Genomic DNA, 57,671 nt, shown 5'->3' with positions numbered 1-57,671 from the left:
GATGGCCGGTCCACGATCTCTTGGTCAGCACATCGTGCCCACGCTCACCCGCGCGGCGCGGACCGCCGGCCGCGATGATCCCCGCGTGGTCGCCGGCGCGTTGGTCTGCGTCACCGACGACCGCGACAGCGCCCGCGGCCGGATCGCGGCCCGCTACGCCCTGGCCGGACAGGTCCGCGAGTACCGGGCCGTCCTCGACCGTGAGGGCGTCGGTGGCGCGCAGGACGTCGCGGTGATCGGCGACGAGGACAGCGTCGCGCGACACCTGCGCGGGTTCGCCGACGCGGGTGTCACCGAACTCGCCGCCGCGCCGTTCGGCACCGCGCAGGAGAAGGCCCGCACGACCGCCGTGCTCGCCGGGCTCGCACCGTCCGGCGCCCGGCGCTCCAGGCCGCTGACGACCAGCGACCGCGTGGCGATCCACGAGCTCATCGCGCTGCACGGACACCTGGCGGACGACCGCCGGTCCGAGGACCTCGCACTTCTGTTCACTCCGGACGCGGTCTACGACGTGACCGCTTACGGCCTGGGCGCCGTCGACGGACTGCCAGCCATCGCGCGTCTCCACCACGAGCGTCCCGGCGCCCAACCCGCCGGCCACCACGTCAGCAACATCATCATTGATGATCGCCCCGACGGCACTGCCACCGTCCGATCCAAGGGGCTGGCAGTCATGGCGGACGGCCGAACCGGCACCTGCCTCTACGACGACACCGTCACCCACACCGACGCCGGCTGGCGCATCTCCCACCGTCGCGTTCGGAGCCCACGGACCGACTGACGCCAGGCCTGAACCAAACCAGCCACCGGTGATCCACGAACCCGCGGGTGACGACATCGGGTGGGTGGAACGCGTCGAGGCGGACCGGAAGGCCGGTCCGCCTCGGGTGCGGTGCTGTGGTCCCAACCGCCGCTGCCGCGGGCGGGACCGTGCCAGCAGGACTGGCTGATCTTTTCAGGCGAGGAGGGTGAGGGCCTCGTTGAAGCTGACCGAGGGGCGCATGACGGCGGTGGCCTTCACCGGGTCTGGCTGGTAGTAGCCGCCGAGGTCGACGGGCGCGCCCTGGACGGCGAGGAGCTCGTCGGCGATCGTCTTCTCCTGGTCGGTGAGGGTCTTGGCCAGGGGGGCGAAGGTCGCGGCGAGCGTCGGGTCGTCGGTCTGGGAGGCGAGCTCCTGGGCCCAGTACAGCGACAGGTAGAAGTGGCTGCCGCGGTTGTCGATGCCGCCGACGCGCCGCGCCGGCGACCTGTCCTCGTTGAGGAACGTCGCGGTGGCCCGATCGAGGGTGTCGCCGAGGACCTTGGCCCGCGTGTTGCCGGTGGTCGTCGCGAACTGCTCGAAGCTGACCGCGAGCGCCAGGAACTCGCCGAGGCTGTCCCAGCGCAGGTAGTTCTCCTTGACCAGCTGCTGGACGTGCTTGGGCGCGGAGCCGCCGGCGCCGGTCTCGAACAGGCCGCCGCCGTTCATCAGCGGGACGACGGAGAGCATCTTGGCGCTCGTGCCGAGCTCCAGGATGGGGAACAGGTCCGTCAGGTAGTCGCGCAGCACGTTGCCGGTGACGGAGATGGTGTTCTCGCCGCGGCGGAGGCGCTCGAGGGAGAAGCGGATCGCCTCGACGGGGGCCTTGATCTCCAGGACGAGGCCGGTGGTGTCGTGCTCGGGCAGGTAGGCGCGGATCTTCTCGATGAGGCGGGCGTCGTGCGCGCGGGTCTCGTCGAGCCAGAACACGGCCGGGTCGCCGGTGGCGCGGGCGCGGGTGACGGCGAGCTTCACCCAGTCGCGGATCGGGGCGTCCTTCGTCTGGCAGGCGCGGAAGATGTCGCCGGCGGCGACGGCCTGCTCGAGCACGGCCTCGCCGGCGGCGTTGACGAGCCGGACGGTGCCGGTGGTCGCGATCTCGAAGGTCTTGTCGTGGCTGCCGTACTCCTCGGCCTTCTGCGCCATCAGGCCGACGTTGGACACCGAGCCCATCGTCGCCGGGTTGTAGGCGCCGTGGGCGCGGCAGTCGTCGAGCACGACCTGGTAGATGCCCGAGTAGCTGGAGTCGGGCAGCACCGCGAGGGTGTCGGCCTCCTGGCCGTCCGGGCCCCACATGTGGCCGGAGGTGCGGATCATCGCCGGCATGGAGGCGTCGACGATGACGTCGCTCGGGACGTGCAGGTTGGTGATGCCGCGGTCGGAGTCGACCATGGCGAGGGCGGGGCCCTCGGCGAGCTCGGCGTCGAAGGAGGCGCGGATGGCGTCCCCGTCGGGCAGCGCGGCGAGACCCTTGAAGATGCCGCCGAGGCCGTCGTTGGGCGACAGGCCCGCGGCGGCGAGCACGGCGCCGTGGGCGGCGAACGTCTTCGGGAAGAACGCGCGGACCACGTGGCCGAAGATGATCGGGTCGGAGACCTTCATCATCGTGGCCTTGAGGTGGATCGAGAACAGCACGCCCTCGGCCTTGGCCCGGGCCACCTGCGCGGTGAGGAACTCCCGCAGGGCGGCGACGCGCAGCACGGCGGCGTCGACGACCTCGCCGGCGAGCACCGGCAGGGACGGCAGCAGCACCGTGGTGGTGCCGTCGTCGCCGACCAGCTCGATGCGCAGCGTGTCGTCCGCGGGGAGGACGACGGACTTCTCGGTGGTACGGAAGTCGTCGGCGTCCATGGTCGCCACGTTCGTCCGCGACGACGCGTCCCACGCCCCCATCCGGTGGGGGTGCGCCCGGGCGTAGGCCTTCACCGAGGCGGGGGCGCGCCGGTCGGAGTTGCCCTCGCGCAGCACCGGGTTCACCGCGGAGCCCTTGATCCGGTCGTAGGCCGCCCGGATCTCCCGCTCGGCGTCGGTCTTCGGCTCGTCCGGGTACTCGGGCAGGGCATAGCCCTTCGCCTGCAGCTCGGCGATCGCCGCCTTGAGCTGCGGGATCGACGCCGAGACGTTCGGCAGCTTGATGATGTTCGCCCCGGGGGTCCTCGCCAGCTCTCCGAGCTCGGCGAGCGCGTCGTCGACGCGCTGCGCGGGTTCGAGATGCTCGGGGAAGGTGGCGATGATGCGCCCCGCCAGCGAGATGTCGCGGCTTTCCACGGGTACTCCCGCCGCGGCGGCGTATGCCTGCACAACCGGCAGGAACGAGTACGTCGCCAAGGCCGGGGCCTCATCCGTGTGGGTATAGATGATCGTCGAGTCAGTCACCGACACTCCGCTTCACGTCTACTCCGTCTGGCTATCACGATATGCCGCGCATAGGCCGCCACCTCGGACGCGCACTCGGGTGTGGGCGCTCGCTCGTCGACCAACGAGCGCCATACGATCACCCTTCGTGACGGTCCCGGGCGACCGCAGACGGGGCGCGCCGGAATGCGCGCCTCACGCGGCGACCGGTTCGGAAAGCGGGGTCGACACCGGGGTCGGAGGTCCGCCGCCGGGATCGTACGGCATCGGCCCGCCCGCTGGTGTCTGCCCGGATCGTCCGGGTTACGGAGACACGGATGATCGTGACGTCGCACGGCGGCACCGACCGTCGAGCTTCCGGCCGGCGCCGGCCAGCTCGACCGGACTTCCGGCCCGCTTCCCGCCACCGGCGGGCCTACATAGCCAGACCATGCGACCGCGCTGCCCGGACGGACCGAGGTGCATCCGGGCGGCGCGGGGAGCGGTGACTCCCGGGCCGGTCAGTAGGCGAGGAAGAGGATCTGCTCGCGGGTGTAGTCGTGGCCGGGGTGCTTCTCCGACAGATGCGCCTGGGTCTTCTCCACCAGGTCGTCCTCGTCCTCACCCTCGATGTACTCGCCGCAGGGGCAGTTCAGGCGCTTCGCCACCGGCTTCTCCCGTCCTTTGCCGTGTGTTCGCCCGTACCGGACGCGCCCCGCCCGGCGGACACGTGGTCCCGGGTGTGGCGCGCCGCACGGCTTGCCACCATGATGCCAGCGGTGAACGACAGCCGCGTGGTGTGAGCGTGAAACCGCGACGACACGTCGACGTCGCCCACGGGACATCCGGGCCTCGTCCCGACCACCATCGGCTCACGGACCAGGGCGGAAGCTCCCCACGATCGTGCGCAGCTGCGCCTGGGTCGCCGGCCAGCCGTCCTCGGGGGCTCGCCAGCGCAGGGCGTAGCCATGGCCGTTACGGATCATCCCGAGGTCGAGGACGTGGATCGTGCGCCCGCCGGCGGTGAAGGTGAACTCCCAGACCGCGGCGGTTGTGCCGTCCCCGCCGTCGGCCGCGCGGATGGACAGCAGACGGTAGCCACTGGTGCTGGAGCGGACGGTGGGTTCCAGATCCCGCCAGGCGCCGATCGCCGACGCCCCGGCCTTCAGCTGCACCTCGACCAGCAGGTCGGGATAGCCTCCCGGCGCGGTGGAGACGGCGCGCCCGTCGCCGCGGACGTCCGTCCGCCAGTCTGTGGGCACCGCGACCGACCAGCCGGAGGCGTCCCGATGGCTGGCGTAGCCCCGGGGTGCGGCGGCGGGCTGCGTCGAGCTGGGGACGAGCGTCCCGAGATCGCCGGACCTCGCCGGCGATCCCGCCGAGCCCGGCGCCACCGCGGCCATTCCACCCGTCGCGGTCGCGGGGGCCTGTGCTCCCCCCGGGGCGGCGGAGGTCCCGGGAGCGCCGGACGTGCCTGGTCTGACGGACGTCCCCGGTGCCGGCGACGTTCCCGGGGCGGTGGAGGTCCCGGGCTCGGAGACGCGCGAGCCGGTCGGCGACGGGCTCGCGTGCGGCGGGCGCGACGCGGGCAGCTGTCCCGACGGGGTGAGCGTGCCGGCGATCGACGTCGGGTGCGCCGCCGGCGTCGACGGCCCGCCGCCAGCCAGCGTCAACCCGAGCACCACGGCCGCCGCCGCGAGCACGGCCGCCGCCACGGCGACCGCCACGAGCACCCCGAGCCGCCCACGCCGGCCCGACTCGGCTTCTGTCCCGGACGCCGCTCCCGTCCCCGCGCCGACCCGGCCCGAACCCGCTGCGACCCCACCAGCACCAGTAGCGGCACCGGCACCGGCAGCAGCGGCAGCGGCGCCGGCCGGGGCGCCAGCCATGCCCGCCGGACGGGTCGCGTGATCACGCCCGCCCTCGGCCTGCACGGTGCCAGCGGCTGGCGCACCGCCCTCGGCGGGGTCCGCCGCGCCCGCGGCCACCCCGGCACCCTCGCCGTCACCGCCCGCCACGGCTGACGTCGCCGAGTCCGCCGGCGCAGACGTGGCGACACGCTCGTCGTCGGCGCGCCCGTCCGCGGGCCGATCATCCTCAGCCGGTGTGGCCTCGGGGGACCTGGCCTCGATGGGCACGGCAGCCTCGCCGGCCACCACCGCCTCGCCGGCCACCACCGTCTCACCGGCCACCGAGGCCTCACTGGCCGCCGCTGTCCTTCCGGCCACCGCCGCGTCACCGATGTCCGGCGCCTCGTCAGCGACGTCCTTGCCCACCGCCGACCTCGACGCGGCCGCGGTCCCCTCCGCCGAGGCAGCCGGTCCGTCCGCGGCCACCTCATCCAGCGCCGGCCCGGCCACCTCGGTCGATCCGGCCGTCTCCGTCCGCGTCGACTCGTCGACGTCGGAGTCGGACCGCGGGAGTTCGACGAGGGTCGCCTCGACGCCGATGGCCTGCTCCTCCAGGCCATCGGCGATGTCGCGCAGCCAGCCCCGGGCCTCGGCGAGGGACGGCCGCCGCGCGGGATCCGGCTCGAGCAGCGTGCCGAGCACCCCGCGCAACGGACCGCTGTGCCAGAACGGCCGGCGCCGATCCTCGACGACGGCGGCGAGGATGGCCAGCGGCCCCTCACCCTCGAACGGCGGCACACCCTCGACGGCGGAGAACAGGGTCGCGCCGAGTCCCCAGACGTCACCGGCAGTGCCGACCCGGGCTCCGCGGGCGCGCTCGGGGGCGATGTAGGCGGGCGAGCCGACGAGCGTGCCGGCCTCGGTCAGCGTCGTGTCCCCCTCGGTGACGGCGATACCGAAGTCGGTGAGCCTCGCCTGGCCGTCGGTGGTGACGAGCACGTTGCCCGGCTTGACGTCGCGGTGCACGACACCGGAACGGTGCGCCGCCTCCAGCGCGTAGGCGAGGCTGACGCCGATCCGGGCGGTCCGCAGCGGGCTGAGGCGGCCCTGGTCGCGGATGAGGTCGGACAGCGACGTCCCGTCGACGTACTCCATGACGATCCAGGTGTGGTCGTCGGCCTCGAGGACGTCGTAGACGGTGACCAGGCCGGGATGACGCAGCCGGGCGGCGGCGCGCGCCTCGCGCAGCACCCGCTCGGCGAACACCGCGTGCTCCTGCTCGGAGGCCGCGGCCGGGGTGCGCAGCTCCTTGATCGCCACCCGGCGGCGCAGCAGCAGATCCTCACCCTCGCGGACGATGCCGCTGCCGCCACGGCCCAGCATCCGCCCGAGTCGGTAGCGGCCGGCGAGCCGCCGTTCCTGGCCCGGGTTCGTCGGCATGGCCTGGTCTGCCCCCTTGTTCACGAGGATGTCACTCTATGACCCCATCCTCTGACGTCCATCCACCCTTGCGACGTGAATTACCGGCCCGCGTCGTCAGATCGCCGTGCTGGACCGGCGCGGCGGGCGTTGGCCGCGGGATGCGTGGTGTGAAGGCTGGGGGGCATGCCGAAGGACATGCCGAGCCGACCTGACCGGGCCCCCGCGACGGCGCCGCTCGCGGCCGACGGACTGCGCACGGCGTTCCGCCGACACGCGGCGGGCGTGACGGTGGTGACGTTCCCCGGGGTCGGCGGCCCCGCGGGCTTCACCGCGACGTCGGTGACCTCGTTATCGGAGCGACCGCCGCTGGTGTCGCTGGCGCTGTCGGGCCAGTCGTCGCTGATCCCGGCGTTGCGGACGGCACGCTCCCTCGTCGTCCACCTGCTCGCCCACGACCAGCGGGAGCTGGCGGCCCGGTTCGCGGCGACCGGCGTCGACCGCTTCGCCGCGCCCACCCGCTGGCGGCCGCTGCGCACCGGCGAGCCGCTGCTGCTCGACGCACCGGTCTGGCTGCGCTGCCGGATCCGCGAGCGTCTGACCACCGGTGACCACATGCTGGTCGTCGCCGAGGTCCTCGACAGCCGCGCCGAGCGCGCCGCCGCGCCGCTCGTCTATCACGACGGCGGCTACGGCACGTTCCTCGGCGCCGCCCGCTCCCCCGCTCCGACCACGCCCGCCCCTCCCGGGCCGGCAGCGCGACCGACGCCCGGGCCGGCATCGCGGCCCACGCCCGGCGGCGACTTCACGGTGGATGGCGACCTCGGTATCCGGGCGACGCCGTCCCGGCCGGCAGGACGGGGCGGCTCCCCGCACGCGCGCGGCCGGCAGGGCCGGCGTGGTCGCTGTAGTCGCGGGACTCGGCGGCTCCCCGCACGCGCGCGGCTGACAGCCGGCCGCCGTCGGCGCCGCGTCTCCCCGCCTCGCCCGCGGCGGCGGCGCCGGTGCCGCCGGCGCGCGGCCGTCGGGTCGAGCCGTGGAGTGGGGCACGAGGTCGCCGCGACCCCCGCTCGCGGGACCCCCGCCTGCGGACGCCCATGTCCGTCCCGGCGGACCGCCGGCGCCGCGGCCGGCGTACCCCCGTCGATCCCCGCGCGACGCCGGGCGGCTACCCACGCAAAGGGGCTACGTCTTTCCCGCGGGCCTGTTCCGGCGCACCTGACCCGGGATTTCTGTCCACGCTCCCGACATCGCGGCAATCAGACGAGGCAACGAGTCGAAGTGACGTCGGTTTCCTGATTTCCGACCGCTACGAGACCACCCTTTCCGGCCGGATCCGGACCGGCCACGCGGGCCCGCCCAGCGCATCGCCACCCACCAGAGGTGTACCCGTCGAACGATGACTCGAGGGCGGGGTGAGACATCGCCGTATCGCACTCCGCAGGGTTCCCAGACCCGGTTCCATACCCGACTACTTCCCGTCTGAGCTGGCACTTCAGACGGACCGTATGCCGGCCACTCGACTGGCCGAACCAACGCGACGCATTCCGGTCGGAGCCATGTGCTCTCGTGTGAACAATCGCGGGAACCGGTCGTCCCACCGCTATCTTCGAGACGCCCCGCCAGCGGTATGGTGCGAACGACCAGCTATCTGGATAACATGCCGGGAGCTCTACTAGAATGCAACGGACCACGCGCTCCCTGCCGAGAGCGGGAGCTCGAACGATCGGCGCCGTCACGGCCACGGTCGCCCTGTCGCTGGGATTCCCGGGCGTGGCGTGGGCAGCCACGCCGTCGGGTCAGGATGCCGAACCCGTGACCTTGTTTCAAGGCCCACCGGGTGTGAGCACCGACGCCACCGGCGCCCTGCAGGAGAAGATCCGGAGTCTGATGGGCCAGGGAGCGGCCGATCCGACGAGCCCTGAGATCGTCCGGTTCTTTCCCCCTCCGGTCCCCGTCGCGCTGCCCTGCAAGGACGGCCTGCCCGGCGAGGACCGCGCACCCTGCCCCGTCGGCGTCCCAGGGCCGATCATCCCGCCGGTGACGGTCATCGTCGGACCGATCTTTCCGCCCGGCCCCGTACCGATCCCCTGCAAGGACGGCCTGCCCGGTAAGGACGGTGAGCCCTGCCCCGTCGGCGTCCCCGGCCCGGTCTCCCCGCCCGGCCCCGTTCCCTGCAAGGACGGCGTTCCCGACAAGGACAAGCAGACCTGTGCCGGTGTCCCCGGCGGCGGCGTACCAGGCGGCGGCGTACCCGGGGGCGGCGTACCCGGCGGCGGCGTCCCCGGCGGCGGCGTCCCCGGCGGCGGCGTACCCGGCGGCGGCGTACCCGGCGGCGGCGTCCCCGGCGGCGGCGTCCCCGGCGGCGGCGTACCAGGTGGAGGAATGCCGGGTAGCGGCGTGCCCGGTGGTGGCACGTCCGGGGGCGGCGGCGGGCAGCCGGTCTCGGTCTCGCACCCGTCGGGGCCGTCGGCCGGAGCGCCCGGGGTGGGGACGTCCACTCCCTCCGCCGTCAACGCCGGCAACAGCGGCCTGGCCGCGGCGGACGACGAGCCGTCGGCGCTGACCGTCGGGGCCCTCGGCCTCGCGTTCGGGTCGGCCGGCGTGCTTGTCGGCTGGCAGCGCCGGCGGTCACGCCCGGCTCGCCGCCAGGGATGACCAACGCGGCGGATCGGCCACGCGGCGCGCTGCCGGTCCGGGCACGTCGGCGACGACTGGCCAGGCGGCGACTCCTGGCCAGTCGTCTCCTGATCGTCACCGCCGTGCTGTCCGGCGCGGTCGGTGTCACCGGGATCGTCGAGTGGGCGACGTCACGGGCACCCGGCGATGTCGGGTCGCTCGCGTCGGGTTCGGCTTCGGCGGCGATGCCGGGGGCGGCGACGCTCCCGGCCGCCGCCGGGCCGGACACGGGCACAGTCCTCGCCGCGTCCCCACTGCCGGCCGACCCTGCCGACTCGCGGGACGCCGCACGGCGGCGACCGGCGCGCGTCTCCGTGCCGGCGTCCGGCGTCGACGCTCCGGTCGTCCCCGAGCTCGCCGACCGTGCCACCAACACCCTCGATCTGCCCCGCGATCCGGCGACGGTGGGCTGGTGGGCGGCAGGCGCGGCGCCTGGTGCCCCGTCGGGGACCGTGGTGATCGCGGGGCACGTCGACTATGACGGCCAGCCCGGCGCGCTGCTCCCCCTCGCCCGCGTGGCGACAGGATCCCCGGTGATCGTCACCAGCGCCGACGGTCGTACGCACGACTATCGGGTCGTCGCCCGCGTGCACGTCGCGAAGTCGGCTCTCGCGGACACGGGGGTGTTCCGCGGTGACGGGCCGCCGAGACTGGCGTTGATCACCTGCGGCGGCCCGTTCGACCGCGCGCGGCACAGCTACCGCGACAACCTCGTCGTCCTCGCCCTGCCGGTGTGACCCCGCGGCGCCATCCACGGCGTCGCACGGGCCCCGCTCCCCACCGCCACGCGACGACGCCATCGTCTGCGCGACGGGCGCTGGCCGCGCGGTCGTCATCAGGATCCGACGGTCGCCGCCCGCCCACCGCGCGATGTGGGTGGCCTCGGGTGGGGCCTTCGCCCGGCGCTAGCCGACGGCGGTCACGTCCACACTCACCGCACCGGTCACGGCGGCGGCCGCGCCCGCCTCGGCGGAGCCCGGCTGCGGCTGGAAGGCGGTGAGCAGGGCGGCGCCGATGAGCGCGTTGCCGGCGGCCGCGGCGTGCAGGCCGTCGGCGGCGAACAGGGTCGGGTCGGCGGCGAAGGCGCGCGACACCTCGGTGCGCAGCCGGACCGGGGTGCCCCCGGCGGCCAGGACGGCGGGAGTCTGCGCCCGTTCGAGGCGGCGCCCGAGCAACCAGAGGATCTCCCGCAACGGCGGGCGCACCGCGGCGATGATGCTCAGGTCCGGTGTCGTGCCGACGATCACCTGGGCGCCGCCGCGGCGAAGGTCGGTGACGGCCGCGGCGAGGTGGCGCGCGGCTCGCGCCGGCGGGGTGCGATGGCGGATGTCGTTCACGCCGATGGAGATGACCACGAGGTCGGGACAGGCTGGGGCAATGCGGGCGACCTGACCCGCGAGGTCGGCGGCGCGGGCGCCGTCCCGGGCGGCGCTGACCACCCGCACGTGCCGGCCGCCGTCGGCGAGATGACGCGCGAGCCAGCCACCGAGGGTGTCGTCGTAGTCGTGCACGCCGGTGCCCTGCGCGCTGGAGTCCCCAAGCATCGCCAGGGTGAGCGGGGGGCGGGTCGGATTGCCGTAGAACTCACGCACCGGCGGCGCAGGGGTGGTCAGCGGGCGCACCTTGCGGTCGGCCACACTGCCCTGGAACAGGACGAGCCGCCACAGACCCACACCCGCGCCAACGACGGCACCGCCGCCCGCCGCGCCCGCTCCCATCAGGACCCGACCTCGCCCGATCATCCCGCCCTCCGCCCTGGCCCGCGCCCGTGACGGCGACGGACGGCCGGCCAGGCGGGCACGCCCGCATCGTAACCGGGCGGGCCCCGCCGGGCGCCCGCTTGACCTGAAGTCGACTTCACCCCGCAGCATCGGGTTCGCGCCCGGCCCGACGGTCGGGCGTCCGTACCCAGCACGCGGGAGGCACCGTCTTGACATCCGCCACGACCACCACGCCCGACGCGGCCACGCCCCACGCGGCCGCACATCTCGGGGATCCCCGGCCCGGCGGCGTCGGCGAGGCGCCGCGGCCGCTCACGCTCGCCGTGCTCCTCGGCAGCGTCCGCGCCGGCCGGCTCGGCCCGACGGTGGCCGCCTGGTTCGCCACGCTTGCCCAGCGACGCGACGATGTGCGCCTCGACCTTGTCGATCCGGCCGCGCTGCCGCACATCGCGTCGCCAGCCGCCGGCAGCGTGAGCCCCGGCGATCCGGGCACGAACGACGCGGGCACGAATGACGCGGGCACGAACGACGCGGGCACGAATGACGTGGGCACGCCGGCCACGCGGGAGACGGTCGGGCGCCGGCTCGCGGCGGCCGACGGTTTCGTGGTCGTCACGCCGGAGTACAACCACAGCTATCCGGCGGCGCTGAAGCACCTCATCGACGACTACCGGCAGGAGTGGTACGCCAAACCGGTCGGATTCGTCTCCTATGGCGGTGTCAGCGGTGGCCTGCGGGCCGTGGAACACCTGCGGGCGGTCTTCGCCGAGCAGCATGCCGTCACTGTCCGCGACAGCGTCAGCCTGCACGGGGTGAGCGCGGCGGACTTCGCCGACGGTGGCCGGGTGGCGGCCGACGGGGGCACGGCGGCCGCCGTCGACCTGTTGCTCGACCGGATGTCCTGGTGGGGACGGGCCCTGCGGGTCGCGCGGGACAGCGAGCCCTACGCGTAGGCCGCGCGTTCCACGTCTGGTCGGACCCGCTTTCCCTGCCACCTGGCCCGCATCTGCCTCGCCGACCTGCCGGCCTGAGCCGGGGGCGGGTCAGCGGACATCGCGGGGACGGAACTGGACGCTGATCCGGGGGCCGACGGGGCGTGCCGTCTTCGGCACGGCGTGATCCCAGGTGCGCTGGCAACTGCCGCCCATGACGAGCAGATCGCCGTGGCCGAGGTCGAGGCGGCGCACCGGGCCGCCGCCGCGCGGGCGCAGCAGCAGCGGCCGCGGATTGCCGAGCACGATGATCGCGACCATCGTGTCGACCCGGGCGCCGCGGCCGATCCGGTCACCGTGCCAGGCGACGCTGTCGCGCCCGTCGCGATACAGGCACAGCCCGGCGGTGGCGAACGGCTCCCCCAGCTCGTCGCCGTAGTGTGCCTCGAGCACGCGGTGGGCGGCGTCGAGCGCCGGGTCGGGCAGCGCGGCACCCTCGCCGTACCAGGACAGCAATCGGGGTATGTCGACGACCCGGTCGTACATCGGCCGCCGCTCGGCCCGCCAGGGCACCGCCGCGCGCAGCCGCTCGAACAGCGCGTCGGCCCCCTCGATCCACCGGCGCCGCTCGTCCACCCAGGCCCCCGGCGCGAGCAGGTGCCGCCGCACGGACGGCCCAAGCGGGCCGACCTCGACGGCGGGTGCGGCGTCGAGCAGCGACGCCTGGAACGGCGCGATCCCCACGGCCATCACGATATCAAACACACGTTCGATCTCCCACCGTTCCGACGGGCGGCGACGATGGGATCTCGAACGGTCCGCCGGGTCCCGGCCGGGTGCCGTGGCGGTCGTCCGGGGGGCACGGTGGGCACGGCGGTCACGGCCGGCTCCTGATGAGGTCGCCGGATGCAGCCCCCATAGCTGCCGACCCGGCTGGACACATAAGGGACGGACCTACACTGAAGTGCGCACAGGGAGCAGGCATGGCGTAACCACCACGTCCATCACGACATCATCCGGCGGGAGTCGACCGTGCGGTACGGCCTCGGAGTCGATCTCGGCACGAGTTTCACCGCGGTCGCCACCGGCCTGCCGCCGGGAGACGGCGGGCACGTCGGGATGGTCAGTCTCGGCAGCCACGGCGTGCTCACCCCCACCGTGGCCGTCGCCGATGCCGACGGCCGGTTGCTGACCGGTGAGGCCGCGGCGCGCCGCGCCGTGCGGGTGCCGGACCGCGCGGCCGCTGGCTTCAAGCGCCGCCTCGGCGATCCCACCCCCCTGGTGCTCGGCGGCGCTCCCTACTCCCCGACGGCGCTGCTCGCCGCCACCCTGGCTGATGCCATCGGCGCCGCGGTGGCCGCCCGAGGCGCGCCGCCCGCGGCGGTCGTGCTCACCCGCCCGGCCGTGTGGGGCCCGTACCGGATGGAGCAGTTCGACGAGGTGCCGCGCCTGGCCGGGCTCGGTTCGGTCACCATCGTCACCGAGCCGGTGGCCGCCGCCACCCACTTCGCGGCCACCCGGATGTTCACCGACGGTGACCTCGTCGCCGTCTACGACCTGGGCGGCGGGACGTTCGACACCGCGGTGCTGCGTTTCGAGACCGGGCAACCGCGCCCGCTCGGCCTGCCCGAGGGAGTGGAGTGGCTCGGCGGTGTCGACTTCGACGAGGCGGTGCTCCGCCACGTCGACACCGAGCTCGGTGGTGCGGTCGACGCGCTCGACCCGCACAGCCGCGACGACATGGTGGGCCTGGCCCGGCTTCGCCGGGAGTGCGTCCTGGCGAAGGAGGCGCTGTCGTTCGACGAGGAGACGGAGATCCCGGTGTCCCTGCCGGCGGTCCGCGCCGAGGTCCGCCTGACGCGCGCGACGTTCGAGCAGATGATCAGCCCGGCGCTCGCCAGCACGGTGGAGGCGGTGCACCGGGCGCTACGCTCGGCCGAGGTCGCCCCGCAGGATCTCACCGCCGTCCTGCTGTCCGGCGGCTCGGCCCGCGTCCCGCTGGTGGCGCGGATGATCGAGGCGGCGCTGGGCCGTCCGGCCCTGGTGGATGCCCATCCCAAGCACGCGGTCGCGCTGGGCGCGGCCCGCATCGCCGCCGCGCGGCTCGCCCCGGCACCCGTCGCGCCCACGGCCGCCGGTGCCAGCGCACCGGCCCGCTCGGAGCCGGGCCCAGCGACAACCGCGGGCCTGGAGACTGCGGCAGGCCAGGGGACGACCGCGGATTCCGACACGACGACGGGCCCAAGGACAATCGCGGCTCCCGACACGACGGCGGGCCCAGAGGTAACTTCGGGCCCCGAGACGACGGCCCGCCCAGAGGCGACGGCCGGCCCAGAGGCGACGGCCGGCCCAGAGGCGACGGCCGGCCAGAAGTCCATCGCCGGCACAGTGGCCATGACGGGTACGGAGGCGAGGGCGGGCGCGCACACGGTCCTGGACTGGGCGGCGGTGCCGGTGCAACGGGCGCAGGACGGCACGCGGCCTCGGCTGTGGGCGGACGCCGGGGCGCCGGTGGTGATGTCGCCGCGACGCCTGCTGGTGGTGACCGCGCTCGCCGTGCTGGTGCTGCTGCTCGCGGCGGTCGCCGGCGGCCTGTACGGCTACGCGCACCGCACCCGCGGCTCCGCGGCGCCGCCGCTGCTCCCACGCCCGGCCGGGGCCTCGATGGTCCTCGCCTGATCACCGCATCCCCCGGACGGGGTACGGGGGGTGGGGACAACCCCCCGCGAATCGAGGGCGGTCCCCCATGGGAGGAGGGGACGCCTCGTAGCGATGGCCACCCCGCAGGGGCGACGGTCAGGTCATGGCAGACACCCGCGCGGAGACGACACCGGACGCCGACGACCACGCGGGTCCGGCCACCCGGACACGGTTCACCGACCTCGTCCTCGGGCACCGCGCCGCCCTGCTGGCCTACACCACCGGGCTGACCGGCGGCGACCGCGGCCGGGCGGAGGACGTCGTCCAGGAGACGTTCCTGCGCGCGTGGCACCACCTGGACCGGCTGACGCCCGAACGCGGGTCGGTCCACGGCTGGCTGCGCCGGGTGGCCCACAACCTCGTCGTCGACGGCTTCCGCGGTCGGGCGGCCCGCCCGACCGAGTTCGAGTTCACCGCGGACCACGTCGATCTCGCCGCCGCGCCCGACCATGCCGACTCGGTCGCGCTGTCCGCCGCCGTCGAGGTGGTCCTCGCCCGGATCTGGCCCGAGCACCGCGCCGCCGTCACCGAGGTCTACCTGCGCGACCGCACCTGCGCCCAGGCCGCCGCCGTGCTCGGCGTGCCGGAGGGCACGGTGAAGAGCCGCGTCCACTACGCTCTGCGCTCCCTGCGCCGCGAGGTCGACCGCACCGGCCTGCGCACCCGCTGAGCGGCCAGCCACGCGGGCACGCTCCTCCATCGCGTCCGAAACTCGACATGTGACCCAGTTCACCCATCGACCGACTAGGGTGCGGTTCCGACCCCTACGCCGGCCGCCGCGCCGGTCACTGTCAGCCAGCGCTGTCGAATCCGGGCAGGTGCCAACGCTCATGCCACGGTCTCGCCCGTTCGCCGCGCGCCGCGTCGCCGGCCGGGCGGCGCGCGCGCCGCGTCGGCGCCGGTCGATGCCCCGACTCGGCTGGAGCGTGGGCGGGGCGCTGTTCGGCGTGGTCTGGATGGGGTTCGCGCTGCTGTTCCTCGCGTTGGCGATCTGGAACACGGTGGACATCGGGCAGCTGCGCGCGAGCGGCGTGCGCACGACCGGGACCGCGCTGCGCACCTGGACCGAGACGTCCACCTCGACCAGCACGGACGCGAACGGCTTCACCACGACGACCACGACGACGAGCCACTACACGCAGGTGCGCTACATCGACCGGGACGGCGTCACGCATGTCGAGACCGTCTCGGGCTCCCACCGGCCCCCGTCCGCGGTGGCCGTGGTCTACCACGCGGATGATCCCGGCTCGGTCCGGGCGGCCGGCGAGGTGAGCGGGTTCAGCTTCGGCCTGGCCATCTTCCTGGTGCTGTTCTCGGCGGGGTTCGTCCTGTTCGGCCTCACGTTCTTCCTCCGCTGGTGACGGGCGGGCGCTGTCCGCCCGCCCGCGCCTACCGGGGGGTGAGGGCGGCGGCGACGTCGGCGGCGAGCAGGTTCTGGAGGTCGGCGGTGGTGGGAGCGGGCAGGGCACGCAGGCGGCCGGCCTGGCGCACGATCACCCGGTCGAGCGTCTGGCGGGCGTAGCGGCCGTTGCCGAAGGTGTCGCCGCGCTGGACGGCGCCGAAGTGACGGCGCAACAGCTCCAGCGCGTCGCCCTGCGGCTCGTAGCCGGACGACCGGGCCATCCGCTCGAAGATCGCGACCAGCTCGTCGGCGGCGTAGGAGGCGAAGGTGATCTGGTGGCTGAACCGGGAGGCGAGCCCGGCGTTGCTGGCCAGGAAGCGGGCCATGTCCCCGGTGTAACCGGCGGCGATGACGACGATGTCGTCGCGGTGGTCCTCCATGAGCTTGACCAGCGTGTCGATGGCCTCCCGGCCGAAGTCGTGGCCCTCGCCGTGCGCGCTCAGCGTGTACGCCTCGTCGATGAACAGCACGCCGCCGCGGGCCTTCTGGAACACCTCGGTCGTCTTGACCGCCGTGTGCCCGACGTACTGGCCGACGAGGTCGGCGCGGGCCACCTCGACCAGCTGCCCGGTGCGCAGCACCCCGAGGGCGCCGAGCAGCTGCCCGTACAGGCGGGCGACCGACGTCTTGCCGGTGCCCGGCGGACCGGCGAAGACGAGGTGGCGCGACAGCGACGGCGCCGGCAGTCCCGCCTCGCGGCGCGCCTTCGCCGAGGCGATGAGGTCGACGAGGTCGGCGACGTCCCGCTTCACCTCGGCGAGGCCGATCATCGCGTCGAGGCGGCGCAGCAGACCGTCGACGGCGCGGCGCTGCTCGCCGGACTCGGCGTCGCTCACCTCCTCCCGCTCGCCGAGATCCTCGGGCAGCAGCCGGGCGAGTTCGAGCTCGGGCACGTCGGGGGTGGCCGCGAGCCGGTACGCCTGGCGGCCGAGCATCTCCTCGAACACCTGGCGGGCGACGCGGGCGTTGCCGAACGTCTCCGAGCGGGCGAGACCCGCGAAGTGGCGCAGCAGCGCCTGCTGCGTCTCGTACTCCAACGCGTAGTGGTGGCTGCGGCACAGCCGTTCGACGATCGTGACCAGCTCGTCGTTCGAATAGCTGTCGAACTCGATGGTCCTGGAGAAGCGCGACTGCAGGCCCGGGTTGGCGGCGAGGAAGGACCGCATCTGCGGGGAGTAGCCGGCGACGACGACCACGATGTCGTCGCGGTGATCCTCCATGAGTTTGACCAGCGTGTCGATGGCCTCCCGGCCGAAGTCGTGCCCCCCGTCGGGGGTCAGCGTGTACGCCTCGTCGATGAACAGCACGCCGCCGAGGGCCTCCTCCACCTTCGCGGTCGTCTTCACCGCGGTGCCACCGACGTGCTCGGCGACGAGGTCGGCGCGCGCCACCTCGACGATCTTTCCGCTCGACAGGACGCCGAGGGCGGCGAGGATGCGGCCGAACAGCCGGGCGACCGTCGTCTTGCCGGTGCCGGGCGGCCCGGCGAAGACCAGATGGCGCGACATCGGCGGGACGCTGAGCCGGGCCTCGCGCCGCCGCTTGGCCACCTGGTGCAGCCCGACGAGCGTCGCCACCTCCCGTTTGACGCCCTCCAGGCCGACGAGCGCGTCGAGCTCGGCGAGCAGCGCCGCCACGGCGTCCGACGGCGCCCCCGGCCCCGCGCCGCCGCCCGGCGACGCACCGCCCGGCGACGCACCGCCCGGCGACGGCTGCGGTGAGGAGGGTCCCGCGGTCGAGTCGGCCGGCCACGCACCGCCGGCCGCCAGCGCGCCCGGCGCCGATGGACCACCAGCGTCCCCACCCGCCGGCGTCGGCTGCCCCGGCAGCGACCTGCCTGGCACCTGCCCGCCCGGAGGCTGGTGATCAGGCCTCTGGTGATCAGGTACGGGGACGCTCGCCGCAGGGTCACCGGGCATGGGGCCGGTGGGCGACGGCGCGTCGCCCAGCCGTGCGGTGCCCCAGGCCGACGGCGCACCACCCGCCCGGGGCGTCTCGTTCGGCGGTCGCACGCTGCTGGGCGGCGGCATGCCGTCGGGCGTGAGCACGCCCGACGCCGCCGGTCCGGCCGTCGGCCACGCGGCACCGTACCCGCCCGATGCCGCCCCGCCGGCGAGATCGACGGGGACGTTGTTGTGGCCGGTGTCGACGTCGGTCAGCCGCACCTGGTGGGTGGGGGTCACCACCTCGACGGCGGCGCCGCCGTTGCCCCGCACGACACCGCCGGTGACCGTCACCGGCAACGTCGTCTCCACCAGGATCCCGGGGCCGCTGTTGCCGACCAGTTCGACGTCCGCGATCCGCGCCTGGCTGCCCGGCCCCAGGACGAGCCCCGGACCGGTGGTGCCGTGCGCCCGGACGCCGGTCAACGTCGGATGGGCATGATCGCGCACCACGATGGCGGCGTCGCAGGCCCCGTCGACCTCGATGGCGCGCAGGTCGGGCGCGGACCGTTCGACGATCTCGATCCCGACGCGGCCGCCCGTGGTCCAGACGTTGTGCAACGCCATGCGCGCCTCGCCGGCCAGCCGGACCCCCCCGCGGCGCGCCGCGCGCACCCCGCTGTCGGCGACCCGGCCGGCGCCGCCACTGGCGTGCAGGCCGTAGGTGACGTCCTCCACGGACAGACCGGTGATGTCCGGCTCCGCGTCGCCCTCCACCGCGACGCCGATCGGGCTGCCCTCGACCCGCACGCCCTCCAGCCGCGCGCCGGACCGTCCGATCAGCAGCACGCCGACGTCCGCGCAGCCGGTGAGCGTCCCGCCGCGCAGCACCGGGCGGGCGGTGTCGTCGACGACCACCCCGGCGGCGCCGCTGCCCCGCACCTCGCAGCCTTCCAGCGTCGGGGTTGAACGCCCCGCCGCGTGCAGGCCGTGGCCGGCGGGATCCGCGACGACGCACCCGACGAGCCGCGGCGCCGCCCGGTCGCGGGTGACCACCCCGTGCCCCGAGGCGTCGCGCAGCAGGCAGCGGTCGAGGACGGCGACGGCGGTGTCGGCGGCCACCAGCCCGGCCCGCCCGCCGGCCACCTCGCTGCCCACCAGCCGCAGCCTGCTCTCCTGCTGGACCAGGACGCCGAAGCCCTCCGCCGCGCCGATCCGGCAGCCTTCCAGCAGCGGCGACCCGCTGCCGGCCGCGAGCACGCCGATGCCGTCGACGCCGCGGATCTCGCAGCCGCGCAGCACCGGCGCCGCCGTGCCGGCGACGATGAGCCCCGGCCCGCCGCGGGCCTCCACGACGACGTCGGCGAACTCGCCGCTGCCCGCGTCGGCGACGATCCCGGCGCCGGCGGAGGTGACGATCCGCCCGCCGCGCATCGACACCTGCCCGCCGCGCAGATGCACGGCCGCGGGCGAGCCCGCGTGGACCTCGCAGTCCTCCATCCGCAGCACGCCGCCCGCTACCTGCACGAGCGGCAGCTGCTCGTCCCCGCCGCGCAGGACCATGTCGTGCAGCGCCACCCGGCCGGAGGCCACGAGCAGGGCGGCGCCGGGCGGCACCTCCAGGACGACGCTGCCCGGGCCCTCCTCCGCGACGAGGACGACGTCGCGGGTGAACACCAGCGCCTCCCGGTAGTGCCCTGGGCGCACGGCGACGGTGTCGCCCGGACCGGCGGCGACGAGCGCGCGGGCGACGCCGCTCACGCAGTCGGCGTCCGTGGCGGAGACGGACAGGACGGTCGCGCTCATCGCGGGCTCCCTGGACGGGTCCGGTATGACTGGCTGGGCTGGTCGGGACGGCTGGTCGGGGCGGCGGGGTCATGCCCGGGCACGGGACGGCCCCCCTCCGGATCGAAGGTCCGGCCGTCGACGCCGACGCCGACAGCGCGTCGCGGCGCCCGCATCGCCGGGGCCGCCGCGGCACCGGCCCGCGTCGGCGAGCTCTCGCGCAGTCGGCGCAGCGCCCGCTCGTCGGCGGCCTGGTCGCCGCGCCCGGCGACCAGCTCGCGCAGCAGCACCCGCGTCACCGCGCCGGGGCCGCCACCCGCCTCACCGACCTCACGCCCGCGCGCCCCGGCCCGCGCCGACAGCCCCGCGCCGGCCTGGTCGACGGGCACGGCATCGGCCTGGTCCGCGGGTGCGCTCCGGTCGGCGGACACGGCCTGATCGGCGGACACGGCCTGATCCGCGGACACGGCCTGGTCGACGGCGAGGACGACGAACCGGGTGCCCGCGGCGAACAGCGCGTCCGGCAGCCGGCCGCCGGAGGCCGGGGCAAGGTCCTGCGCGAGCAGGGACGTCCGGCGGGCCGTCGAGGACCAGATGGCGTACTCCACGGTGTGCCCGACGGTGCGTGCGGCCACCGGAGACACCTCGAGGAAGGCCGGTTCGACCAGCACGTCACCGACCTGGTGGCGACCGACGACGCCGGGGTGCACATCCGCGACGGCGTGGACCGGTCCGACGATCGCGGGCAGCCGGGCGAGCCCCGCGCAGGCGCACCGGGCGACCAGCACCGCGTCGGCCGGTCCGGGGCCCTCGCCGCGCAGCACCATGTCCACCGCCGCCAGCACCTGCTCCGCGGCCGTCTGCGCGGCCTCGTTCACCGCGTCCCCCGCGGCCGCGTCTCCGGTGGCCGCGTCTCCGGTGGCCGCGTCTCCGGTGGCCGCGTCTCCGGTGGCCGCGTCCCCCGTGGCCGCGAGGTCCGCGGCGGCGGTGCCGGCCGGTGCGCCGCACGCCGCCAGGTAGGCCCGGACGCAGACCAGGCCGGTCAGGACGTCCTGGTCGCCGGCCGCCGCGCGCAGGCCGGGATGCAGAGCGAGTGCGCTGAGCACCGCGCGCGCGTGGCCCTCGTACCGCCAGCCCAGCAGGGACCGCAGCCGGTCGCGGTCGGCCGTCGCCGACCGCGGCGCAACGGCCCACCAGGGGCGACGCCCGCCGGGTGCCGACCCGTCATCCACGCGCGAGGCCCTCGGCATGTCCGCGGTGGCGGCGCCCGCCGCCGTCGCCGGGAGGGGTGCCGGGCGGCTCTCGGCCGAGCCGCCGTCCGCGGGCCGGCCGACGGGCGGTGCGCCGCCACCCGTGGCCGTCCCCGGTTCCGGCCCGCCGACCGCGCCGGAACCGGTGAACGCTGCCCGGGAGTGCACGCCCTGATGCCAGGGGATGGCCGCGTCGTCGGCGCCGCGGATCCTCGCCGTCGCCGCGACGGCGGCCGGGACGGCCGGCATGGCCGAGGCGAGCAGCATGGGCGCCGCCAGCGGCACGGGCGACGCTGGCGGCACGGGCGACGCTGGCGGCACAGGCGTGGCAGACGGCACAGGTGTAGCGGGCGGTACAGGCGACACCGCCGGCACGGTTGTGGCTGACGGGACGGGCGTGGCGGTCTCCGTGGGCGTTCGTCCCGCCGCGTCGACGGGAGTGCCGGACCGGCCGTCGCGCGCCGCGAGGACGTGCCCGTCGAGGTCCGCGGGTGGACCGACGCCGCCGCCCGGACCGGCGGGTGCCGACAGCGGGGCGCCGACCGCGCCAGGCACCGTGTCGGTCGCGGCGGCTGCCCGATGCGCGCGGGACGCGCGCAACCCGAAGCGACGGGGGCGGCGGGCCGTCCGCCGGGCCGCCGCCGGCCCGGCGCCATCCCCGGCGCCGTCGGTGGGCCTGTCCGCGGCGCCCGCGTCCGCGGCGGCGGGCAGTCCGCGGCGCACGACCGCCGGCAGTGTCAGCACGTCGCGCCCGGAACTGGCCCACCAGGTCGGCGGCGAAGGCAGGGGCAGGGGCAGGCGCGTGATCGGGATCTGCGCGCGGACCGCGACGGCGACGGATCGGGGCAGCCAGCCACCGACGTCGACCGGCCCGGCGGGTGTGCGCTCCGGTCGGGTGGGCTGCCACCGGACGAAGGTGCCTCCCGTGAAGGCGATCCCCGCAAGCTGCCAGATGCCGGCGTTGGCCGTGTGGACCGGCACGGCGAGGCTGGCGACCAGCGCGCAGGCGAGCCGGGCGAGTCGATGGGGCGCTGGCTGGGGACGCGGGAGCAGGAGCAGCGGCCGCCCTCGCCATTCGGGGCAGGCGCGGATCAGCCGGGCGAGTGTCGCCGGCGGCACCGGCCGGCCGGACACCTGGAAACCGGCCGCGCCCACCCCCAGATGCACCGCGAACAGGCCGGGTGGGGCGGGCGGGAGGCGCTGCGGGGAGGTCCAGGGTTCGATCAGGAAGCGGCCGGCCGGGGTCGCCCAGCTGTCCGCCAGCAGCCGGCGCACGACCGGATCCACCGGGTCGGCCAGGTGAGCCGGGCCGGCTGGTCGCCGTGGCATCCGTCGCGCCGCCGACCGGCGTGCCGGCACCGGAGGGTCGACCCGCCAGGGCACGGGTCGGCCGTCGGCGGGCCAGGCGATGCCCGCGCAGCTCGGCCACGGCGGCGTCCAGGCACGACGTTCCCGGACGGGTTCCGGCCCGCCGACGGATGGCCCGCCGACGGACTGCGCGGTCGAGAACGGCACGGCGGCGGACGGCGGCGCCATCGGGGCCGGTACGCCCGCCGGCCCCACCTGCGGGGACGCCGCGTCCCACAACGCCCGGCCGGCCGGCGCGCTGGCGGCGGCGCCGGGTCGTGTGGCCGGCGGTGAGGCGATCGCCGTGGCCGGGCGACGGCTCACGGCATGTCCGGCGCGCTCGTCGGCTCGTCCATCTGGGGAACGACCCACACCGGTTCCCGCGTGGGCCGTCCGAGCAGGTTGGCCAGCACCCGGTGCAGCGCCACCTCGTCCGCGTCAGCGGCGGCGGGGTCGGCCAGCAGGTGGCGGACCAGGTCCGGATCGGGAACGATGCCGTGCTGGTCCAGGTAGTAGGACGTGGTGTCGGTCCAGACCCACACTCCGTCCGTGCGGAAGGTCATCGGCACGACCTCGCCGCGGTCCGGGTCCAGGACGTCGGTCATCCGGGCGGACGTGCCGAGCACCGGTATGCCGAGGTCGAGCCGCCGCAGCAGGTCGGCCCGGGTGTCCGGATCGGACAGCCGCGGCCGGTCGGCGGCGAACCCAGGCCCGGTCACCGGGTCGACCTCGTCGAAGACCCGGGCGATCGTCACCTCGGCCGCCGGTCGGCGTGCCCACAGCAACGCGCCGCACAGCCGGGCGCACCCCTGGTAGGAGGGTGGCTCGACGCCGGTGGGGCAGACCTCGACCTGCGGGTCGAGCTCCCCGGTCGCGGCCAGCACCGCCCCCAGCCGGGCGGCGACCTGCGCCGGACGCGATCGTGCGAGCGGGCTCGCCGCCGGCTCAGACGGCGGTGACGGCAGTGACGGCGGTTCGACCGGGGGCATGGACGCGACGGTGACGATGTAGACCCGCCTGGGTCGCGGCCAGGACAGGCCGCCCGCCGGCACCCGCCAGGAGCGCCACAGCCCGACGGCGGTCGGCTCGTCCCGCACGGCGTCGACGATCGCCTGGTCGATGACGGACAGCGGCACCGCGCCGGGGTCGCCGGTGAGATCCCGCGGCATCGCGGCGCCGGGACCGTCGTCGGCCGGATCCCCGGAGCGGAACTCCCACGCCACCCCCACGGGCGGCACGACCGGCGCCGACGCGGCGTCCGGGAACGATCCCGGCGGCTGCTCACCCGGCCTCTGGTACCCGGACGGCTGGGAGATCGTCGAGTGGGGACCGGGAACGCCGGGAGCCGGCGCCGGGTCGCGGGTGAGCTGGTCGAGTGCCAGCACGAGGTCGCCGTCCAGGCCCGACCCGGCCAGCTCGTCGCGGATCAGGCGTAGCTCGGCATCGTCGAGATCGACCTGCCCGCCGGTCGCGGTGAACGCGATCGCCTGCGCGACGTCGAGCCGGAGGTCGGCGGCGAGCCACGCGCGCGCCTCGCAGACGAGATCATCGGGCAGCCGGCCGGCGAGGCCGAGCAGCGCCCGGTGCCAGGTCTCGGCATCGCCGGCGCTGTCGGGGGCGCCGTCGCGCTCCAGAGCCTCCGTCACCGCTCGTCCTTCCGCCAGGCGGGACGCGCTCCCGGCCGCCACGCCGACGCGCCCCGCGACCGCGTCACCGCCATCGCGTCCCTGCAAGCACGCGTGGAGGCACCGCCAGCGTTCACCTGAATGTCGGGACGCCGGACGGTGACGGCCCGGTGCGGACCGGCAAGCCGGGGACGGCCGTTGATTGACGGTCCCCCGACGATCGCATAGAAAAAACACCGAGACGCGACATCTCGCCTTACCGTCACAATGGAATGCACCGTGACAACCGGAGTCACGGCGCCGCCGGAACCTCCGAGCCGCCGCCCAGGGAGGAATTCTCATGCCCTACACGCGAATCGCACGACTCGCATTCATGTTACATTCTCCGGATGACGTCAGCCAGGAACAGTTCTTCGCGGCGTTGACGTCACGCCGGCCCAGGCTGGAAGAGCTGGCCGGCTCCCTCGACCTCGCGGTCCGCATCGGTGTCCGGCACCCGGAGGAACACTCCGGGGGAAACGGCGCCGGGAGCGCGGAGGGCGTCGAGGGAGCGGCGGAGTTCTCCACTCCCGCAGATCGCCTGGACGATCTGCGCGCGGCCGCCGGGGCGATCGGTGCGCTGCTCACCGACATCGTGGACACACGAAACTCCATCGTGCTGGTCGGGCCCGGTTACGAAACCATCGAACCACGCGCGGCGTACACATTCCTCTCACTCACCTTCCAGCGCGTACCGGGTACCACCCTCGAGCAGATGCGGACCTGGTGGCGGGACCAGCACGGGCCGCTGGCGAGTGGACTGCTCGCCCCCGAACTGCTGGCCTACGACCAGGTGCACGTCGAGCCTGAGCTGAGCGAGCTGGCCTCGCGCGACGCCGGCTTCGCCTACCGCGCGTTCGACTCCTACGACAACCTGACCTGGACCGATTACGCCGACTTCCTGCGCAGCGTCTCGAAGCCCGGGACCGGTGAGGCACTCGCCCAGGACGAGCAGGGGCACCTCGACCGGGCCACCTTCGTCGGCGGGATGATGCAGCGCGTGTAGGCGCGCCGGCGGACGGGTCGGCGGTCTCATGGTGTGCGCGTGGCGACGGCCTCGCCGCCGGAGCCCGAGGTCCCGGAACCGCCGTCGGTCAGGAGTCGGGGTGGGGTCCGCGCGCGCAGACCCAGGGCACGCAGCGCGAGGAGGGCGATCGTGCGTTCCACGAACCGGATGACGAAGGCCAGGGTGATGTCCGCGGAACCGCCGCGGTGGAAGTAGCGGCCCGAGCTCAGCTGAACGGCGATGGTGCGCGGCCCGCCGAGGAAGATGCCCGACAGCAGGGTGCCACCCCCGGCGACCGCGCCGGCCGTCAGCGCATCCCGGCCCCTCAGGGGCAGATACGCCGAGGGAAGCCCGAATGCCGACGACGTCGTGGCGGTCGCGACGAACGAGGCCAGGAAGCCGATGAGAAGCGTGGCCTGGAAGTAGTCGTAGGCGGTGCCGCGCCAGCGGGGCGGGTTCTCCGGGCCGGCCCACTCGTTGTCCCAGTGCTTGTCGTGGTTGTACGGGTTGCGGGTGTAGTGCTTGCCGCCGTCGACGTTGGCGATGCCGTCCTTCCAGGACCTCAGCGGGCTCCACGTGTCGTGCAGGAGGCTGTTCGCCGTCTTGATCGTCGCGCCGATCGCGGCGGCGGTGAAGATGCGGCCCCAGTCCTCGGATCGGAACTTCCCTCTGTTCACCGCGGCGTTCGCGAGGATCCGGGCGGGGATGTCGATCGCGAGCTCCTGGGCGAAGTCGAACGCCGCCTTCTGCAGGACGCGCCGGTCGCGGGGCACGAACGTCCCGGCCAGGCCGTCCACCGCCGCGTACTGCAGTCGGTTCGACTCCTTCCACTCCCGGAGATAGCCGCGGAACTGGTTGAGCGGGCCGCGGTACTCGAACTCCCGGCCGACCAGCGTGAACGACGTGCCGGGCAGGAGCCGCCAGCGGCCGGCGGGGCTACGCTCCCACACTCGCCCGGACAGGCTGCGATACCGCAGCAGCCGACCGTTCGCGTCGGTTTCCCGCCACTGCTTGTGGAACTTCTCCGACTCGCGGTACACGCCCGAGCCCGCGGAGGTCTCCTTGCGCTCGCGGAACACGTCACCCTGGTCGTACTCCCGCCACTCACCGATTCCGCTCGGCTGGCCCACCAGGCGCGGCCGGATGTACTCGCGGACCCGCCCGTCGGCCTGTTCGCGCAGGACCCGCTGTGCGTCGGCCGGGTCGACGTCACGCCAGTCGGTGGCATCGGTGCCGGGCGGGACGTCGGCCTGCCAGCCACGGCCGTCCGCGGTGCGCCACTCGCGGCGCCCCGCGCTGCCCACCTTCACCGTGCCCGAGGGGTCACGGATCTCGGAGTGCCAGGCGCCCGTGCTGTCCCGCCAGGAGAACAGCGTGGCCGCCTTGCCGAGGGAACGGACGTCGCGAATCCGGGTCTGGGTGCCCGCGGTGATCTGCTGGTAGTCGCGGAAGGAGTCGTCCCAGCTGCCGGTCCACTGGTGGTTGCGGCTGCTGACGCGCAGGCCGGTGTTCGTGCCGTCTGTCCAGGTCCAGGTCGTGCCGCGGGAAGGCGTGCCGGTACCGGTGACGGCGACGGTGGCGACGCTCGGACCGTGCGGGAGGGCTGGGTCGGCGAAGATGTCGCGGCGCCCGACGATCTCACCCATCGTGTTGCGGGTGATCATCGCTCCCGTCGTCCGAGGCGTGAAGTGGACGCCGCCCGCCGGCGGGTTCTGCTGATAGACCGGCGGGTTCGGGCCCAGGTAGGAGACGACGTTGCCCCGGGGGTCGGTGTGGCGGACGACGAGGCGGGGAGCGGACAGGCCGCCCGGCTGGATGGTGTCGATCCATCCCGGGCCGCCCCCGAGCAGATGCCGTTCGCCGATCTCGCCGGTGGTGAGGTTGCGCCAGGACAGAACGCGAGCGGCGCCCGTGGGCAGGTCGCCCTCCAGGGACGGCCAGGTGTCCGCCAGCCGGCCGATCTCGACGGTGTTGCCGTCGTCCAGCTTGAGCGCGCCGCGGACGAAGTACCCGTCCACGGTGAAGTCGGCGAACGATCCGTCCGGGGTCATCACCCGCACGCCCCGGGCGACGGTCGCGGCGGTCGTGAGGTCGGTGCCGTTCTTCTCCTCCCACCGGTACACCTGGTAGCGGCTGTCGGCGAAGAGCATGCCGGGGTTCGGGAAGTCGACCCGGCCCCACTCGGCGCCGAAGAAGCGGGCGATCTGCCGGTAGGCGGCGCCCGTCACCGCGTCCCGTGTCTGCCAGAGAAACTGCGGCGGCCGCTGCTCGGCATAGCGGGTGATCTTCAGCGTGTGGCCGCCGGCGACCGGTTCCAGGCTCCCGGTCTCCTTGGCCTGTGGAGAGATCTCCTGGTAGAGGGGCGACACGTGGGTCCCGCCGCCGGGGTCCTGGATCACCGGGGACTCGCGGTAGTGCAGGACGCGCGGCAACCGGCTCCTCGTGCTGTAGGACCGCTGCACGACCCCACCCGACCCGGTCGCGGTGACCGGCGCCACGCCTGACCCGGACGTGGTGACGGGCGCCACGCCCGACCCGGACGGAGGGGAGGATACGGTGATCAGGTCGGTGGTGCTGCGGCCGCGCTGACGGATCCCCTGCATCACGAGGCGGCCGTCGCGGTCGTAGCGGAACCAGCGCCAGGAGCCGTCGGGCTGGAGCTCGCCACGCACCATCCCCTTGTCGAGGGTGCGCCGGCCCTCCCGAACGAGGACGTTGCGAATCAGGCCGTGGGCGAGGTCCGACCAGACCGCCCCGTCGGACTCCACGCCGAAACGCCGGGTGCCACGGGCGACGGTGTCGCCGTGCAGGCCGGCGCGCCCGCCGTCCCACTCGTGCCAGTACCGGGCGCCGCCCGGGGCGCGCAGGACCTCCAGCCGACGGCCCGAGCCGAGGATCTCCCGGGAGTAGAACGGCGTGCCGTCCGCGCCGACGAGACGCAGGCTGCCGTCCTGCCCGGCGTCGGCACGGCCGGCGGCGTTGTAGGCGGGCCGGGTCCCCCCACCCGGGGCCGGGACGGTGCGCGGGCCCGCGGTGCCCGCACGGACCCACCTCGGCGGTGTGGCGGTCAGGTCGACGTCGAAGTGGGTGCCGTCGGGCTGGCCGCGCTGGTCGAGGAAGGTGATGTGTTCCCGCAGCAGCCGGCCCTCCTCGTCGACCTCCTGCCAGTCGCCGCGGTGCGGGCCGCCGGAGGCATCGGTGAGCCGGTAGCCGCCCGCCGCTCGGGTCACCGTGACTCCCGCCGGCGCTCCACGACGGTCATGCAGGGTGAAGGCCGGGCCAGCACCGGTGCCGCCGCGGTGGTCCAGGTGCAGGCGACGGCCGTCCAGTGCCGCGCCGCCGGAGGTGCGCAGCGGGACCTGCTGGGTGAGCAGGTTGCCGGCGGCGTCGAAGTCGCGGCGCTCCCCGCTCGGGGTCGTGAGCGCGAACCCGCCCAGGCCGGTGGGGCTGACTGTCCAGGCGCGCATGTTCGCGAGCAGGTCGTGGGTGGTGGCCGTGCGGGCAGCCCAGTCGATCTCGACCTGGCCGAGGTCCCGGTTGGCCTGGGTCGGATGCGCGGGGTTGGTCATCCGCACCCGTTCGGCGACGAGTGTGCCGTCCGCGGCGTAGCTCGGCCCGTCACCACGGGCGTCACGCAGGTCGACGCCTCCGCCTGGCCTCCCGGTGACTCTCCAGAGGATGCTCGGGACCGGTGCGGCGGAGACAGAGGGTGCGGGAGGCACGGCGGGTACGGGGGGTACGGCGGGCACGGCGAGGGTCACGGCCAGCGCCGGCGTGGTCGATGCGGGCGCGGCCGGGTGCAGGGTCGCGGTGGCGGCGTTCCAGTCGATCAGCATGTGCCCGGACGCCCTGCCCACCGCGGCCAGGGCGGCGGCCGGCGGGTCGGTGAGCGTGCGCCGCTCGGCTTCGAGGGTGCCGGTGGGCCCGTAGCGGAGATAGTCGCCGTGATGGCCCGGTGAGGTGTCGCGCACCTCGTAGCCGCCGCCGTGCGGGACGACGGTGCGGCCCGGGACCGGCTGGCCGGCCGGTCCCGTCAGGATGTACTGGCCGCCCGGCGCGGCGGTGAGGTCGGCGACGATCAGCTGCCCGGTCAGAGGCGCGCCGGTGGCGTCGTGCGGGACGACGACCTGGTGGCGTAGGTCGCCGGCCGCGCCGAACGTCATGCTCGCCGGGCCGTCGTCGAGGCGGAAACCGCCGCCGGGGAGCCGGGTGAGGCCCCAGGTGCGGGTCGCGCCGAGGGAGTCGACGGTGGTGGCGGTCGACGTCGTCCAGTCGAGGTTCGCGGTGCCGAGGTCGCGCAGGAGGGCGGGGCGCAGCGGATGGCCGAGCGGCGTGCTCTCGTCGACCAGGTGGCCGCCCGCGTCGACGGTCCGGTGGCCGCCGGCGGCGTCGGTGAGTCGCAGCCCGCCGCCGGGGGCGGAGGTGACCGTCCAGGTGCGGGTGGCGTCCGCCGGGTCGGTGGCCCGCGGCGGGGACGCCGACCAGTCGATGTCCAGCTGGCCCACCGGCACGGGTACCGGCGGGGCTGCCGTGATCGTGGTTGTGGTCGTGGCGGTGGTGGTCGTGGTGGTGGTGACGGGCGGCGCAGGCGCGGGTGGCGGGGGCTCGAGCAGGGTGCGGCGCTCGCCGCGCAGGCGGCCGTCGCGGCCGAACTCACGGTGGTCGCCCAGGGTCGGACCCGGGCGCCGGTCCGTCAGCCGGAACACGTCGCCGTGCCGGCTCACGTCGACCTCGGGGGGATCGCCGTCGTCGGCGTCGAGGACGTACGGGTCGGCGTCGTCGCCGCGCGTGTAGCGCACCTCCAGGGAGACGTCGCCGGGCAGGGGGGTTCCGGTCGCGTCGCGCAGGGTCAGCGTCTCGGTCTGGAGCAGGCCGAAGAAGTCGTAGTAGCGCCGCTCGTCGCTGCCGACGAGGCGGATCTGGTCGTGGAGCCACCGGACGTCGTACTGCCGCGTCGTGCCCGCCGGGTCGGTCACCGTGCCCACGGGTTCGTCGCCCGACAGGTCGATGTCCACCTGACCCGCGGGGCGCGGCGCCGGCGCGGGCGTCGACCCGTCGGCCCCGGCGGGCGGGCGGGCCGCGTCCGGGTACTCGCTCAGCATCAGCCGCTGGTGCAGCAGGTTCCCGACCTGGTCGAGGCGCAGGGTGTTCCCGCCGGGCTGGGTGAGCGTCACCCCGTCGGCCTCGCGGCGAAGATCGAACAGCTGCGCGGGACGCTCGTCGCCCATCTCGACGAGGGCCGTGCGGTCCCGGTGGTTGAGGTCGACGGATCCCAGGACGGTGAGCGCCGTGATCTCCATGCGGGTACTGGTCAGGCGCCCGTCCGGGCCGAAGGTCAGGGAGTACCCGGCGTCGAGGGTGTCGAGACGGACGCTGCCGTCGTCGTGGTGGACCAGGGTGCCGGTGTGGACGACCTCTCCGTCGGCGTCGACGAGCTCGCTGCTCGGCGCCGCGCCGTCCCCGGAGCGGGTGTCGAGGGTGCCGACCAGCTCCTGGCCGTCGGCGAGCGGCAGATGGTAGGTGTACCGGCCGTCCTCGTCCGAGGGACGCAGCCGGTCGAAGGGCACCCCGGCAGGCGGCACGACGCTCAGGAGCCCGCGCCCGTCCGTCAAGGACTCCGGTCTCGCGGAGGCCTGCCCCGCGGTGATGGAGTGGAACCACTCCTGCTGGTGAGGGCCTTCGACGTGCAGCAGTGGTCCGGTCGGCGCCGCCGGGGTGGCGACGCCGATGGGCATCCCGACCTCGGGATCGCCGGTCTCGATGATCGTCTCGTGGGACGGCGGTGGCTCCTCGGCGCCGACCACGGGCGGGTCGTCGTCGGGCGAGCCGGCGTCCGAGAGCGCATCGTCGGGCCGGCCGTCGTCGGAGAGGCCGTCATCGGAGAGGCCGTCATCGGGCGGGTTCGGCACGGACGGCGCGCTGCCCGGCAGGATCTGATGGTCGCGCAGCCAGACGCGCCAGGCGTCGTCGTAGGCCGTCCGCACATCATCGAGGTCGAGTCCGAAGGCCGCCAGCGCCGCGCCCGCCCGGGTGAGACGGTCGCCGGCCGCGTCCAGTGCCGCGACGGCCGCCACCTGCGCCGCGGTCTGCGGCCGCTTGCCCCCCGCGACCGACGCGGCCGTCGACGTCCCGGCCTCGGCGTCCGCCCGGGGGAAGACGACGTCGTGCGCGGCCTGGGCGCCTGCCAGGCCGCGGCGCGCCGCCACCAGGGTCAACCAGGCGGTGGCCACCTCCTCGATCCGCGCCGGATCGGTCACGCCGAGCCCGGGCACCCACATCGAGGCCGGCATCGAGCCCGACAGCATTACCTGGCCGTCGGCTGACGACGGGGCGCTCGGGGCGCCGGGGCCCTCCTCGACGAGGTGGCCGGAACGATCGTAGGTCTGGTACCGGCCCGCGGGGCCGTCCAGGCGCAGGCCGCCCTGCGCCGTGGAGGTCACGGTCCAGTCACGGGTCCCGCCGGTCGGGTCGGTGACACGACCCCGCCCGGTCGTCCAGTCGATGTCGAGGTGGCCGAGGGACGCCGAGGGCGTCATGACCTCCATGCCACGTGCGATCAGCTGGCCGTTCGGGCCGTAGACCCGGAAGTCGCCCGGGCTTGACCCGATCCGGAAGCCGCCGTCCGTCTGATGCTCCACCGTCCCGGCGTAGTCGCTGACGTCGGACGCGGTCGAGCCCTCGCCGGTGCCCGCCGCACCGGCCTCGGCGAGGTGGGGCGGGGGGACGAGGGTGCCGTGGGTGTCCCGCCGCGTCCCGCCCGGCGGGGGGATCGTCGCCCGCAGGGTCCCACCGTCCGCCAGCGGCACCGTGTAGGGGATGAAGCCGTGTTCGTCCGGCAGGCCAAGCTGGTCGAACCTGACCCCGGGGGGCGGCTCGGCGTCGCGCAGCAGCTCCAGACGCGCACCGTCCTGCCCGAGTTCCTCCTCGAAGGAGGGGTCGGGCAGCAGCACCGCCAGGTCGGTGCGGGCCTCGGTGAAATCGTCCCGAGCGCGGTCGAGGGCCGCCCGCGCCGCGCGCCCTTGCCGGATCTGCGCTGTCGTGGCGGTACCTGCTGTCGTGGCGGACCCTGTCGTGGCGGACGGGGCGGGGTAGGTGGCGCGGTACCGGATGATTGCCTGGTGGTAGGCGGCGCGGGTGTGCGCGACCAGGGCGCTCGCCTGACGGACGGCGGGTGGTTCCCGTTCCCACTCGCCGCGCAGGCTGTCGAATCCGTACGGGTTTCCCTCGGGCCGCACCGTCGACGGCGCCGTCCGCTCGGCCCCCGGATGGCCCTCGACCACGTCGAGGAACCACTGCCGCAGGTCGTCGCCGTCCAGGACAAGCGCCGGCGAGCCCGGCGTCGTGCCGCCCGCGGCCGGCGGGCTCGACGGCTCGGCCGTGGGCAGGTGCGCGACCGTGACCGGTCGGCCGAGGTGCGCGCTCATCGCCGCCGCGGTGTTCTGCAGCCAGCGGCGCAGATCGACCGGGTCGATGGCACCCCGAACCTGTTCGGACATGGTCCTGGTGGAACTCGCGTCGATCACCAGCCCGCCGTCCGGACCCCGGTAGAGCGCACCGCTGACCCGCACGGGCACTGAGACGGTCGCCCCCGCCTCGTCGAACCCCACCGCCACGGTCGGATGGCGCAGCCCTGTCAGGCCCGCGACGAACTCCTCCCGGCTCGGCACCGGCTCGCCGCGTGCCTCGCGGGCCCGCGCCGACCACTGGTACACCTCGTCGAGGGTGTCCGGCGAGACCAGCGAGGTGGGGTCGTCGCTGCCGAGGTAGATGTCCGCGGCCGACTCCCCCACCACCGAGAACAGGAACGACGCGCCCGCCGGCGCCGCCTCCAGGTGCTTGCCGGAGAAGGCGGCGAGCGGCGTGAAGAACGGGTTCACCCGCACGAACCCCTGGTCGTCACGCTCGTTGTCCCGCAGATGCGTCGGATATTCGGCTGTACCGAAGTCGTGATCCAGATCGCCCGTCAGCCCCCCGTCCGGCAGGGTCTGCGGGGAATGCGCGGGGGCGCCGCCGCGCACTCTGGGCAACGGGCTTCCCAGCAGGGTGGCCACCACGTCGCCGACCAGAGCTGTCGACGGTGTCCGCAGGTTCGCCGGCCGCGACCGGACATCCCGGTACACCCGAAGGATCTGGTCGTCGCTGAACTCCCTACCGGCCGGCAGGGATCGCCGCACGCCGCGCACGGCTTCGCGCTCGGTGGCGTCGGCCGGGACCAGCGGCTCCGACGACGACACCTCCCCCGCCGGGACGGGCAGGATCTCGTCCACCGGGGCGGGCGCGGGGTCGCGGTAGGCGGGCGGGTGCGTCACCTGCTCGAGGCGTGCGCGCACGATGCGCAGCGCGTCGTCGACGGCGGTGCGCACCGTCGCGTCGTCGGGCAGTGGCCGGTTCGGGTCGACGGGGCCGACGGTCACGTCCAACCCGAGCGGGCGCAACGCCAGATACCGGACGTCGGGCGTCCCCGTGTCACGGACGACGTACACGGTCTGGTTGTCGTGCGCCGGGAGCTGGCCCGCGGTATCCGCCGGGACCTCCTCGACCCGCAGCCCCAACAGGTCGGCGATCGTGTCCAGGTCGAGGCCGGTTCTCGTCCCCCCTGCCCGCGACAGCGTGGTGCCCGGTGCGTACACGGTCTGGTGGAAGGAGGCGAGCTCGGTCCTGATCGCGGTGGCCACCGGCGCCGGGGCGGTCTGGAACAGGCGGTACAGCGCCGCGGGGCCGGAGGCCGGATGTTGGAGCGCCGCGCTGTACAGCAGGGCGGTGAGCTGGCCGTTCTCGTCGTGGGACACGCCCGGCGGGACCGGCGTGATCTGCATCGAGGGCCCGTCGGCGAAGCTCACCACACTGCCCGGACCCGGATAGGCCGGTTCCGGGATCGCCAGCTGGTCCGGGCGCCCGGCGGGGGCGTCCGTCAGCAGGACGGTCACTTCGGCGGTGAACCGGTCACGGCGCTCGGTGTACCTGGCCTGCGGACCGGCCTCGCCGGTGCTGGCCTGCGCGGGGACGACGACGAGTTCCAGCAGGGCGGGGTCGAGACCGTGTGCCGCCGCCGCGGTGACGATGTGGCGGGCGAGGATCCGCGGGACCGTCGCCTCGAGCCCGTTCGCCCCGGGCAGGGCCAACCGGCCGTCCCCCAGGCTGCCGACGACGACCGGAGTCCTCCCGCGGGCGGCGGCCTCGTCGGCGGCCTGCCGTACCCGCTGGATCGAGGTGTCCCTGACGGTGGGGTCGCCGGCGGTGGGCCGGTCGAGGTCGGGGGACCACAGGTTCAGCCAAGGTCCCCCGGAGGCGGTGGTGAACGGCGAGCGTGTCGGTGCCGCGGGTGCCTGCCGCCAGGCCGGTTCGCCGGAGTCCGGGTCGCCCTGCCGGGTCGTCTCCACCGGCGTGTTCAGCTCGCCCTGCACCAGGGTGGGGATGCCGGCGTGCACCGGTGCGCCGGTCGTGCGGGACAGGCTCGCCAGCATCAGTCCGACCGTGGGGACCGCGGCCGTGTTGTACCGCCGGATGATCGCCGCGAGCTGCTCCGCCGGGATGGCGAGTTCACCGAGCCCGTCGACGTGCACGGTGACCGTGTCCGGACTTCCGTCGGCGAGCACCAGGAAACGGCCCGGTGCCCGGGGCGGAACGCTCTGCCCCGGGCGGCTTCCGAGCGGTCGGACGGACAGGTCGATCCCGTACGGGCCGGCCTCGTCGGCGAGGACGCGCACCTCGACATCGGAGATCGAGGCGCCCGCCAGGTACCACTCCGAGGTGTCCAGGTGCGGGAGGTCGAAGTCCTGGTCGTAGCGGACCAGCTGGCCGGTCAGGCTGTCCCGCACATGGTCGAGGCGCGACGGGTCCTGGCTCGTGCCGGTGCCCTCCGTGGGCGGTGCCACGACCGGCACCCAGCGGTCGGCGATGACGTCGCGGAGGTCGTCGGAGACCCGGGCGTTGATCCCGACGTACACCGGCTGGCCGCCGATGCGGGCGGACAGCTGCGACGCCAGCGTCTCGAGGTGCGCGTCCACCTGCGCCCCCGGGCCCGAGCGCGTCGAGATCAGCCGGAGCGGGGGCATCGGGCGCTGGGGCTCCCCCGGGGCCGCCGCGAGGGTGCTCGACAGGACGTCCATGACGCTGCCGGGCGCGAGCGGGATCAGCTGCTCGGGGCTCCACGACGGCTGCCCGGTCGTCGCCGTGTTCACGACGACGAGAGGCAGGCCGGCCAGCGACGGGTCCATCGCGTGCAGGCTCGCGTCCCACCGGGCCAGCTCCTCGCGCCAGGCGGGCGTGTTGACGCTGCTCGAACCGAGGAGAACGGCGCCGCCCTCATACGTCGCCACGCTGTGGGCCATGGTGGTGAGCTGGCCGTGCTCGTCCAGGCGCAGGTAGCTTGGCAGGCCCTCCTGCCCGGGCGGGGCCACGATCGCGAGCTCCGGAACGTACCTGCGCGAGGTGCCCGCCCGTACCCGCCCGACCGGGTTCGTGAGTCGGCCGCCGGGAACGCGATGGGTCCGGAACGGATCGAGTCCTCGTGCTGGCTGGATGTAGGCGACCGGGCTGTGGAACGCGGCGGCCAGGATGTCGACGTCGCGTCGGAAGGCCTCGGTGAAGGCGGGTTCGGTCAGCGGGGGCGGGGTCCACAGCACGACCGTCCCGACCGACCCCTGGGCGGCGGCCGCGAGCTGTGCCGCCCCCTGCTCATCGAGGGGACGCACGGTCCCGTCGCCCATCGGAACCCCCAGACCGCCGCCCGGCAGGGACGCCAGATCGAGGGCGAAGGTGCCCGCCGGATAACCGAGGTCGGGGTTCGCGTACAGCGCGCGGCGCTGCTGGAACTGGCGCGCTGTGGGTGCGGCCAGACCGGCGGCGGCCATCGGCAGCACCACCGGCGCGTCCGGCGGCCACAACCGCCCGATCGGATCGGTCACCAACGGCGTGGGCCGCCCCTGCGGGCTGTGCAGCGCCTCCCATTCCCCGAGGGACTCGTTGCGGGCGGTACTGAACACCGCCCGCAGGTGCCCGCCGCCCACCCGGGCGGTCCGAAAGCTGGCGGCCGGAGCGAACACGAAGGCCCCCGCGGCCTCGCCCACCCGCGCCCAGGTCTGCCGCTGCTCCCGGGACAGCGGCTGGCCCAGCACGATCGGCTGGCCGTTCCAGCCGTGCCGGCCGAGAAACGCCGGCATCTCGGCGGGCGGCACCGTGAACGACGTCCCGTCCAGGCGGAACAGGACGAGCTCGCCGGCATCGTTGATCTCGGGGAGGTCTCCCTCCACCTCGAACACGTCCGCCCGCGCCGCCACGCCGTCGGCCGCGGCCACCTGCGCCGCGTACCCGTCGGGTGTCGCCAGCCGCAGCCCGGCGCCGGTCGGGACGACCGCGTCGGCCGTGCGGCGCAGGGCCGCTCCGTCCACCGACGTCCACTTGCCCTGCTGCCGCGACGCCGGGGTGCCCAGCACCTGCCACGGCCGTGATCGCCCCTCGTCGTCCACCGCCCGCAGGCCGCTTCCCGGCAGGCGCCGGCCGCCGGGATCGTCGAAGGAGCCGTGGCTGTGCTCGTCGAGGACCAGAACCTCGACGTGGAAGTGGTCGGCGAACGACGAGAGCATCCCCGCCGACGCGCCCGGCCCGCCCGGGGTCCACACCCTGATGTCCTGGCCCGGCGTCCAGCCACGCCCCTGGAAGAGCTCACCGACGGAGTCCGCCCCGAGGATGCGGGCACCAGCCCGCGGGCGCCCGTACCCGAGAGTCGTCAGGCTGTCGTCCCGGTTGCGCAGCGCGAGACCGCCGCCGCGTGACGGGATCACGACGTCGAACACCCCGGTGTCCGTCCGTGCCAGCTCCTGCAGGCCCGGCAACAGGCGCAGGTACTCCGGGAGGGTCACCGACGCCATGCCGCCCGGCCAGCGCACGAACCGGGCACCGGCCGTGCGCAGGGAACCGTCCGCGGCGACGTCCAGCCAGCGCGGCGGCCGGACGACGCCGACCGCGTCGGCCTGGCCCGGCCGCACCGCCACGAACCCGTTCCACGCGCCGCCGTCCACGGCCAGCCGGCCGTTCACCACCTGCTGCTGGCGGCCCGCCGCGGGTATCCACACCTCGGTCCGCAGCGCCTGGGCGACGCTCTCCGCCTGCGCCGCGAACGCGCGGTAGCGCGGGTCATCCCGGCCCTCGGCCGGCCCAGGATCCGGCCCCGGCGCGGCCGCGGACCCCGCCGCCGGCGCTCGCGCGGCCCAGATCTGGATCGGGCCGCCCTGCCAGCCCGCCGCCGTCAGTGCCTGCTCGAGCAGCTCGTCGGTCACCGGGACCAGGTGCCCCCCCGCCCGCTCGGGAAGCGCCAGCCTCCCGTCCTCGGCGCGCGGCAGGACGAGCGACGTGACGTTCGGCGTGCCCGCGAGACCGGCCGCGAGATCGGCCAGCCCGTCCGCGACCAGCACACCCCGCCCCGCATCGGCCGTCACGGCGAACCGGTCGAGCGCACCGGTGGCCGGGGGAGGAACCGCCGGCATCGGGATCGGGACGGCCACCGTGGCGCCCGTCAACGCGTCGAAGTGGTCGACTCCGTCGTGGTAGACGTACACGGCGGGATTCGGCGCGGTCTCCTCCCCCGGGTTCAGGTGGCCGGCCCGCATCTCGCCGGTGTTCGGGTCCGCCCGCACCACCACCACGTCGAGGCCGGTGGCATGGGCCACGATCTGGGGAATCCGGGCGGCGAACGGGGAGCGCCCCATGTCGTCGGCGCGGATCGCCCGCGCGACCAGGTCGCTGGGCCGCATACCGAGAAGCTGGCGACGGTCGGGTATCCCGGCGAGCGACGGCGTCACCTGGAGCAGGCGATGCCACTGCGGGCCGAACGGGTTCTCTGCCTCGGCGAGGACGTCCTCCAGCTGCTGGCGCAGGTCCGCCGTCCGGGCGGGATCGGCGTGGTCGGACGGATCGGGATCGGCACGGGACCCGTGCAGGACGAACCGCAGGGCGGGCGCGTCGAGATCCGCCGCGAGGTCCCGGAGCAGCACGTCACGCTCGCCGCCGGGCTGGTCGACGGTGCCGCGCAGGCTGTCCCCCGGCGGCCCGGTGTACCACCGGTACACCTGCAGGCGCGGGTCCGCGCCGTCCCTTGTCACACCTCGTGAGCCGGGCAGCTGCGCCCGCGCGCTGACGTCCAGGGCGTCGAACAGGCTGCGACTGTCGGAACGTGTCCTGCTGGTCTCGAACCGTTGACCGTCGACGCTCAGCACCTCGGGCGCGGGAACCGGCTCCGGCGCGGGAACCAGTTCGGGCGCGGGAACCAGTTCGGGCGCGCCAACCGGCTCGACGGCAGCCGCTGGATCCGTCAGGTCGGATGTGTCAACGCCGGGTTGGGAGGTGCTGGTCTCGCCGATCTGTGCGCCGTCGCCGGAGCGCCCCGGCTGGGTGGAGGCGGGCGCGCCGCCGCCCAGACCCGGGCGCCCGCGGTTCCAGTCGCGGGTGGCACGCTCGTAGGCTGCCCGCACCTGGGGGACGTCGTGGCCCAGGTCGGCCACGCCCGCCATGGCCTGGTCCAGCGCCACCCGCGCGTCGTCGAGGGCGACGGAGGCGGTGTACTGCGCGTCCGTCTGGCGCCGTTTGGGCCCGCGGACCCCCACCGTCGAGCTCGACGGACCGTCGACCGGCGGCAGCGCCGCCTCCAGGTCGTTGCGCGCCACCGTCAGGGCGTGTTCGGCGGCCATCACCTGGCCCCACGCCTCGTTCAGCCGGGCCACCTCGTCCGGATGGCGGACCCCGAGCAGCGCCGTCCACACCGGTGCGGGCACCGACCTCGACAGCGTCGGCCTGTCGCTGTCCTCCCGACCGGCCGGCCTTCCCGGCGCGGCGGGAGCCGCCTCGCCGGCGGACGGCCCGGTGGGGGGAGGTTCGGGATAGGCCGGCGGCACCCCGGGGCCGTGTGCCGGCGGGCCGGGGTAGGCGGGCGGCGGGCCGGGATCCACGGCCGGGGCGGGCGCGGGTGGGGCGGGCGCCGCGTGTTTGAGCAGCTCGAAGCGCACGGGCCGGCGCAACCGGATCGACAGCAGCTCGGCGACGTTCGTCATCCATCGGGTGAGGTCCTCGGCCGGCGGTTCGCCGCGGACCTTCTTGCTCATGTACCGGCCGGACTGGTCGTTGATGACGAGGACGCCGTCGGGGCCGCGGCGCAGCTCGCCGCTGACCCGCGCCTTCTTCAGGATCGTTGTGCCGGTCACCGGGTCGAACCCGACGGCGATCGTCGGATGCCCGAGCATCGTCACCTGGTGGATGAACTCCTCGTGGGTCTCCATCGGCAGGCCCTGCGCGGTCCGCGCCGCGCTCATGGCCTCGTACACGCGGTCGAGCCGCACCGGGTCCTCGATGGTGAGCGGTTCCTCGCTGCCCAGGAACGGCTCCCCGTCCTCGGTGACGGCGAACTGCCACAGCATGGTGTCGGGCGCGGCGTCGACATGCTTGGGCGAGAAGTCCTCCAGCGACGTCCACAGCGGGTTGGCCCGCAGGTCGCCGGCCTTGTCCAGCTCGACGGCCTTGACCGGGCCGTCGTCCTGCGGCTTCGGCGAGACGACCGGGCCGAAGTCGTGGGTGACGTCGCGGGGCGGGGCCGGGGCGCGGCGCGGCGGCGGTTCGGACAGGTCGGGGACGATCGGCATCCCCAGGGCGTCCGACATCGACGCGGCGAGGTTGGTGACCCAGCGGTTCCAGTCGCCGTCGTGGAGGTCCTCCCGGGTCGTCAGGTCCGGGTAGAGGTTCGGTCGGTAGTTCACCGTCCACTGCCCGTCCGGGCCCCGGCGCAGCTGGCCGCCGACCCGCCCCCGGGCGACGACGGCAGCGCCCGTGGTCGGGTTGAACCCGACGACCACAGTCGCGGGACCGAGGTCGGACAGGCTGTGCACGAAGTCGTCCCGGCTCACGGTCGGGGCGCCCGCGGCGGCGAGGCGCTCGTTGGACAGCCGGTGCAGCTCGTCGAGCTGGGCCGGGGGGATGATCTGCGCCGGATCCTGGCTGCCCAGGAAGATCTGGCCGCCGCGGGCGGCCACGACATCCCACACCGCGCCGGACGCGGCGCCCTCCAGATGCTTCGGGGAGAAGTCCGCAAGCGGCGTCCACAGCGGGTTCATCCGGAGCCGACCGGCGTCGTCGCGTTCCCAGTCCTGGACGAGGAGGGGGAACTGGGCCGGGCCGAGCGCCACCTCGACGGGCTCGGGTTCGACCCAGCCGAGGACCCCACGGCCCGCGCCCGGGAGCCCGGCGGCGGTGCCGCGCGTCACCGCGGGCGGAGCGACGGACGGCCCGGTGCCCCGCTCGTGCGTGACGACCCGCACCTGACGGGCCGCCACCCCATGCTGCTTCAGCTGCTGCAGGACCAGAGGCTGGGTGGCCTGGGCGTCGGTGCGCACCGGCCGGCCCGGGCGGCTTCTTCCGCGGCCGCCTGTTGACGGCGCCGCGACCGCGCCGCTCTCGAGATGCACGATGACGGGCGCCGCCGACCCCTGTCGACGGATCACCTCCGCGACGATCCGCCCGACGAACCCGTCCAGGTCCGCCCGCGCTGCCCCGGTCAGCGCCGCAGCCGTGACCTGGTCCGTCAGGCCCGACAGATCCAGATCCATCCGCAGAACGCCGTGATCGTCCGACGTCACCCGCTGGTTCGCCGCTGCCGGTCCCAGCCCCGGTGCAGGTCCCGGTGCCGTGGACGGCGCGACCTGCACGATCGACGGATCCTGCGCCGACGACGGATCCTGCGCCGACGACGGATCCTGCGCCAACGACGGATCCTGCGCCAACGACGGGTCCTGCGCCAACGACGGGTCCTGCGCCGACGACGGGTCCTGCGCCGAGGATGGGTTCTCGACCGACGACAGGTCCTGGGCCGATGGCCCGCCCTGCGCGGACGGCTCGCCCGGTGCCGGCGGCGCCTCCTGCCGGGCCGGGCCGGAGCGGGTTCCCCGCATACCCGGCTCGCGGGTGCTGGCGGGCAGCGGGATCGCGCTGGAGGTGCTGACCGGCGGCAGCGACCCGAAGCGGCCACCGTCGCCGTCCTCGCTCGTGCCGGTGTCCACCGCGACCCCCCGGCCGTCCGGGCCGGCGACCAGGACGCGCAGGTCGACCGGCCGCAGCGGCGGCTGGTGCAGCGGCAGGACCCGCCGGGGGCCGTCGAGTTGCGTCTCCACCCACACCAGCCGTCCGCCGGTGTTGACCAGAGCCACGCCGTGGCGGGCGACCCCCGGCGCTCCCGTGATCAGGAACGCCGCCGCCCCCGGGCCGAGCTCCCGGACCTGGTTCAGCACCCCGTGCCACGAGGGGATCCGCTGCCAGGGCGAACCGAGCATGCTCGACAGCTGCTGCGACGGGGCCGTCGCGTCGTCGACCGCCGGCCAGCCGCCGGTCACGCCGCCACTCGGGCGTTCCGGCCCCCACAGCCCGCGGGCGGTCTCGACGAGGCGCACGATGCAGTCCGCCGTCGTGCTCGGCTGGTCCCCGAAGACGTTCCGCAGCCGCGTCTGTACCGGCGCCACCACTGCCTGCTGGGATGCCGACAGCCACGGCGTCCCGTCCGCCGCCGGCGCTGGATCGCCATGAAGCTCCGGGAACAACGCGGCGTCCACGGTAGCGGGCGCCGTCACCCCAGCAGCGGCCAGCGACTCGGATCCCCCCATGGCAGCCGGAGCCGCGGACGCGGCCGGCACGGCGTTCGTATCGGCCGGCGTCGTCGGCGGCGCCGGCGCCGGCGCCGCGTGGGGCAGTGCCGTTGAGGACGGGGTGACCGACCTGAGAGGAGACGGGTTCGCTGGAGTCGGAGCCGGGCCCGACGCCGCGGATGACGCCTCGGTCGTGGTCGCGGCTGGAGGTGCGGTCGGCGCCGCGGACAGGGTCGAGGACGAAGTCGGTGACAGCGACGCAGGTGGCGACAGCGACGGAGTCGCCGACGGCTGGGGTGTCGGGGACAGGGTCGGCGTGGGGGACGGAGTAGGGGCTGGGGTCGCGGTCGGCGGCGATGCCGAGGCTGGAGCGGGACGCAGCGGGGAGGATGCGGGAGCGGGCGGTGTGGACATCGGCGTCGGCGCGGGAGCGGGCGACGATGGCGCTGTGGACTCAGCGGGCGACGCCGATCCCGGGGTAGCGAAGGCGGTTACGGCGGCGGGCACGGCATTCGGCGTCGAACTGGGCACCGGAGCCGGCTCGACAGCGGCGAGCGCCCAGCTCCCGGCAGCCGCCCCGGCGGGCGGCGCCGACGACGCCCCGCCGGGCGCGGAGGCCACCGCCCCGGCAGGGATCGCCGATGGTGCCGGAGTCGGCGCCGCGGAACTCGCTGGCTGCACTGGCGCGGGGATGGCCGCGGAGGCCGGCGTAGGTGACGGGCCGGGTGCCAGCCCGTTGATCGACGTCGGGGCCGGGGTCGGGCTCGGCGTCGGGCCCGGCGTCGGCGTGGGGCCCGGCATCGAAGTCAATGTCGAAGTCGAAGTCGGCGTCGGCGTCGGCGGGGCGAGAGGCGTGGCGTCGGGGACGGGCTGCGCGGCGGGGGACGGTGGGTTGGCGACGCCGCGCTGGTCGAGGGCCGCCAGCGGGACCGCGGGACCGGATCCGGCTGCCGGCTCGGGCGCGCGGATCGACGGTGTCGGCGACGGTTCCGCGGGACCGGCGGGAGCGCGAGATTGGGTGGGGCCGGGCACGCTGGCGTCGTCGGGCAGGTCCAGGGCGGCGGACGTCTTCAGGGGCGGGACGGCGGCGACGTTGACGGGACCGAACCCGGCGTCGTCGTCGAGGCTCGCGAGGTTCGCGATGTCGGAGATGTCCGTCGTCGACGAGGCGATCGACGCGGAGCTGAAACCCGACCGGGTGTCCCACCCCGCGTCGGAGTCCTGGTCGCTGATCGACGCGGTCTCCGACCAGTCCGGCGCCTTGATGGTCGTGGGGTCGAAGCGAATCTCCTCGACACCGCCCTGCGTCTCCTTCTCTCCGTTGCCGACTCCGTTGCCGGTCCCGTTGCGGCCGGCGCCACCCGCGCCGGTTGTGGACGAGCCGGAAACACCGGCGGCGCCGTCGAAGCCGTCGTCGCCGGAGCCGAAGACCTGATCGGCTCCGGACGGCAGGGCGGGGGGCGGAGGGAGCTTCACGTCCGGCCCGACGATGCCGGCGCCCTGCAGGCCGGCGTGGGCGCCGCGACCGGCCTTGCCGGCACCCCACTCGGTGCTGCCCTCGACGGCACCGGAGACCGCGTCGTCCACCGCGGTGGACAGTCCCCACTGGTCGTCCACCATTCCGCTGGCGAAGATCCCGCCGCCGACCTCCTGGGACATGGACAGGACGGTCGTCAGGAGGAGGGCGGCCGCCGGGTTGGCGGCGCCGTCGGCCAGGCCGATCGACTTCAGCAGCGCATCCGACTTGGTCAGGAAGGCCCGCATGCCGGGGAGTCCGGCAATGCTGGTGCCGCCGGCGGCCAGCGCGTACTTGACCATGTGGGCGATCTCGCCGCCGTCGAGCCCCTCGCGGCTGCCTTCGAGGATCTGCCACAGCTGGGCGACGACCGACGAACCGGGCATGAACAGCATCTGCATGGCGACGATGTGCGTCGCCGTCTTCGCCGTCTCCTTCGACAGCACCCGCTGGATGATCGTGCGAGTGGTGGCGATGCGCTCGGCCGCCTCCTCGACCTGGCCGAACGCCGCCTCGATGGCGGCGATCGCCAGCTCGATCTGCATGAAGATGAACATCACGAAACCCTGCTTGCGGGTGTAGTCCATCTGCAGCTTCTGGGCGCGCAGCAGCTTCGCCGCCGTCTTGAGCAGCATGCCGGCCTGCAGCAGCAGCTTCGGGTCCTCGACGACGAACGCCGAGGTCTGCGCGACGAACCGCTTGCCAGGCGTGCCGCCCACCGACGACTTCACCGAGCCGATGACCTGCGTCAGTTCAGGAGCGAGCTGGCCGAGCACGATGTCACCGAGCCGGTCAAGGTTGTCGGCGAGACTGCCCATCGTGGGGAGTTCCCCGCCCGGCAGCCGCATACCGGTGAAGGCGTAGATCGCCTCGTCCATGGACTTGGACATCCGGCGTTCTCCCTCCCGTGTCGCGCCCCCGCGTGCTCCCCGTCCGGGCGGGCCGCAAGGCCCGGTGGCGTTCGCTCAGTGGCGGCTGCCCGAGTCCCAGCCGGCGCTCTGCGCCGCCGCCGACTCGGTCTGGTCGCCGATGCGGCGCACCGCGTCCAGGCGGTCGCCCTGCAGCCCGACCGCCTGGCCCAGCGCGCCGTACACCTTCCCGAACGAGTCCATGATCTGGGTGAAGGTGGCCTTGGCGATCAGGGTGGCCTCGTCCTTGGCGTCCCCGGCGAAGTCCGTGGTGGCGGCCTGGTGCAGCAGCTTCCCGACGGTGACCAGATGGTCCTGGAAGGCGTGGACCGCCGGGACTCTCGCGGCGATCGCGTCACCGTCCTGCGTGATCTCCTGGCCGCTCATCGCCAGACGCCGTCCCCGTCGGGCGGGGCCACCGGCTTGCCGCTGTCGGGCTGGTTGCGGGTGAACATGCCGGCGAGTTCCTCGACGAGTTCGTCGACGGACGCGACCTCGCCGAGCCGGCCAACGGGGGACGGCAGGTCGACCATGAGCTCGCGCATCCCCGCCAGCGCCTTCGCCCGCGCGCCCAGCCGGGCCTGCTCGATCGTCTTGACCAGCAGGTCGGCGAGCTCGGCGGGGGCGAGGTCGCGGTAGCCGTCGCCGCGGAAGCGCAGCTCCCGGACGTCCCCCTGGGCTCCGACCGTCACCGACAGCAGCCGGTTGCGATCGCTCGCCTCGAAGGTGACCGCGGCGCCCTCGGTGCGGATCCGGCTGGTGATCTCCTCGGTGCGGGCGAGCTCCGCGAGCGCGGCTTCCATCAGGCTGTCGTCGAACAGCGTCATGCTGGTTCTCTCCTCTCGTCGCCTCAGGTGTCGTCACGGTGGGTTCGGCGGATGCTCGCTACCGGCCGCGGCGGGTGCGGTCGCGCGCGGGTGGCCGCGGCACGACGATCGGTGGCTGGGCCGTCTCGGGCTCGTCGGGTGTCGGCGCGTCGGAGCGGCCGACGACGGCGGGGGCGCACTCGGGGTCGGTGCCCCAGACCTCCTCGTCCTCGGTCAGCCACGTGTTGCGCTGCCGTTCGCGGCCCTGTCCCTGGCCGGGCGCGCCGCCCATGCCGCCCATGGGCATGAACGGCATGCCGCCCCCGGACGCGGCACCCGCGACACCGGACGAGCCGGGTCCACCGAGTGCTGACGATCCGGGCAGGCCGGCCGCGCCCGCCGCCCCCGCCGTTGCGGCCCCCACCGTGCCGAGTCTGGTGAGGGCGCCGAGGTCGGCGCCGCTCGACGGCAGGACGCCCGCGGTGCCGACCATGCCGCCTCCGCCACCGCCCACACCGGGCACGGCCCGCACGACCGGCTGGCGGATGTCGCCGAGCTGCACGCCTGTGCCGCCGGTTCCCGGCAGGCCGCTCGGGGAGTTGACGTTGAGGCCGTCGATGGTGGTCGGGAACGCGGTGCTCGGCACCGATGTGCCCGCCAGGTCGGGCAGTCCCGTGGTACCCGAACCCCCGGCCCCGACCGACGTGCCCAGACCCGATGTGTCCAGGCCCGAGGCGCCCAGGCCGCTGGTAAGGCCGGCGCCGGCGGACTGCGTGCCGGCGGGGCTGAGCAGGCCGGCCTGGTTGAGGGCGGCGGTCTGCTCGGGGGTGAGGGGGATCGAGTCGAGCATGCCCGTCCTGCCGAGGTCGGCGAGCTGGGCGGGGCTGAGGTCGCCGAGGGAGTTGAGGCCGTCGGCGCTGGGGCCGAGCAGGCCGTCCTGGCGCAGTTGGTCCAGCTGGGCGCCGGTGACGGGGACGTTGTTCAGCGCGCCGGACGAGTCGAGGGCAGCAAGCTGCGCCGGACTCAGGTCACCGAGCGTGTTGACCGCGCCGCTCGTCGGCCCGAGCAGGCCGGCCTGGCTCAGGGTGTTCAGGTCCCCCTGGGACAGCGGGACGTTGTTCAGCAGCCCGTCGCGTTGCAGGGTGGCCAGTTGCTCAGGGCTCAGGTCACCCAGGGTGCTGCCCGGCTGGGCAGCGAGCCCGGCGTCACGCAGTGCCGCGGCCTGTTCGTCGGTCAGCGGAATCTGGCTGAGGGCGCCGGAGTCCTTCAGAGCGCTGAGCTGCTGGGGGCTGAGCTGGCCCAGGTTCGTCGGCGTGCTCCCGCCGCCGAGGCCTCCCAGGCCGGACGTGCCCAGGCCGCCGTCCCCGAGGCCGTTCACGCCTGAGCCGCTCGCACCCGAGCCCCCAGGGGTCGCCGCCAGCGTGGTGAAGGCGGGCAGGCCACCGCCGTCGACTCCCCCACCGCCGTCGACACCACCACCGGGGGTGCCGGTCCCGTTCAGGCCGCCGAGGCCATCAACGCCTCCCCCGCTACCCGGGACGTTGTCGCTGTTCAGGCCGTTACCGAAGTCACCCCCCAGACCGTTCAGACCGTTACCGATCCCGTTCAGGCCGTTCCCGAAGTCACCCCCCAGACCGTTCAGACCGTTACCGATCCCGTTCAGGCCGTTCCCGAAGTCACCCCCCAGACCGTTCAGACCGTTGCCGAGACCGTTCAGGCCGTTACCAATGCCATTGAAACCATTCCCGATCCCGTTCAGGCCGTTCCCGATGCCGTTGAAACCGTTCCCGATGCCGTTGAAGCCGTTACCGATCTCGTTGAGGATGTTGTTGATGTCATTGTTGCCGTTGCCGCCGGCGAGGCTGGGGTCGTTGTACGGCCGGGGCGGGGGCGGCGGGGGCATCTTTGCCAGTTTCATCGCCGCGGCGGCGTCCGTGAACGCTGTGATGAGCGTTCCGGCCGCGGCCAGGGACGGCGCGAACGCCTTCTGCACGTTGTTCGCCCACTGCGTGCGCACCGCCTGGTCGACCACAAGCCAGGACGGCTGGCGCAGCACGGCGAAGTCGCCCGTCACGCCGCTCCACTCCGGGAAGCGGATGTACATCTCCCGCCAGACATCGTCGGCGGCGTCATACCCGAGGTCGCCGCGGATCCGGCCGGTCTCCCACAGGCCGCCCGAATGGTTGCGGTTGGGATCCGTACCGTAGCTGTCGAACACCGTCGACCCGTTGAACATCGCGACGATGAGGTTGAACGGATGCACCCAGACCCCGCGCGGCCCGGGCAGGGCGGCGCGGCTCTCGCCGGGCAGGGGCTCGCCCATCCAGAACGCGTTGTCCCCTTGCAGGGCTCTGACGAAATTCCCCGCGGCCGTCACGGCCTTGTCCAGCGGCCCCTTCCAGCCCGCGGCCGCCTCGAGCACGCCCTTCATGCCACTCTCGGCGGCCACGACGCGGTCCCGAAACGCCTGCGCGGCCGAACCCTGGAACGCCGCCGCCTTCGTGTCGATGCCCGCGACGTCGCCGTCGAGACTCTTCAGCACACCACCTGTCCACGTGCCGATGCCCTGCAGCGCCTGGTTGACGCCGTCCAACGTGTCCGGGTCGAACGCGTGACCGGGCCCGACCAGGCCGTTCACGATGGCGCCCGCGGCATTCGTCCATGCCGAGCCGACTGCCATGAGCGGATTGGTCGCCGCCGTGGAGGTGGTCGACCCGGACTGCTGGTTCGGATCGGAGGAGTTGCGGTCGTCGTCGCCGGAATCGGTCTTCGCTCCGACCCAGAGGGTCAGCCACTCGTAGTTACTGCCCCAGTCGTTGGTCATCCAACGCCAGAAGGTCAGCGCGCCCTTCTTGAAGGCGGGCTTCGCGCTGCCGCTGGTCGCGTAGTGCTCGTGGCGCTCGTCGGGAATGAGCCACAGCGGCGCGGCGGCGGAGAGGACGGTGTCCGGGCGCAACTGCGGGTCGATGCTGCCGCCGGTGTAGCCGGAGCTCTGCCCGCCGTTGCCGTTGCCATTCCCGTTGCCGTTCGTCGAGCCGCCGCTCGTGGAGCCACCGCTGTTCACCACGCCGCCGGTGGTGCCGAGGGTGTAGCCGAGGACGGTCTGCAGCACGTCCTCGATCTTGTCGGTCGCCACCGTCAGCTCCCGCTGCCGCTACTGCTGCCGCTTCCCGGCGTGGTCGTGCTCGTGGGAATGTATGATTCGAACTCCTCCGCCGTCATCTTGTTCAGCGGCTCGATGTGGTTGGTGTCCGCCAGCAGGTACTCCAGGCCCCAGCGCAGGTTCGACGCGTTGGTATAGGTGTCGCCGATGCGGCCGGTGAGGTTCTGGCGTATCTTCTCCAGATCCTTGGCGAGGCTCACGGCCGCGGCGAAGTCGGCACCGCCGAGACGCAGCGGGAACTGCTCGTCCAGGTTGAGCCGTGAGCCCGGGCTGTTTCCCCACTTGTAGGTGCTCATCCGGGTGTCGATGTCGTCGAGCAGGGTCGCGTACTCCGTCTTCAGCCTCGTCAGCGTCGCTTCGTCGATGACGATGTTCTCGGCCATTGGGCACTCTCCTGTCGTCCGGCGTGCGGGGGACGGTCTCGCGGGGTGCGGGCGGATTCGCGGGCGCGGCGGACTCGGCCGCCCGAGGCCGACCCCGGGCGGCCCGTGGGTGGAGGGGAGCCACGCGGGCCGCCGGGGCCGGGCGGACGGCCGGCGCGTCGGCGGCGGGGACCACCATCGACGCGCCGGCCGTGGTCTCGGACCGTCTGGAGTCCGAGAGGGGCAGAGGTCTCAGATGAGCTGGCCGAAGACGTTCGCCCCGCGGTTGTCGCCGAGGACGTACTCGTTGTGGATCTCCTCAAGGCGCTGCTTGCCCAGGGCGAGGGCGGCGTTCATGTCCACCTGGCCCTTGTTCCACTGCTGCTGGGCCAGGGTGTAGTTCGCCGGCGCCTGCCCCTCGTTGGCGGTGATGAAGGCGTTCACCTTCTGGGTGAGTGTGCTCAGGGACTGCTCGAGCTGCGTGTTGACGAAGGCGAGCTCGGCGGCGGTGTCGAGGGCGCCGTTCGGGTTGAAGTTGTAGGTCGCCATGTCGGTCTGCTCCTTACGGGAGGGGAGAGCGCCGGGCTCAGGTGAGGCCGGTGGCCCAGTTGGAGCCGAGCATCGCGGTGTTGTCCTCGGTGCTGGTCGTGATCTTGGCGTAGCTGGCCATGGACTCGTTGAGCAGGTTCAGCGCGGCCTTCACCTCGTTGAAGCCCTGCTGCCAGGCGCCGATCGCCTCCTGGTACTTGGCCGCCGCGACACCGCCCCACTGCGAGCGCAGGGCCGAGGCCGCGGTGTCGATCGTCCCTTGGATCTTGACGCACTCGTCCTGGCACTCGTCGAACGCCAGGATCATGGCGACGGTGCTGGCTTCATCGGAAACAAGCAGTGGGTCGGCCATCTGCGGTGCCCTCCTTCAGGGTTGTCGGGTCGGATGCGCGGGGCGGGGTCGGGTCTGGAGCGGCCGGGGTTCACCCGGCCTTCGGGGTGTCCAGGGGTGGTCCGGACGGCAGCAGCCCCGCGAGCCGGGCCGGCACGACGGTCGTCTGCTCGGCCTGGTAGCCGAGCGCCGTCAGCGCGTCGCTCGTGATCGGGTAGCGAAGGCCGGCGCCGTCGACGAGTGCCACCTGCTGGTCGCGCGCCGCGACGTCGGCCCGCGCGACCAGCAGCGCGCCACCGCCGGGACGCACGGCGACGCTGACGCCGCCGGCCGCGGGAGTTCCCGTCACCGTGGGCGGGGCCGCGAGGACGGGGGTGAGGGTGCTGTCGTCCGGGTGGCTGGCGGTCTCCAGGCAGACCGCCTCGCCGGGGGCTGGCAGGCGCAGCGGCGGCGGGCTGGCGGGCAGCGGATCGTCTGCCGCGGACCGGGCCGAGCGGGGGGTGCTGGCGAGCTCCGCCGCGGTGATGGGCTGTTCGGGGGTGCCCGCCGCCTCCCCCTCGGCGAGGGCGGCGCGGGTCGCGCTCAGCGGGGTGAGCCCGTCGGGGAGCAGCTGGTAGTGCACGGCGCCGCGCCCGCCGGGCCCGGGTGCGGTGAACACCTGGCCGACGGTGGCGGGCCGGTCGCCGACGGTGGGACCCGGGCTGCCGCGGCCGGCCACGTCCAGCGGGGCGAGGTCCGGCCCGGCGGGAACGAGGTCGAGCCAGGCCCGCGGAACGGCCACCGGCACGGTGTCGCCGTAGCCGAGCACGTCGGCGGCCCACGGCCGGGCCAGCGCGAGGCGCCGGCGCTCCCACAGCAGATAGGTGCGGTCGCCGTCGGTGACGAGCGTGCCGTGCCCGCTGTCGAGCCGGCGCCCGGGCACCGCCGGGACGGCGCCGATCTGCAGGCGGACCGCGTCGGCGGCGGTGGAGCCGGCGCAGGCGCGCCACACGCCGGCGTTCAGGCCGGCGCCGGGTAGCAGGTCAGGTGCGCCGGCGATGCCGACGGGCGCGCCGCGCGGCAGCCGGGCCAGTTTCGACCCGCCGATGCTCACTGGGTCGACGGCGCCGCCGGTGACCAGACGTGCCGAGGCGACGTTGCGCACCGGGCGCAGCTCACCGCCGACCAGCAGGAACCGGCTGCCGGTGGAACTGTCGACGAGGAGCTTGCCGGGCTGGCGCCACGCCGTCGACCCGCCGGGGAACAGCAGCGCCCAGATCGCGATGCCGGCCAGCATCAGCAGCGCGGCGAGGATGCCGGCCACCAGGCCGCGGCGGTCGCGGCGGGTGGGCAGCTCGAGTGCGTCCGGCTCGGCGCGCACCAGGGCGCTGGTCAGCCGGCCCAGCAGGTATCTCTGGGCGTCGACCTGGTCGCGGCGGGACTGCATGTCAGCCCACCCGCGATCGGACGAGGGTGATCCCACCCAGCAGGCAGACCAGCAGCGGGATGGCCAGCACGAGGGTTCCGACGTGCGCCCAGTCGCCGATGCGACCCCAGATCGGCGTCAACCGCCGCCGCGGCAGGAGGTGCGCGCCGAGGCCGGCGGCTCCCGCGAGCAGCAGCGTGACGGCGACCGCCACGCCGAGCCCCGGACCGCCCGCCCGGGACCGCCAGGTGACCGCGACGAGCAGCGCGAGCGTCCCGGCGAGCGCGGGCAGGCCGAGGGCGGCGCGGTGCCAGGCGCTCGTCATCGGCCGCAGCGACAGCAGCTGGGCGAGCGCGACGAGGAGGACGAGGAGGGCGGGGATGCGACCGGGTGCCGTGGCGAGCAGTGACAGCGTGGCGGCGGTGACCAGTCCGCAGGCGAGGTGCAGCGCGGTCATGTGCCGGTCGGCGGCGGCGGTGCGGGCAAGCACTTCCGGGCCGGGTTCCGGGTCGATGTCGTCCTGCAGCTCGTCCGGTTCGATTGGCAGCGGCGGCAGCGCCATCCCGGCGAGCTTGAACGCGGTGATCGGCACCAGGGGTCGCGCCGCCGCGGTCGCCAGCGCCAGCACCGCGCCGGTGTCGGACCAGCCGAGGCCGGCGCCGGCGGCGAGGCCGTAGGCGGCGCCGGTCGCCACAGCGAGGGTGGCGAGTGCCGTGGCGACCGGCGCGAGGACGGTGCGCCGATCCGCGACGGCGGCGAGCATCGGCAGGCCGACGACGATGGTCACGGCGGCGCCGACGAGCAGCAGCGCGGCCACCGACGGCACTCTGCCGGTGCCGGATGGCGTGAGCAGGGCGAGCTCCACCGCCTCGACGGCGAAGGCCACCCCGGCGCAGGCGAGCAGCGTGCCCAGCAGCCGGTCACGCAGGATCATCCCGGTGGCCAGCGCCGCCCCCAGGACCAGCACGGCCGCGCCGGCCGCGACCGGCATGCCCGGGTGCCCCGGCCCCCGCAACGGCGGCATCGCCAGCGCCGCCAGCAGCGTCAACGCCATGACCAGGGCGCCGGCGGCGCGGTTCGTCCGTGTCCGCCACACCCCGGCCCGCGCGCGCATGCCGGTGGCGACGCCGTCGATGAGGTCGTCGAAGTCCAGCGGGGGAATCTGGTCGGAGCGGGGGCGCAGGTGCACGGCGTCGCCGTCGAGCAGGTTGTGGTCGGCGACGGAGAGGTCCTCGTCCAGGGGCGCCTCGCCGAGGCGCTGCACCACCCAGCCGCTGTGCTCCAGCCCGCGGTCGGCGAGGTCGGGGCCAAGGCCGCGCAGCATCGCGGGCATCAGGTCGGCCAGCGGCACATGGGTGGGAACGGACAGGTCGATGCGGCTCGTCGGCCCGACGACGAGGAGCCGGCACACCTGCGCCGTGCTGCTGCCTGCCATGCCTCCCGCACGCGAGGGGCCTCGACTACCGTTCACGCACGTGACCCAGGTCACAGAACATGCGGAAACCGCGGCGCGCGCCGGGCGCGTGTAAGCGACATGACCACGGTCCCGTTCCGCCGGCCCGCCCGCCGCACCGGCCCGGAGATGCCGCACGGGGACATCACGCTGCAGGAGCCGCCGGTCGTTGCCGAGGTGACCGGCGGCGGGATGCGCACGCTGATGATGGTCATCCCGGCGCTGCTCATGTCCGGCGGGATGATGTTCTACTTCGTCGGCGGCTCGTCCCACGCCGGCCCGATGGGGCTGATCATGATGGCGATGATGGGCCTGGGCATGGCCGGGATGGGCGCCGGGCAGGCACTGACCCAGTCGAGCACGCGGCGCGACAAGGTGGGCGGGGAACGCCGGGACTACCTGCGCTACCTGTCCCAGACCCGGCGCCAGGTACGCCGCTACGCGGAGAAGCAGCGCGACGCGCTCGCCTGGCGCCATCCCGACCCTGAGTCGCTGTGGTCGCTGGTGCTCACCAGCCGGCTGTGGGAACGCCGGCCCAGCCACCCGGACTTCGGGGAGGTCCGGGTCGGCACCGGCACGCAGCGCCTCGCCGTGCGGATCACACCCCTGCAGACCAGCCCGGTCGAGGACCTCGAACCCGTGTCCGCGAAGGCGCTGCGACGCTTCACCCGCGCCTACACCACCATTCCCCACCAGCCGGTGGCCCTGTACATCCGAGGGTTCGCGCACATTCGCCTCGACGGCGACCGGGCGGCGGCGCTCGGGTTCGCCCGGGCGCTGCTCGCCCAGCTCGTCGCCTTCCACGCCCCGGACGAGTTGCGGATCGCCGTGTCCGCCGCGGCACCACGGCGCGCCGAGTGGTCGTGGGTCAAGTGGCTGCCGCACGCCCAGCATTCCGCCGACGCGGACGCCGCGGGGCCGGTGCGCCTGGTCGGGGAGTCCCTGGAGGAGGTCGAACGACTGCTCGGGCGCGACTTCGGGGAGCGGGCCCGGTTCGAGACCGGCACGGCGCCGTCGCGAGCCGAACCGTTCGTCATCGTCGTGAACGACGGCGGGCGCATCCAGCCCGGCTCGCGCTTCCTCGTGTCCGGCTACCGCAACGCCGTCCTCGTCGACTTCGACGCGCACGACGGCGGCAACGCCCGCCAGCGGCTGCGCCTGGACATCACCGGCGTCGACGTCCACTCGGTGGAGCACGACCGGGTCGGCCGCGAGGTGCGCACCCACCTGGCCGCGCCGGACCGGCTCTCGGCCGTGCGGGTCACCGCGCTCGCCCGCCTGCTCGCCCGCCACAGCGCCGGGGTGAGCGGCGAGCAGGTCGCCGACGGGCTGGCCGCGGACCTCGACCTGCCGCAGCTGCTCGGCCTCGGCGACCTGGAACGCTTCGACCCCCGCCCCGGCTGGGTCGCCCGCGCGGCCGGCGAGCGGCTGCGGGTGCCGATCGGCGTGGCCGCCGATGGCTCCCCCATCGAGCTGGACATCAAGGAGTCCGCCGAGGACGGCATGGGCCCGCACGGCATGCTCATCGGCGCCACCGGCTCCGGCAAGAGCGAGCTGCTGCGCACCCTCGTGCTGGCGCTCGCGGCGACGCACTCGTCGGAGACGCTCAACTTCGTGCTCGTCGACTTCAAGGGCGGCGCGACCTTCGCCGGCCTCGACCGGCTGCCGCACGTGTCCGCGACGATCACCAACCTGGCCGACGAGGCGGCGCTGGTGGACCGGATGCGCGACGCGCTGCGCGGCGAGCTCGTCCGCCGCCAGGAGCTGCTGCGCGCCGCCGGCGGCTTCAGCTCGGTGCGTGACTACGAGCAGGCCCGGGTGGCGGGCGCCGCGCTCGACCCGCTGCCGACGCTGTTCGTGGTCGTCGACGAGTTCAGCGAGCTGATCGCCGCGCACACCGACTTCATCGAGCTGTTCGTGATGATCGGACGCCTCGGCCGGTCGCTGGCCGTGCACCTGCTGCTCGCCTCGCAGCGCCTCGACGACGGCCGCATCCACCAGCTGGAGGGGCACCTGTCCTACCGGATCAGCCTGCGCACGTTCTCCGCGATGGAGTCGCGCTCGGTCATCGGCGTGCCCGACGCCTACGAGCTGCCGGGCGCGCCCGGCAACGGCTACCTGCGCTCCGACGTCGCGACGATCACCCGGTTCAAGGCCGCGTACGTGTCCGGACCTTACCGGCTGCGCTCGACCCGGATCCGCCAGGAGGTCATCTCCAGCCAGGTGCTGCCCTACGACACGGCTCCCGCGCCCCTGCCCTCGACCGCCCCGCCCGGCCCCGACGGCACGAGCGGCGCCAGCGAGGACGCGGCCGGCTCCGGTGCGGGCTCGGGCGGCGCCACCGATGGCACCGAGGACCACCGGGACGATCCGGAGGAGACGTCCAGCACGGTGATGGAGGTGCTCGTCGGCCGGCTGGTCGGTCAGGGACCGCCGGCGCACCGGGTGTGGCTGCCGCCGCTGGACCAGGCGCCGCCACTCGACGAGGTGCTGCCGCCGCTGCTGCCGGACCCCGAGCATGGCCTGCGCCCCCTCGGCGTCGGCACCGAGGGCGGGTCGGGCGCCGGCGGCTGGCTGCGCACCCCCATCGGCGTCATCGACAAACCGTTCGAGCAGGTGCGGGACCTGCTCGTGCTCGACTTCGGCGGCGGGGGTGGGCATCTGGGCATCGCCGGTGGGCCGCAGAGCGGCAAGAGCACGCTGCTGCGGACCGTCATCGCCGGCCTCGCGCTCACCCACTCGCCGCGCGAGGCGCAGTTCTACTGCCTTGACTTCGGCGGCGGCTCGCTGGCGAGCATCGCCGACCTGCCGCACGTCGGCGGCGTCACCGGCCGGCACGACCCGGACCGGGTAGGGCGGACCGTCGCGGAGCTGCTCGGCGTGCTGCGGGAGAGGGAACGCCGGTTCGCCGAGCTCGGGGTCGCCGGGATGGCGGCCTACCGGGAGGCCGTCGCCGCCGGCCACGCGCCGCCCGACGAGTTCGGCGAGCTGTTCCTCGCCGTCGACGGCTGGTTCGTCCTGCGCCAGGAGTTCGACGCGGTCGAGGAGGCCGCCCGCGAGATCGCCGCGCGCGGCCTGAACTACGGGATTCACCTGCTGCTCACCGCCGGCCGCTGGTCGGAGGTGCACCACACGATGCGCGACAAGCTGGGCAGCCGCCTGGAGCTGCGCCTGGGCGACCCGGTGGAGTCCGGCATCGACCTGCGGGCGGCCGCCGCCGTGCCGAAGCTGCCCGGCCGCGGACTGACCGACGCCAAGCTGCACTTCATCGCCGCGCTGCCCCGCATCGACGGGGCGTCCCGCATCGACGACCTCGCCCACGGCACGCGCCACCTCGTCGACTCCGTGGTCGACTGCTGGCCTGGGCCGCGGGTGCGCGCGGTACGCACGCTGCCCGCGGTGCTGCCCGCCGAGCAGCTGCCGGCGCCGCCCGCCGACGGCGAGCTGCGGGTGGCCCTCGGCGTCGACGAGCACCGGCTCGAACCCGTCTGGCACGACTTCGCCAGCCAGGCCCACCTGACCATGCTCGGCGACGACGAGAGCGGCAAGACCAACCTGCTGCGCCTGATGGCCCGGGCCATCATCACGCGCTACACCCCGGCGCAGGCCCGGATCATGGCCGTCGACTACCGGCGTGGCCTGTTCGACGAGGTGCCCGACGCCTACCGGCTCGGCTACTCCGTCTCCCCCGACAGCACGAAGGCCACCGCCCGCGACGCGGCCGCCGGTCTCACCCCGCGCCTGCCCGGCCCCGACATCACCCCCGCGCGGCTGCGTCGGCGGGACTGGTGGAGCGGACCGCTGCTGTTCGTCCTCGTCGACGACTACGACCTGCTCACCGGGCACGACAACCCGCTCGCCGGGCTCGTGCCGCTGCTGCCGCAGGGCGGCGACATCGGCCTGCACGTCATCGTCGCCCGCGCGGCCGCCGGCCTGATGCGGATGTCGATGGACCCGCTGCTGCGCCGGATGCAGGAGCTCAACACCCCCGACATCGCCCTGTCCTGCCCGCGCGGGGAGGGGCCGCTGCTCGGCGGCGTCAAACCGCGCGACCTGCCCCCCGGCCGGGCGCTGCTGTGCACGCGGCGCGGCAGCCGCCTCATCCAGACCGGCTACGTCACGCCCGCACCCGCCGAGGAGGAGACGGCAGATCCGGCAGATCGCCGATAGCACCAGGCCCCACCAGCCACGCTTGACCATGGCCTGACCGTAGGTGGGGCAGACCGGACTGTCGAACATGCGTTCGCAGACTGTGGATGGTCCACGCGGACCTGTGGACGACCTGCGCCACGTCCCACGCCGGGAGTGCCGGAACCGCTGCGCGGTACCGCCGGAGTCGGGCAGTCTGTCCGGTGTGCGTGCGCTCGATCCGGTAGATCGGCAGGGAATGCCGCTGTCCGACCTGGCGCCGGCCAGGCCGGTGGAGGAGGACCTGCCCGGGGGTGTCCTGCGGGTGGCGGCGGCGCTGCCCGCGACCGGGCCGCGCGCGGGCGACCTGCGGCCGGTGGCAGCGTGGATCGGCGAGCGGATCGCAGCGATGCGGGTCGCGATCGAGGTCAGCGACCCGATCTGTCCGCGCGAGCACCTCTGGATGGCCCCCGGCGCGCCTCCCCGCCCAGAGCTCGCGACCGTCAGGCGGCCCGTGTACCGGCACGGCGACGAGGTCGCCCAGCTCGCGGTGACCCTGCCGGCCGTGTGGCTGCCGACGGCGGCCGGACCCGCTGCGGCCGGGCCCACGGCGGTCGCGGGTCCGGCGGTCAGGTCATGCGCGGTGGAGGCGACCGACGCGGCAGGGACAGCCGGGGCGACGGACGCGTCCGCCACGGCGGCAAAGGCCTTCGCGGCGGCGGAGGCATCGGTGGCGGCGCTGGCGGCGGTGCTCGGCGTCGTCGTGACCACCGCGTCGGCGCGCGCGGCGGCTCGCGCCGCCCGCGGCCACGCTCAGGAGACGCTCGCGACCATCGCCGACACCCGCTACCGGGCCGCGTCCAGGATGGAGAGCGAACGCCACGCCCTCGAGCGCGACCTGCACGACGGCGCCCAGCTCCACCTGGTCTCGCTGCAGTTCGCGGCGGCCGTCGTCGAGCACACGCTGGCCAGTGGTGAAGCCGACGAGAACACCCTGCCGGACGCGCTCGCCGACCTCGAATCCCGGCTGGACCGCACCCACCAGCTGCTCGTCGAGACCGCTGCCGGGATCACCCCCGGACCGCTGCGCGACGGCGGGCTGGCCGCCGCGCTCGCCCTGAGCTTCCGCGAGGCCCACGACGTCACCCTGCGCATCGCCCCAGCGGTGCGGGCCCGCCGCTACCCGCCGATCGTCGAGAGCACCGTCTACCTGACCTGCCTGGAGGCGGTGAGCAACGCGCAGAAGCACGCCGCCGGCGCACCCGTCACCGTCACCGTCCTCGGGACCTACCACGGGCTGTCCTTCGAGATCACCGACGCGGGCCCGGGCCTGGACGCCGCGACAACGGGCCTGGCCGGCCTGCGGGCCCGGCTCGCCGCGATCGGCGGCACCCTGCGGGTCACCTCCGCGCCGGGAACCGGTACCCACGTCGCCGCGACCGTCCCCCTCTGACGCGACGTCCCCTGCGACCCGACGGTCCCCCTCTAACGCGACGGTCCCCCGTGACGGGATGCCCCCTGTGACGGTTTGGCCCGTTGCATGAGAGCGCTGGATAGCGCTGTTCATGCCGCCTCACCTTTCGGTGGGGCACCCCGGGTCTGACCGGCCGTGGCCGTGCCCGGTTCCCGCTTCACAGCCACCCGCCCGCTCGCGCGGGTC

28 protein-coding genes (1 of these 28 running past the window's edge) are annotated in these 57,671 nt (G+C 74.6%); 11 read left to right on the top strand and 17 right to left on the bottom strand.

What is annotated here, in order from left to right:
- Positions 1–781 carry the 3' portion of a TIGR03564 family F420-dependent LLM class oxidoreductase gene (locus AC6EXY_RS17070; protein WP_499817570.1) on the top strand. Its footprint begins 536 nt before the window's first position, so only the last 781 of its 1,317 coding nucleotides appear in the window; the start codon falls outside the window, past its left edge; the stop codon is at positions 779–781.
- Between the two features lie 174 nt (positions 782–955).
- Here AC6EXY_RS17070 and AC6EXY_RS17065 read toward each other — a convergent pair whose 3' ends face one another.
- The 3 genes from AC6EXY_RS17065 to AC6EXY_RS17055 all read right to left on the bottom strand — a co-directional run bounded on the left by AC6EXY_RS17065 (position 956) and on the right by AC6EXY_RS17055 (position 6,423).
- Entirely contained in the window at positions 956–3,175 is a 2,220-nt protein-coding gene (locus tag AC6EXY_RS17065) for an NADP-dependent isocitrate dehydrogenase (RefSeq protein WP_101832342.1), read from the bottom strand.
- Positions 3,176–3,654: 479 nt separating this feature from the next.
- Entirely contained in the window at positions 3,655–3,801 is a 147-nt protein-coding gene (locus AC6EXY_RS17060) for a DUF1059 domain-containing protein (protein ID WP_101832324.1), read from the bottom strand.
- Positions 3,802–4,005: 204 nt separating this feature from the next.
- Complete coding sequence (locus AC6EXY_RS17055) at positions 4,006–6,423, bottom strand: serine/threonine-protein kinase (RefSeq protein ID WP_499817581.1); 2,418 nt, start codon at positions 6,421–6,423, stop codon at positions 4,006–4,008.
- A 165-nt stretch (positions 6,424–6,588) separates the two neighbouring features.
- Here AC6EXY_RS17055 and AC6EXY_RS17050 point away from each other — a divergent pair, with 165 nt between their 5' ends.
- The 3 genes from AC6EXY_RS17050 (at position 6,589) to AC6EXY_RS17040 (ending at position 9,818) form a co-directional block, all read left to right on the top strand.
- The gene (locus AC6EXY_RS17050) at positions 6,589–7,701 is read left to right on the top strand and encodes a flavin reductase family protein (RefSeq protein ID WP_499817569.1); all 1,113 of its coding nucleotides are present in this window, start codon (positions 6,589–6,591) and stop codon (positions 7,699–7,701) included.
- Between the two features lie 543 nt (positions 7,702–8,244).
- Positions 8,245–9,060: a hypothetical protein gene (locus AC6EXY_RS17045; RefSeq protein ID WP_499842363.1), complete on the top strand. Its 816-nt coding sequence runs from the start codon at positions 8,245–8,247 to the stop codon at positions 9,058–9,060.
- The gene (locus AC6EXY_RS17040; protein ID WP_101832326.1) at positions 9,057–9,818 is read left to right on the top strand and encodes a class F sortase; all 762 of its coding nucleotides are present in this window, start codon (positions 9,057–9,059) and stop codon (positions 9,816–9,818) included. The genes AC6EXY_RS17045 and AC6EXY_RS17040 overlap by 4 nt, the downstream gene beginning before the upstream one ends.
- A gap of 168 nt (positions 9,819–9,986) precedes the next feature.
- Here AC6EXY_RS17040 and AC6EXY_RS17035 read toward each other — a convergent pair whose 3' ends face one another.
- A complete protein-coding gene (locus tag AC6EXY_RS17035) occupies positions 9,987–10,823 on the bottom strand; it encodes an SGNH/GDSL hydrolase family protein (protein ID WP_101832327.1) in 837 nt (278 codons plus the stop codon).
- Positions 10,824–11,011: 188 nt separating this feature from the next.
- On the opposite strand from AC6EXY_RS17035, the gene AC6EXY_RS17030 reads away from it, so the two are divergent.
- On the top strand, positions 11,012–11,755 hold the full coding sequence (locus AC6EXY_RS17030) for an NADPH-dependent FMN reductase (protein ID WP_499817567.1): 744 nt from the start codon (positions 11,012–11,014) through the stop codon (positions 11,753–11,755).
- Positions 11,756–11,845: 90 nt separating this feature from the next.
- Here AC6EXY_RS17030 and AC6EXY_RS17025 read toward each other — a convergent pair whose 3' ends face one another.
- A complete protein-coding gene (locus tag AC6EXY_RS17025) occupies positions 11,846–12,478 on the bottom strand; it encodes an alpha-ketoglutarate-dependent dioxygenase AlkB (protein WP_165818427.1) in 633 nt (210 codons plus the stop codon).
- A gap of 288 nt (positions 12,479–12,766) precedes the next feature.
- Between AC6EXY_RS17025 and AC6EXY_RS17020 the strand changes: the two genes are divergently transcribed.
- The 3 genes from AC6EXY_RS17020 (at position 12,767) to AC6EXY_RS17010 (ending at position 15,795) form a co-directional block, all read left to right on the top strand.
- Positions 12,767–14,413 (top strand): Hsp70 family protein, encoded by a 1,647-nt coding sequence (locus AC6EXY_RS17020; RefSeq protein ID WP_101832329.1) that lies wholly within the window; start codon positions 12,767–12,769, stop codon positions 14,411–14,413.
- Between the two features lie 124 nt (positions 14,414–14,537).
- A complete protein-coding gene (locus AC6EXY_RS17015) occupies positions 14,538–15,104 on the top strand; it encodes a sigma-70 family RNA polymerase sigma factor (RefSeq protein ID WP_101832330.1) in 567 nt (188 codons plus the stop codon).
- A 160-nt stretch (positions 15,105–15,264) separates the two neighbouring features.
- The gene (locus AC6EXY_RS17010) at positions 15,265–15,795 is read left to right on the top strand and encodes a DUF3592 domain-containing protein (protein ID WP_101832331.1); all 531 of its coding nucleotides are present in this window, start codon (positions 15,265–15,267) and stop codon (positions 15,793–15,795) included.
- Between the two features lie 28 nt (positions 15,796–15,823).
- On the opposite strand, the gene AC6EXY_RS17005 is transcribed toward AC6EXY_RS17010, so the two are convergent.
- Genes AC6EXY_RS17005 through AC6EXY_RS16995 form a run of 3 tightly spaced genes read right to left on the bottom strand, consistent with a single transcriptional unit; the run spans position 15,824 to position 23,747 of the window.
- The gene (locus AC6EXY_RS17005) at positions 15,824–19,525 is read right to left on the bottom strand and encodes an AAA family ATPase (RefSeq protein ID WP_499817566.1); all 3,702 of its coding nucleotides are present in this window, start codon (positions 19,523–19,525) and stop codon (positions 15,824–15,826) included.
- Complete coding sequence (locus AC6EXY_RS17000; protein ID WP_499817565.1) at positions 19,522–22,425, bottom strand: hypothetical protein; 2,904 nt, start codon at positions 22,423–22,425, stop codon at positions 19,522–19,524. Before AC6EXY_RS17000 ends, AC6EXY_RS17005 begins: the two co-directional genes overlap by 4 nt.
- Positions 22,422–23,747, bottom strand: a complete 1,326-nt coding sequence (locus AC6EXY_RS16995) for a hypothetical protein (RefSeq protein ID WP_499817564.1) — start codon at positions 23,745–23,747, stop codon at positions 22,422–22,424. The genes AC6EXY_RS17000 and AC6EXY_RS16995 overlap by 4 nt, the downstream gene beginning before the upstream one ends.
- A 352-nt stretch (positions 23,748–24,099) precedes the next feature.
- On the opposite strand from AC6EXY_RS16995, the gene AC6EXY_RS16990 reads away from it, so the two are divergent.
- Positions 24,100–24,771 carry an EthD domain-containing protein gene (locus AC6EXY_RS16990; RefSeq protein ID WP_165818426.1) on the top strand — a complete coding sequence of 224 codons (672 nt, stop codon included), beginning with the start codon at positions 24,100–24,102 and terminating at the stop codon, positions 24,769–24,771.
- 26 nt (positions 24,772–24,797) lie between these two features.
- Here the strand turns inward: AC6EXY_RS16990 and AC6EXY_RS16985 are convergent, their stop codons facing one another.
- The 9 genes from AC6EXY_RS16985 to eccD form a co-directional block, all read right to left on the bottom strand.
- The gene (locus AC6EXY_RS16985) at positions 24,798–43,796 is read right to left on the bottom strand and encodes a hypothetical protein (RefSeq protein ID WP_499817563.1); all 18,999 of its coding nucleotides are present in this window, start codon (positions 43,794–43,796) and stop codon (positions 24,798–24,800) included.
- Between the two features lie 75 nt (positions 43,797–43,871).
- The gene (locus tag AC6EXY_RS16980; RefSeq protein ID WP_499817562.1) at positions 43,872–44,201 is read right to left on the bottom strand and encodes a hypothetical protein; all 330 of its coding nucleotides are present in this window, start codon (positions 44,199–44,201) and stop codon (positions 43,872–43,874) included.
- Entirely contained in the window at positions 44,198–44,641 is a 444-nt protein-coding gene (locus AC6EXY_RS16975) for a YbaB/EbfC family nucleoid-associated protein (RefSeq protein WP_101830363.1), read from the bottom strand. The genes AC6EXY_RS16980 and AC6EXY_RS16975 overlap by 4 nt, the downstream gene beginning before the upstream one ends.
- A 58-nt stretch (positions 44,642–44,699) precedes the next feature.
- The gene (locus tag AC6EXY_RS16970; protein ID WP_499817561.1) at positions 44,700–47,756 is read right to left on the bottom strand and encodes a hypothetical protein; all 3,057 of its coding nucleotides are present in this window, start codon (positions 47,754–47,756) and stop codon (positions 44,700–44,702) included.
- A 2-nt stretch (positions 47,757–47,758) separates the two neighbouring features.
- The gene (locus tag AC6EXY_RS16965; RefSeq protein ID WP_101830361.1) at positions 47,759–48,166 is read right to left on the bottom strand and encodes a hypothetical protein; all 408 of its coding nucleotides are present in this window, start codon (positions 48,164–48,166) and stop codon (positions 47,759–47,761) included.
- 231 nt (positions 48,167–48,397) lie between these two features.
- Positions 48,398–48,694, bottom strand: a complete 297-nt coding sequence (locus tag AC6EXY_RS16960) for a WXG100 family type VII secretion target (RefSeq protein WP_101830360.1) — start codon at positions 48,692–48,694, stop codon at positions 48,398–48,400.
- Positions 48,695–48,731: 37 nt separating this feature from the next.
- Positions 48,732–49,046 (bottom strand): WXG100 family type VII secretion target, encoded by a 315-nt coding sequence (locus AC6EXY_RS16955; protein ID WP_101830359.1) that lies wholly within the window; start codon positions 49,044–49,046, stop codon positions 48,732–48,734.
- 70 nt (positions 49,047–49,116) lie between these two features.
- A complete protein-coding gene (gene eccB, locus AC6EXY_RS16950) occupies positions 49,117–50,451 on the bottom strand; it encodes a type VII secretion protein EccB (RefSeq protein ID WP_499817560.1) in 1,335 nt (444 codons plus the stop codon).
- A gap of 1 nt (position 50,452) precedes the next feature.
- On the bottom strand, positions 50,453–51,865 hold the full coding sequence (gene eccD, locus AC6EXY_RS16945; protein WP_101830357.1) for a type VII secretion integral membrane protein EccD: 1,413 nt from the start codon (positions 51,863–51,865) through the stop codon (positions 50,453–50,455).
- A gap of 99 nt (positions 51,866–51,964) precedes the next feature.
- On the opposite strand from eccD, the gene eccCa reads away from it, so the two are divergent.
- Together eccCa and AC6EXY_RS16935 are read left to right on the top strand one after the other, a co-directional pair.
- Complete coding sequence (eccCa, locus tag AC6EXY_RS16940) at positions 51,965–56,053, top strand: type VII secretion protein EccCa (RefSeq protein WP_499817559.1); 4,089 nt, start codon at positions 51,965–51,967, stop codon at positions 56,051–56,053.
- Between the two features lie 217 nt (positions 56,054–56,270).
- A complete protein-coding gene (locus AC6EXY_RS16935) occupies positions 56,271–57,464 on the top strand; it encodes a sensor histidine kinase (protein WP_499817558.1) in 1,194 nt (397 codons plus the stop codon).
- Positions 57,465–57,671: the final 207 nt, after the last annotated feature.

The sequence above is a fragment of the Frankia sp. RB5 genome, from assembly GCF_059816245.1.
Note: the sequence above shows the minus strand (reverse complement) of the source record. Positions and strands in the feature narration are given on the sequence as shown.

Excerpts from the sequence above, each read along its gene's own strand:
- AC6EXY_RS16935 (WP_499817558.1), top strand. The coding sequence starts at position 56,271 with ATGCCGCTGTCCGACCTGGCGCCGGCCAGGCCGGTGGAGGAGGACCTG.
- AC6EXY_RS16975 (WP_101830363.1), bottom strand. The coding sequence starts at position 44,641 with ATGACGCTGTTCGACGACAGCCTGATGGAAGCCGCGCTCGCGGAGCTC.
- AC6EXY_RS17010 (WP_101832331.1), top strand. The coding sequence starts at position 15,265 with ATGCCACGGTCTCGCCCGTTCGCCGCGCGCCGCGTCGCCGGCCGGGCG.
- eccCa (WP_499817559.1), top strand. The coding sequence starts at position 51,965 with ATGACCACGGTCCCGTTCCGCCGGCCCGCCCGCCGCACCGGCCCGGAG.
- AC6EXY_RS17055 (WP_499817581.1), bottom strand. The coding sequence starts at position 6,423 with ATGCCGACGAACCCGGGCCAGGAACGGCGGCTCGCCGGCCGCTACCGA.
- AC6EXY_RS16985 (WP_499817563.1), bottom strand. The coding sequence starts at position 43,796 with ATGTCCAAGTCCATGGACGAGGCGATCTACGCCTTCACCGGTATGCGG.
- AC6EXY_RS16955 (WP_101830359.1), bottom strand. The coding sequence starts at position 49,046 with ATGGCCGACCCACTGCTTGTTTCCGATGAAGCCAGCACCGTCGCCATG.
- AC6EXY_RS16980 (WP_499817562.1), bottom strand. The coding sequence starts at position 44,201 with ATGAGCGGCCAGGAGATCACGCAGGACGGTGACGCGATCGCCGCGAGA.
- AC6EXY_RS16960 (WP_101830360.1), bottom strand. The coding sequence starts at position 48,694 with ATGGCGACCTACAACTTCAACCCGAACGGCGCCCTCGACACCGCCGCC.
- AC6EXY_RS17005 (WP_499817566.1), bottom strand. The coding sequence starts at position 19,525 with ATGAGCGCGACCGTCCTGTCCGTCTCCGCCACGGACGCCGACTGCGTG.
- eccD (WP_101830357.1), bottom strand. The coding sequence starts at position 51,865 with ATGGCAGGCAGCAGCACGGCGCAGGTGTGCCGGCTCCTCGTCGTCGGG.
- AC6EXY_RS16990 (WP_165818426.1), top strand. The coding sequence starts at position 24,100 with ATGTTACATTCTCCGGATGACGTCAGCCAGGAACAGTTCTTCGCGGCG.
- AC6EXY_RS17015 (WP_101832330.1), top strand. The coding sequence starts at position 14,538 with ATGGCAGACACCCGCGCGGAGACGACACCGGACGCCGACGACCACGCG.
- AC6EXY_RS16965 (WP_101830361.1), bottom strand. The coding sequence starts at position 48,166 with ATGGCCGAGAACATCGTCATCGACGAAGCGACGCTGACGAGGCTGAAG.
- eccB (WP_499817560.1), bottom strand. The coding sequence starts at position 50,451 with ATGCAGTCCCGCCGCGACCAGGTCGACGCCCAGAGATACCTGCTGGGC.
- AC6EXY_RS17035 (WP_101832327.1), bottom strand. The coding sequence starts at position 10,823 with ATGATCGGGCGAGGTCGGGTCCTGATGGGAGCGGGCGCGGCGGGCGGC.
- AC6EXY_RS17040 (WP_101832326.1), top strand. The coding sequence starts at position 9,057 with ATGACCAACGCGGCGGATCGGCCACGCGGCGCGCTGCCGGTCCGGGCA.
- AC6EXY_RS17050 (WP_499817569.1), top strand. The coding sequence starts at position 6,589 with ATGCCGAAGGACATGCCGAGCCGACCTGACCGGGCCCCCGCGACGGCG.